Raw genomic sequence first — 57,671 nt, forward strand, 5'->3', positions numbered from 1 at the left:
GGGACGGAATGGGAGCAACTATTCCGCTGCGCTTTTGGCCAATTTTTTGGATGCACAGGTTCTGGTGAACTACACCCATGTGGATGGAATTTTTACCGCCAACCCGGATTTGGTATCAGAAGCCAAGTTGATTGACTCCATTTCTTATGCAGAAGCCAACGAGTTGGCCAATTTTGGTGCCAATATCTTGCATGCAAAGACCATAATTCCGCTGATAGAAAAAAACATTCCACTTCGGATAAAAAACACTTTCAATGCCGAAAGCAATGGAACCTTGATTGGTCCAAAAACGGATAATGGCGGAATTAAATCCCTGTCCGTTTTAGAAGATGTGGCCTTGGTAAACCTAACAGGTCGAGGATTGCTGGGAAAAGTGGGTATAGATGCGCGGATTTTTAAGACCCTGGGACAAAACAATATTAATGTTGGGATTATTTCACAAGGTTCTTCCGAAAGGGGGATAGGGCTGGTCGTTGATGCCAAAAAGGCCCAAAAGGCCAAAAAAGTGCTAGATCAGGAGTTTGAAACCGAATATTCCGCCCAAGATGTGAACCAGATTACTGTGGTGCACGATGTTTCTGTAATCTCCATTGTTGGAATGGACCTAAGTACTTTCCACAAACCTTTTAATGCTTTGGTTAAGAATCAGGTGGTGCCCTTGCTTTTTAACAATACGGTCACAGGTAAGAATGTGAGCTTGGTGTTGAACAAGTCCGATTTGCACAAGGCCATCAATGTAGTTCATGGTCAGATATTTGGTATAGCCAAAAAGGTGAATCTGGCCATTTTTGGGCACGGTAATGTGGGGGCAACATTAATTGACCAGATTTTGGATTCCCAAAAAAGTATAGAAAACCGAAAAGGATTGGATTTACGAATTTTTTCAGTCTCCAATTCTAGAAAAGCCTTGTTGAACAGCAAAGGCGTTTCAACAAAATGGAGGGATCGGTTGGACGCCAAAGGTGAGCCCTATACGGTTCAAGATATTATAGCGTATGCCAAGGAACATCATTTGGAAAACTTGATAGCTGTGGACAATACGGCCAGCGAGACTTTTGTTTCCCATTATGATGCCTTGATTGAAGGTGGTTTTGATTTGGTGTCTTCCAATAAAATTGCCAATACGCTAGGTTTTGATTACTATAAATCCGTAAGAAGGAACTTGGAAAAGAATCAAAAGCAATATCTGTATGAGACTAATGTTGGTGCTGGACTCCCTTTGATAGATACCATTAAATTGCTCCATCTTTCCGGTGAGAACATTACCAGGATCAAGGGTGTTTTTTCAGGCTCGTTGAGTTATATCTTCAATACGTTTTCCGAAAAGAAAGCTCCATTTTCATCCATAGTGAAAGAGGCCATGGCACAAGGATTTACAGAACCAGACCCCAGGGAGGACTTGTCAGGGAATGATGTGGGAAGAAAATTGTTGATACTTGCCAGGGAATTGGATCTTCAAAATGAATTTTCGGATATCTCTGTTGAAAATCTTATTCCAGAGGAATTACGATCATTGGATTTTGACAGCTTCATTTCCCAAATTGAAAAGATGGATGGCATCTATGAATCCATTAAAGGAGAACAAGAAGATGGGCATGTACTTCGATATATTGGGGATTTGCATGGTGACCTGCAAAAGGACAAGGGAATTTTGGACGTAAAACTGGTTTCTGTTCCCAAGGAAAGTGCATTGGGACAGGTAAGTGGTTCAGATTCGATTATAGAGATTTATACGGAGTCTTATGGTGAGAATCCTTTGGTGATTCAGGGTGCTGGGGCCGGTTCGGCGGTTACGGCCAGAGGCGTATTTGGCGACATACTTAGAATAGCAGAAAAAATATAGCTTCGGCTATGCTCAGCTACCTTTAAAATTTGATTTTGATGGCTGAGCGAAGTCGAAGCCACAATGGAAAGAGATTATGAAGGGGTATGTTTATATTTTGGAATGTGCAGATGGAAGCTATTATACCGGCAGTACTATAGATTTGGATAAAAGGCTTAATGAACATAAAGAGGGAAGAGGAGCGAATCATACCAAAAAAAGATTACCAGTACAATTAGTATACGTTGAAGAATATTTGAGAATTGATACTGCATTTAGACGTGAAAAACAAATTCAAGGTTGGTCCAGGATTAAAAAAGAAGCCCTGATTAACGGAGCATTTGAAGTCCTTTCCAATTTAGCTGAATGCAAGAATGAAACACATTATAGATATTTTAAAGAGAAGGAATAGTGAGCCTTCAATTACGCTTAGTCACTGAATAGAAGAATATGAGAAAGGAATCAGATAATAATGCCCGTAAATTTGAAACGGAAGCGGTTAGAACGCAAACAGAGCGATCACAATTTTTGGAGCATTCCACACCAATGTACCTCACATCGAGCTTTGTGTTTGAGGATGCTGAGGACATGAGGGCTTCTTTTGCGGAAGAAAAGGACAGGAATATCTATTCTCGGTATTCCAATCCCACCTCCACGGAGTTCATCGATAAGGTTTGTAAAATGGAAGGGGCGGAAGCTGGTTTTGCATTTGCATCAGGGATGGCCGCGGTGTATTCCACCTTTGTGGCTTTGCTTGAATGCGGAGACCATATTGTATCCTGCAAGAGCGTTTTTGGATCCACACATACCTTGTTTACCCAGTTTTTTCCAAAGTGGGACATATCCACCAGTTATTTTGACGTGAATGATCCGGATGCTGTGGAGGGTCTCATTACCTCCAAGACCAAGATTATCTATGCGGAAACACCCACCAATCCTGGAGTTGACGTTTTGGATTTGGAAGCCCTTGGAAACATAGCCAAAAAGCATGGGTTAATCTTTATTATTGATAATTGCTTTGCCTCGCCTTACTTGCAACAACCCATACAGTTTGGAGCAGATTTGATCATTCATTCCGGAACCAAGTTAATGGATGGTCAAGGTAGGGTACTGGCAGGTATTACCGTTGGGAGTCATGAGCTGATGGATAAAATTTACCGTTTTGCCCGAATTACGGGGCCTGCCCTGTCCCCCTTCAACGCATGGGTGCTGTCCAAAAGCCTGGAAACCTTGGCACTTCGGGTCGACCGACATTGTTCCAACGCTTTGGCGTTGGCCACTTTTTTGGAAGATCATCCCAAAGTGGAATGGATAAAGTATCCCTTTCTGAAGTCCCACCCCAAGTACGAAATTGCCAAAAAACAAATGAAAGCAGGGGGCTGCGTTGTGGCTTTTGAGGTAAAAGGAGGTTTGGAAGCGGGCAGAAAATTCTTTGATTCGATAAAAATGCTATCGCTATCTGCCAATCTTGGGGATTCCAGAAGTATAGTTACCCATCCCGCATCCACCACGCATAGTAAACTGACCACGGAGGAGCGAAGGGCTGTTGGAATTTCCGATGGAATGGTTCGTGTTTCGGTGGGATTGGAGCATATTGATGATATTATTCAGGACATAGAACAGGCGCTTGGCTAGGAGCTGCATAGTTCCCCTAAATTAGTGGGCGGGGAAAATCTTTTTTGGCTATATTCGTGAGATGCTCTCCAAGAAGACAAAATACGGCTTAAAAGCACTTACTTATTTAGCTTCCATAGATAGAAAGGAACCCATGCTAATAGCTGAAATTGCCAAGCACGAGAACATTTCCCAAAAGTTTCTGGAAAGTATACTTCTTACGCTTCGCCGCAATGGATTTTTGGGCTCCAAAAAAGGAAAGGGAGGGGGGTATTATCTCATTAGGGAACCCCATGAAATTTTAATGACCTCAGTTATTCGGGTATTGGAAGGTCCTATTGCCATGGTTCCTTGTGTGAGTCTCAATTTCTATGAAAAGTGCGATGATTGCCCTGATGAGAATAAATGTTCTGTCCACAAGTTAATGCTTCAAGTAAGGGATAGTGCATTGGAAGTGTACCGAAATACTACCTTGGCCGATTTAATTTCTTAAGGTCGAAAGATAAGCCGCTTGCATGGGATGCAGGTGGGAATTCCTTAAAATCCAGCTTCAGTTTTGTTAAAATCTATAAAAACTATGGGGTAATGGCAATTTTGTGTTGGAATTAACGATTATAATTATAAAATAATACTACTTTTGATTAACCTATTAAATCTATAGGAAATTAGAAGCACAAATGTTAGCAGATCAGTTAGTACTAAACAAAGAAGGTCAAAAAGCTTCCTTCGCTAAAGATAAAAATTCTGAAAGCCCTAAGCGCAGCATCGTTAAATCCATTAGTTGGAGGATTGTTGGAACTCTTGATACCATTGTCATTTCTTGGATTATCACAGGTACATTGACCCTTGCTTTTTCAATTGGTTTGGTAGAGTTGGTTACTAAAATGGTGTTGTACTTTTTTCATGAGAGAATTTGGAACACGATTTCCTGGGGCAAATAAAATATTTGGTTATGGCATTTACAGCAGAAGACATTGAAAGTTTGAACAGACAGTTTAGGGGAATACCTCCTCAGGAAATAATTTCTTGGGCCATCAATAATGGAAAAAATCCGGTAATTACTACCAATTTTAGGCCTTATGAGGTAGCCATTTTGCATGCGGTTTCCGATGTGGATACCGATATACCTGTTATTTGGTGTGATACCGGCTATAATACGCCCCAGACCTACAAACATGCCGAAGAACTGATTTCACGTTTAGGTTTGAACATTAAGCATTATGTGCCACTGCAAACCTCGGCCCATAGGGATGCCGTTATGGGAATCCCACAGATTGATGATCCCATGCATGCAATTTTCACTGAACAAGTAAAACTCGAACCATTTAGAAGGGCCATGAAAGAGCATAAACCGGACATTTGGTTTACTAACCTGAGAAAGGGGCAAACTGCCCATAGGGATTCGTTGGACGTGTTAAGTCTAAGTAGTGACGGTGTGCTAAAGGTAAGCCCGTTCTACTATTGGAGCGATACCCAGTTGGATTTCTATTTGGCAGAATACAAACTTCCCAACGAGCATAAGTACTTTGACCCGACCAAGGTTTTGGAAAACCGCGAATGCGGATTGCATACCTAGTCTCTGTTCAACAAGCGTTGCATGCACAAGTAAAAGCAGTGTGTTAAGGACAGCGCTTTGTAAGTCAACTGAAAATACAACCTTCGCCTATTTACTTACTTATGGCCAAAAAATATGCTGTTTGTATAAGGAGTGGGTGGGAAATCCTCAAAATTTAGCATCAATTTTATTAAAATCTATAAAAACGATAGGGTAAATCTAAATTTATAAAGTTTTTAACCATTTGTTACGTCTGAAGGGCTATCTTTGATATTCCTATTAAATCCATAGGGTAATATGAAATTAAATATCGATACCGAATATTACAACAAACAGTTCAGGGGCATTCCGCCTGAAGAAATCATTGAATGGGCTATGCGCTTGTCCAATAAGCGTATTGTAACCACAAGTTTTGGTAAGTACTCTGCAGTTTTGTTGAGCACTTTTCAACGAATCGACCCGAAAATCGATGTGGTCTGGTGTGATACTGGATACAATCTACCCGAAACGTATGAGCATGCAAGTTTGTTGACTGAGCGATTTAAACTCAATTTGAATACGTATGTGCCAAGGGAAACTCGTGCATTTATCGAACATCGTTTGGGTTTTCCCACTGCGGACCAGCCTGAACATTTAGAGTTTTCGGAAATTGTAAAACTCGAACCTTTTCGAAGAGCGTTGGAAGAACACCAACCAGACATTTGGTTCACCAATATTCGGATTCGTCAGACCGCACTCAGAAGTGAGAAAGATATTTTGAGCTATTCAAAAGATGGTGTTTTAAAAGTGAGTCCTTTTTACTATTGGACAGATGATGACCTGGATTCCTATTTGGAAGCCTACGATTTACCAAAAAACAGCACCTATTTTGACCCTGTAAAAGCCTTGGAGACAAGGGAGTGCGGAATTCATTTACAATAATTCGATTATGCAAAGCTTTAGAACAGAGATAGAAAATCCAATAGTAGAAAAGGACATCATTGAACTGGAACGCAAGATCCGACAGTTCAAGGGCGGCGAGGTGGACGAGGAAAAGTTCAGAAGCCTACGTCTGGCTCGTGGAGTCTATGGCCAGCGTCAGCAAGGTGTTCAAATGGTGAGGATAAAATTACCTTATGGCAAGGTGTCCTCCAAACAACTACTTCGTATTTGTGATGTTTCTGATGAATATTCCAGAGGGAGATTGCACATTACTACTAGGCAGGATATCCAAATCCACTACGTGGACTTGGAACGAACCCCGGAACTGTGGGCAGAATTGGAGCGGGATGACGTTACCCTTCGTGAGGCTTGTGGCAATACGGTTCGGAACGTGACCGCCAGTGAAACCGCTGGTATAGATGTCGATGAACCCTTTGATGTTTCTCCGTATGCCCATGCGGTATTTCAATATTTTTTGAGAAACCCCATTGGTCAGGAAATGGGACGAAAGTTCAAGGTTTCCTTCTCAGCCAGTGACGCAGATACCGGGTTATCGTACATGCACGACCTTGGCTTTATTGCCAAAGTCAAAAATGGGGAAAGAGGATTCAAAGTGATGTTGGCAGGAGGTTTGGGCTCGCAACCGCGTCATGCAGATGAATTGTACAGCTTTTTACCTACGGATAAAATCATTCCACTGATGGAAGGGGTTATCCGCATCTTTGACCGCCATGGGGAAAGAAAGAGTAGGGCCAAAGCCCGATTGAAATTCTTGCTCAAAGACATTGGACTTGATGGATTTAAGACGCTTTTGGAAGAGGAGCAATTGGCCATTCCACATAAAACCTATCCTATTGACTTTGAAAGTTATCCAAGACCTTTAGTGGCCAATGTGGAAGCACCCCAGGTACAAGTTGAGGATGAGGAAGCTTTCAATACTTGGAAGTCCACCAACTTAGTTCCCCAAAAGCAAAAGGGCTATGTGGCAATCGGAATCAAAGTACTATTGGGAGATTTCTATACGGATAAGGCCAGAAAACTGGCCCGATTGGTTCAGGATTATGCAGCAGGGGAAATTCGTCTTTCACTACGACAAAATATATTGATTCCCTATGTGAAGGAAGCCTTGATACCATTCTTTTACACCGAATTGCAAAAATTGGGATTTGTAGAAGCAGGGTATAACAAAGCTTTGGATATTACAGCTTGCCCGGGTACGGATACGTGCAACTTGGGAATTGCTAGTAGCACGGGTATTGCAGAAGAGTTGGAACGCGTCATAAAAACAGAATATCCACAATATATCAGCAATCCTGATGTGGTCATTAAAATTAGTGGTTGTATGAATGCCTGTGGCCAGCACAATATGGCCCATATTGGTTTTCAGGGAATGTCCATTCGCACCAAGGATAAATTGGTGGCCCCGGCACTTCAAGTGCTATTGGGAGGTGGGAATTTCGGAAATGGAAAAGCCAGATTTGCCGACAAGGTGATTAAGATTCCAAGCAAAAGGGGACCGCAAGCATTAAGGTTGATTTTGGACGATTTCAACAGCAACGGAAATGGTACTTCATTTGCCGACTACTATGGTGAGAAAGGGGAGCATTACTTCTATGATTTCCTAAAACCTTTGGCCGATATTGATAACCTTGCCCCAGACGATTTCATTGATTGGGGAACCGAAGAAAAATATAAAAAGGAGATAGGTATTGGAGAATGTGCTGGGGTCATTGTAGATCTTGTTGCCACCCTATTCTTTGAAAGTCAAGAAAAAATAGACAGTGCCCAAGAAGCCCTAAATGAGGAAAAATGGGCCGCAAGTATCTATTATTCCTATCAATCCATAGTAAACTCGGCCAAGGCCTTGTTGACTTCGGAAAAGGTAAAGGTGAACACCCATGCGGGGATTATCAAGGATTTTGATAAACTCTATGTGGAAACCGATAAAATTGGCTTTACAGGAAGTTTTGCGGATTTGGCGCTTCAGTTGAACAAGAACAAGCCAAGTCAGGCATTTGCGGAGAGTTATCTGATTGATGCGAAATCAGTTTTGGAAAAGTTGGAAGCCTATAGAAAATTGGAATTGGCCCATGTATAACGGAAAATTGACAGTAGTTGGAGCAGGTCCCGGTGATGTGGATTTGATAACCCTTAAGGGGATAAAGGCCTTGCGCGATGCGGATGTAGTTCTTTATGACGCCTTGGTGGATACCCAGCTCTTGGAATATGCACCGGATGCGGAGAAAATCTTCGTGGGAAAGCGAAAAGGATGTTATACCTATCAACAGGACCAAATCAATGAACTGATTGTTCAGAGGGCACAGACCAAGGGTCATGTGGTTCGTCTTAAAGGCGGGGATCCCTTCGTTTTTGGCCGTGGAGCCGAGGAAATGGAATACGCTTCGCAATTTGGTGTTGAGGTAGCCGTTGTGCCAGGGATTTCATCTGCAGTTTCCGTTCCGGCTTCACAAAATATTCCGGTTACCAAAAGAGGAGCAACAGAGAGTTTCTGGGTGATTACGGGAACTACCAAAGAGCACAAACTTTCAAAGGATGTGGAATTGGCGGCCAAATCAAACGCAACGGTCCTGATTTTGATGGGGATGTCCAAGTTGGGTGAGATTATGGAGCTGTTCAAAAATGAAGGAAAAGAAAACACACCGGTGGCCATTATTCAAAATGGCACCATGGAAAACGAAAAAATAGGAATTGGTACTGTTGCTTCCATTGAGTACAAGGCAAAGGAGCAGCAGTTATCCAATCCTGCCATCATAATTATTGGCGAGGTGGTGAACCATCGACAACGATTGTTGGAAATCCAAAAAGAAAACAGAAACAAAGAATTGGAGTTATTAGAAAAAGGAATAAGATGATAAAGACAGATATACTTATAATTGGCGCTGGGCCAACAGGTTTATTTACCGTGTTTGAAGCTGGACTTTTAAAATTGAAGACGCATTTGATTGACGCACTTCCGCAACCAGGTGGCCAATGTTCGGAGATTTATCCCAAAAAACCAATTTATGATATCCCTGCTTATCCGGAGATTTTGGCAGGAGATTTAGTGGACAGGCTAATGGAGCAGATAAAACCTTTTGAGCCTGGGTTCACTTTGGGAGAACGCGCCGAGACCTTGGAGAAACAAGAGGATGGTTCCTTCATTGTTACCACCAACAAAGGAACCCAACACCATGCCCCTGTAGTAGTTATCGCTGGAGGATTAGGCTCATTTGAGCCCAGAAAACCCTTGATTTCCAATATTGCAAACTACGAGGACAAAGGAGTGGTCTATATGATCAAGGACCCTGAAGTATATCGGGATAAAAAAGTAGTGATCGCTGGAGGGGGCGATTCCGCCTTGGATTGGGCCATTTATTTGGCAGATGTAGCTTCCGAAGTGGCCTTGGTACACCGAAGAAATGAGTTTAGAGGCGCTTTGGATTCTGTTGAAAAAGCTTCGGAATTGGCCAAATTGGGGAAAATCCAGTTATACACAGAGGCTGAAGTGAAGGAAATCCATGGAGAAAATGAACTAAAAGCGGTTGTCATCAAACATAATGATGAAGCCAAGGGCCAAACCTATGTGGAAACAGACTACTTTATTCCACTGTTTGGTTTGTCACCAAAATTGGGACCTATAGGAAACTGGGGCTTGGAAATTCAGAAGAACGCCATCAAGGTGAACAATGCCAAGGATTACCAGACCAATATTCCAGGTGTATTTGCCATTGGCGATGTAAACACCTATGAGGGCAAATTAAAATTGATTTTATCCGGATTCCATGAGGCTGCTGTAATGTGTCAGTATGCTTATCAAATTATCAATCCAGATAAACGATTTGTAATGAAATATACCACGGTTGGCGGAGTGCAAGGATTTGACGGCTCCAAAAAAGAAGCCAAAAAAGAGGTGGTTCAAAGTATAGTCTAGAGCTTTTTTAGATTATTTTGAGTTAGTCAACGCCCTCTTATGCAACGCTTAGGAGGGTATTGACCAACAAAATGTAGATTTCTGTTGTTTTTGAGGACAAAACGTGGTTATTTTGTCCTCAGTTCATTAAAAAATTGAATTGGTTATCAAGAAAGGTGGAGGGAATAGACCCATTGAAGCCTTAGCAACCCTTAGGAATTCCATTTCTTGGATCTAAGAAGGTGCTACATTCTACCCACAACGGTCAAATTTGATTGTTTTGGGATGGATAACGAAAAGAATACTTCTTTCTCAACGTCGTTTCCGCAACTTTCTTGATACATCTAAATCCCTTTACGGGACTATATTGTTATGGAAACCATTGAAGATATTTTACAAAAACGCATTCTGGTATTGGACGGTGCCATGGGTACCATGCTGCAGCGCTATAAATTTACCGAAGAAGATTTCCGCGGGGAGCGGTTCAAGGATTGGGAACATCCCTTAGTAGGGAATAACGATCTGTTGTCACTTACACAACCCGAGGCCATTGCCGAGGTTCATGCCAAGTACTTTGAGGCAGGCGCGGATATCGTGGAAACCAACACCTTTTCAGGAACTACCATTGGAATGGCAGATTACCACATGGAAGAACTGGTGTACGAACTTAACTATGAGTCGGCCAGGATTGCCAAAAAGGTGGCAGATGAGTTTACGGCCAAAGAACCGCACAAACCTAGGTTTGTAGCAGGAAGTATAGGGCCTACCAACAAAACAGCCAGCATGTCGCCGGATGTAAATGACCCTGGTTTTAGGGCCATTTCTTTTGATGAGCTGCGAATAGCCTATAAGCAACAAGTGGAAGCCTTATTGGAGGGAGGAGCGGATATTTTGTTGGTGGAGACCATTTTTGATACCCTGAATGCCAAAGCGGCCTTGTTTGCAATTGAAGAGGTGAAGGAAGAGCGGAACATACACGTTCCCATCATGGTAAGTGGTACCATTACCGATGCCTCCGGTAGAACCTTATCCGGCCAGACCGCGGAGGCGTTTTTGATATCAATTTCCCATTTGCCCATTTTATCGGTTGGATTCAACTGTGCTTTAGGGGCAAATCAATTGGTGCCCCATTTAGAGGTGGTTTCTGCCAAATCGGAATTTGCAATTTCTGCACATCCCAATGCTGGATTGCCCAATGCCTTTGGGGAGTATGATGAGACCCCAGAGCAAATGGCCGTGCAAATCAAAGAATATTTGGAAAAGAGCCTGGTAAATATTGTGGGAGGATGTTGTGGGACCACTCCTGAGCATATTAAGGAAATTGCAGATTTGGTTAAGGAATATGAACCTCGTAAGTTAACGGTTCATAGTTATTAGTTAAAGATTTATATGGAGCAGACGAATAACCATCAACCATTAACTATTAACCACAAACGCCCTTTGCGTTTATCTGGCCTTGAGCCTTTGGTGATTACCCCAGAAAGCAATTTCGTAAATGTAGGGGAGCGAACCAATGTGGCTGGATCCAAGAAGTTTCTACGCCTAATCAAGGAGCGGAAATTTGAGGAAGCTCTTGATGTGGCGCGTCATCAAGTGGAGGGCGGGGCCCAAATCATAGACATTAACATGGATGATGGCCTTATTGATGGAAAAGAGGCCATGGTCAACTTTTTGAACCTTATCGGTTCGGAACCGGATATAGCCCGTGTTCCTATCATGATTGATAGTTCCAAATGGGAAATTATTGAGGCAGGATTGCAGGTAGTCCAGGGGAAATGCGTGGTAAATTCCATTAGTTTAAAGGAGGGTGAGGCCGCGTTCATAAAACAGGCCACTTTGGTCAAAAGATATGGTGCAGCCGTAATTGTCATGGCTTTTGATGAGGTAGGGCAGGCAGATACTTATGAGCGCAGGATAGAAATTGCCAAACGTTCTTATGATGTTTTAGTGAATCGGGTGAACTTCCCTCCAGAAGACATCATTTTCGATCTAAACATTTTTCCGGTGGCTACGGGAATGGAGGAACATCGCAAGAATGCCATCGATTTTATTGAGGGAACCCGATGGGTGCGTGAAAATTTGCCCCATTGCAGTGTTAGTGGAGGTGTGAGCAATGTTTCTTTTTCATTTCGAGGAAACAACCCGGTAAGGGAGGCCATGCATTCCGTGTTTTTGTACTACGCCATTGAGGCTGGGATGAACATGGGAATTGTAAATCCAGCGTTGCTGGAGGTCTATGATGACATTCCCAAGGATCTTTTGGAACATGTGGAGGATGTGATTCTGGACAGACGGGATGATGCTACGGAACGGCTATTGGAATTTGCCGAAACTGTCGTGGGCAAAGCCAAGGAAAATAAGGTGGATTTATCTTGGCGGGAGGAACCTTTGCAGAATCGGATTACAAGGGCTTTGGTAAAGGGTATTGATCAATTCATTGTAGAAGATATTGAAGAGGCTCGTCAGCAAGCCTCCAGACCTTTGGAGGTGATTGAGGGGAATTTAATGACCGGGATGAATGTGGTTGGCGACCTTTTTGGAAGTGGAAAGATGTTTTTGCCACAAGTGGTAAAATCGGCCAGGGTGATGAAAAAGGCCGTTGCATATCTCACCCCATTTATAGAGGAGTCCAAAGATGCCAATGCCTCAGCTGCTGGCAAAATATTGATGGCCACCGTAAAGGGAGATGTCCATGATATAGGTAAGAACATTGTAAGCGTGGTATTGGCCTGCAACAACTATGAAATTGTTGACCTTGGGGTGATGGTACCGCCAGAGGTGATTATCCAGAAAGCCAGGGAAGCACAGGTGGATGTTATTGGGTTGAGCGGCCTGATTACTCCTTCCTTGGATGAGATGGTCTTTTTGGCGAAGGAAATGGAAAGGCAACAGTTTACAGTACCCTTGCTTATAGGTGGAGCAACGACCAGTAAAGCCCATACGGCTGTAAAAATTGACCCAATGTATAGTCAATCTGTAGTGCATGTAAATGATGCTTCCAGAGCAGTGACCGTGGTGGGTGACCTCTTGCAAAAAGATACTTCGGATGGGTATAAGAAATCCATCAAGCTGGATTATGAGAGCTTTAGGGATCGATTTTTAAGCAGGACCAAAAAGAAGGAGTATTTGTCACTGGAGGAAGCACGTCAAAATAAATTTCAGATTGAATGGAAGGCTTCTGATATTACAAAACCCAAAGCATTGGGAATTCAGGTTTGGGAGGATTTTGATTTGAAAAAACTGAAAGATTTCATTGACTGGAGCCCCTTCTTTCGGAGTTGGGATTTGCATGGGAAGTATCCCAACATTCTCCAGGACGAAGTGGTAGGTGAACAAGCCCAAGAACTCTTTCAGGATGCCCAAAAGATGTTGGATCAGATTTTGGATAAAAAGCTGTTGAAGGCAAAAGCAATTTTTGGATTGTTTCCAGCCAATCAAGTCAATGATGATGACATTCTCATTTCAACTCAATTTGATGGCACTGTCAGTTCGAGCGCCGTGTCTGCCGACAGGCAGGCAGTCGAGAACCAGGACTCCAAGAAATTCACCTTCCGAACCTTACGACAACAGTTAAAGAAGCGGGTAGGTGTTCCCAATATTGCTTTGGCAGATTTCATCGCTCCGAAGACAACAGGAATCCAGGATTATATGGGCTGTTTTTGTGTGACCACAGGATTCGGTACCCAAGAATTGGCGCAGGAATATGAAAAAAACCTGGACGATTATGGCTCCATTATGGTTAAAGCACTGGCAGATCGTTTGGCAGAAGCTTTAGCGGAATACTTGCATAAGGAGGTGCGGACCAAACATTGGGGTTATGCAACATCGGAGACCCTGTCCAATGATGAACTGATAGCAGAAAAGTACCAAGGGATACGTCCCGCTCCAGGCTATCCGGCTTGTCCAGACCATCTGGAAAAGTTGACCATCTGGGAATTGCTCAAAGTGGAAGAACAAATCGGCGTTCAACTAACCGACAGCTTGGCCATGTGGCCGGCAGCCAGCGTGAGCGGCTATTATTTTGGACATCCTGAAGCCAAGTACTTTGGATTGGGAAAAATTAAACCGGATCAAGTAGCTGATTTTGCGGAACGAAAAGGAATGCCAATTGAGGAAGCTGAAAAATGGCTGGCCCCAAACATGGTGGAGCATTGATTTTAATTCATAACCAAGAACCAAGAACTACAAAACCTACACCAACATAAATTGAATGAAAGTAACAGACCACATAAAACAAGCTAAAGGAGAAACCCTTTTTAGTTTCGAAATTATTCCCCCGGTAAAGGGTAGGAGCATTCAGGAGTTGTACGACAACATTGATCCTTTAATGGAATTTAAACCACCCTTCATTGATGTGACCACGTCTAGGGAGGAGTTTGTCTATATTGACCGGGATGGACTTTTGGACAAAAAACTAACCCGTATGCGCCCTGGAACTTTGGGAATCTGTGCCTCGATCAAGCACAAGTATGATGTGGATACCGTTCCACATGTGCTATGCGGCGGGTTTACCAGGGAGGAGACTGAATATTTGTTGGTGGACTGTCACTATTTGGGTATTGACAACGTCATGGCGCTTAGGGGCGATGCCATGAAAGAGGAAAAGTATTTTGCGCCAACCTCTGGCGGGCACAAGTATGCTTCTGACCTTGTAGGCCAAATCCGAGAATTGAACAAGGGCAACTATCTACATGAGGTGATAGAAACCGATAATTGCGCCGATTTCTGTATTGGCGTAGCGGGATATCCAGAGAAACATATGGAGGCACCTTCCCTGAAATCGGATCTAAAAAGACTGAAACAAAAAGTGGAATTGGGAGCTGATTATGTGGTGACACAGATGTTTTTTGATAACCAGAAATTCTTTGAATTTGTTGAGGAAGCCCGAAATATTGGCATTGATGTGCCCATAATCCCCGGGATTAAGCCCATTGCCGTGAAAAGACATTTGCAACTATTGCCCCAGGTGTTTCGGGTAGATATTCCAGAAGACCTAATAGAAGCTGTGGAATCTTGCAAGAATAACAAAGAAGTACGTCAAGTAGGCGTGGAATGGTGCATTCAACAATCCAAGGAGCTGAAGGATGCAGGCGTACCTGTACTTCACTATTATTCAATGGGAAAATCAGATAATATCAAGGCAATAGCCAAGGCCGTTTTCTAAAGTTTGTCAGTTTAGCAACAAGGAGGCAAGGTGGGTTTACAAACCTTCGGGTTCAACCAATTATGTCTATTTTTGCCCCTCATGAAGCACCTACTTCTTTTATGTGTTCTATTGGGACTATCTGTGACCCGCGGATTTAGCCAGGAGGACCAGCCGCCAAAAAAGTACGTCATAGATGCGAATTATTTCTATGGCTCCATCCTTTTACACAACCCGGATATTTCCCATTTGATCACTGAACATCCAAACGGATTTATTCTAGGAATTAACAGAAAACGCTATGGGCAGGAAGCTTGGGAAGGCCTGTATGGGTATCCAGATACTGGAATTACATTTATCTATCAGAACATGAATAATCCCACCTTGGGAGAGCATTTTGGTCTGTATGCCCATTATAATTTCTATTTTCTAAAACGGAAGCTACAATTAAGAGTGGGGCAGGGAGTCGCCTACAATACCAATCCATACGATAAGCACAACAATTTTAGGAACAATGCCTACGGCACACATTTGTTGAGTTCCACCATGGCCATGGTCAATTATCAAAAGGATAATCTATGGCATAATTTGGGTGTCAAGGCTGGAATTTCCCTGATTCATTATTCCAATGCCAATTTTAAAGCTCCAAATACATCAACCAATACCTTTGCGCTAAATCTGGGATTGACATACGATTTAAGTGGTGGATTGACCTATGAGTACATTCCAACGGAAAAAGTAGAGAAGAAGAACTACCCAATCCGATATAATTTAGCGTTACGAGGCGGGGTGAATGAGAGTGATGTGATCAATTCTGGTCGGTACGGTTTCTGGATATTCTCCGCCTATGCCGACAAGCGTTTGGGACGAAAAAGTGCCCTTCAGTTTGGGGTGGATGCTTTTTTTTCCAATTTTCTAAAGGAACTGATTCGGCTTCAGGCCACTTCCTTTCCTGAGTTGGATGTGTCACCGGATACCGATTTTAAAAGGGTTGGGATTTTTGCAGGTCACGAACTTTTCATCCATAAAATGAGTATAGAAACCCAATTGGGGTATTATGTGTACTATCCATTCGATTTTGAAGGCCGTATGTATAACAGAATTGGATTGAAGCGCTATTTTGGGGATAAGCTCTTCGGAGCCATCACCTTAAAATCGCATGGAGCTAAAGCAGAAACCGTTGAATTTGGAATTGGGGTCAGATTATAGATATGTGATGAAAGCATTGAAAAAACCAAAAAACAGGGCGAATGTCACCCAGAGCGCCGTGTCCGCCGTCAGGCAGGCAGTCGTAAGGTCTTTTTATTTGTTTTTGGCTTTTCTTTTTGCTGCGTGCAACGGCGAAAACGTTCCTGATTGCTTTCAAAATGCTGGGGATTTGACCCGAAGGACTGTCGAGCTGTCCAACTTTACAAAAATCACTGTTTTTGAGAATATCAACCTGGTATTGTCCGAGGGTGACACCCAAAAGGTGGAAATAGCAACTGGGGAATTTCTTCAAAATGAGGTATCAGCAAAAGTGTCAGGGAACAGGCTCATCCTCGAGAATGCAAATGGATGTAATTTTATTCGGGATTATGGCCTAACCACCATTCACGTGACCTCGCCAAACATTGAAGAAATTAGGAGCAGTACGGGACTTTTAATTTCCAGTGATGGCGTACTTTCATACCCCAACCTTAGTTTAATATCCGAAAGTTTCATCAATCCAGAAACGGAAACCACCGATGGGTCTTTCGATTTAAACCTGAACTCTACTTCGGTTAGTGTTGTGGTCAACGGAATCGCTTACTTTAAGTTACGTGGAACAACTACCAATCTCAATGTGAACATAGCCGCTGGGGACTCCCGGGTTGAAGCAGAAAATTTGGTCGCTGAAAATGTGAGTGTCAGCCATAGGGGTACCAACGATATTTTGGTAAACCCCCAGCAACGGATTTCAGGTTCAATCCGAAGTACTGGGGATGTTGTCAGCATCAATCGCCCTCCAGAAGTTGATGTGGAAGAAATCTTTAATGGGCGATTGATATTTAGGGATTAGCTATTTGATTGGGATGTAAATCTCGGTTTTAAGCTTACTTTCCTCAGTTTTTTCAGCATTGTTCAAGTACTTCTCACGAACCGGTTCGTCGCGGAGTTCATGCTCACTTTGCAATAGCCACGTATTAAAAATATAGTTATAGACCTGCTCTAATTTGGTATAACTACCTTGATAGTGGAACACGGCAAACTTCCCGCCTGGTATGGTTTTAACCCCCACTTTACCATTGGGTTTGGCTTCCTTATGGATGATTAAGCAAGCATCGTAGCGAATGTTGTTTTCTTCGGTAACCTTGGGGTCGTCAAATGGGAGACCAATATGTTCAATACCGGCGGTGAACAGTTTTTGGCTTTTGACCTCTGCCCAGAGGGCGGCCCAGGTTGCAGGGTAATCCAATTTTTGATAAGCCCCCTTGAGGGTAATGTAGATACAGTTTTTATCCTCAACGGTCAGGATTTTGGGTTTTTTAATGTTTAGGGATGTTGTTTCCATCTTATTTACGCTATTTAAGTTCAATGTTTTGTTTTTTCTGTAAGCGGAGGGCGTTACCCCAAAATGATGCTTAAAGGCCTTGGTTAGGGAAGAAGGGGTTTCATATCCAATATTATACCCGATCTCTTCCATGGACAATGTGGTATATCGAATCATTTTGGCCGCCGCTTCCAAACGTACCCTGTTGATGTAGGCTCCGATAGGTTCACCCAGCATGGCCCGTGTTATCCGATGAAAATGAAAAGGGGAAAAATGCGACAGTTCTGCCAAAGCCTTTACATCAATTTTTTCGTCCAAATGGTTATGGATGTATTCCAAAACACGATTCAATTTTTGATGATAAAGTTGTCTATTGTCCGTGGATTGCATTTTCCTGTTTTGTTTAGCACAAATGTATATGGAATTTGATCGGGCAACTTTTCCGTTCTTGCTCATTTGGGATAAAACCCGTTTTTTGTTCTTTGGAATTCTCACTATGTTAGGAGACTCAAGCATATAAGGTGAAGGTATTTTTCTCAAACATTAAAAATTGGTTTTCCAACACAGGGGCAAGGTCAATTGAGGATTTGCAGGGTCTTAAAATGGTAGATGCCATGTTCACTGATTTGGCGACCGAATCTCGAATTCCTGCAATGGCTGTGAGTGTGATAAAACAAGGTCGACCATTGCTGCAAAAAGGCTATGGCCATGCCAATTTGGAAGAAAAAACCGCGGTTGACCCTCAGAAGACTTTGTTTAGAATTGCCAGTGTGTCCAAATGTATAACGGGTCTTGCTTTGGCGAGGATGGTAGAGGAGGGGCTCTTAAACCTTGACGATTCCTTTTATAAACATGTACCCTATTTTCCCAAAAAAGAGTTTGATTTTAGCTTGAGGCAATTGGCAGGCCATACCGCTGGAATCAGATCATATCGCGGAAAGGAATATGCGTTGAACTTGGCTTATTCCATTAAGGACAGCATTGAGGTATTTAAGGATGCCCCCTTGCAGTTTCAGCCGGGAAAGGGTTATTTGTACAATAGCTTTGATTTTGTTCTACTTTCCCTGGCCATGCAAGAGGCTAGTGGAGTTTCTTTTGAGGAATATGTCCAGGACGAAGTATTGGAGCCACTGGGCATGCATCATACCCTTTCACCCAATCAGGTTGGGCAAAACCCAAGCATTTTGACGACCAAAGGGTTGCAAAAAGCTGGGTTTTATACCAAAACCAGGGTAGGTTTTAAGCAGGCAATTTCGGTCAACAACCAATACAAGTTGGCGGGTGGTGGCTACTTATCCACAGCTTCTGATATAGGCAAGTTGGGCGTGGCCATTTTAGAGGGCAAATTGGTACAACCTGACACAATGCAGGAAATCCTCAGTTCGCAAAAGGTGGATGGAGATACTACTTACTATGGATTGGGGTTTCAGGTGAGCCAAGATGAACAAGGCAAATCCTTTGTAGGGCATGTGGGCAATAGCGTAGGCGCATATTCTAATTTTTTTATCTATCCCAAAGAAGAGATGGTGATTACTATCCTGATCAACAGCACAGACCCCAAAGTGCAGGAGGAACTAAACGGAATAGTAAAATATTTACTGGAAAATCACTAATAATTAGGAATCCTTACTATATTTGTGTCGCAATAATGCGATAACTTAAATTTTAAGACAAATGAGTAGATCAGTTTTTTATCATGCTGGATGTCCGGTATGTGTAAGTGCCGAACAGGATTTGGTTAACTTAATTGGAGTTGAAAAGGTATCCATCGTGCATTTAGGCGAGGACCAAACAAGAATTCCAGAGGCGGAACAACATGGAGTAAAGTCGGTTCCTGCATTGGTTACACCTAATGGAAATGTGCTTCACATCAATTTTGGAGCATCTATTGAAGACGTGAAAGGTTAATTTTGAATTACATAGTTAGGAATCCTAAATAAATAAAATGAAAACAAAAACTTTATACCTGTTGGGACTGCTCTTAATGGGAAATATGTTAACCTCGTGTGGCCAGCAAAGTCCTTACAACAATGAGGATTTTAAGATACAAGACGTTCAGGTAACCCATCAGGAGGAGTTGGGGGTCACCGTTTGGGAAATTAAGGTAGAGGGAAGTGCTGGAAACACGGTACCACAAAAATTGGGTCAGCTGGATGGTGCCCCTGTGCTGGGATACGTATTTCCTACCACTCTTAAACCGGAGTTTGTTGGATTTGGCAAGACCGAGGGAATCTTGGCCTTGGCACTTACTTCCCACCCAGATTTTGATGATACGCCCTTATGGGATGAAAATGGCGATGCCAATTTGAACAACGATGGGGTAATATGGCACCCGCATTGGGTAGTGCTTGTAGAAGACAAGAGAGTGCATGGCGGACTGTCGGTCAAACAGTTTAAAAAGGCGGATGAGACTATTGTGTTGCCACCAACAAATCCAGGGATGCCCATGTATATGGACTCTCCTGGATATCCTGTAGTAACAGCGAGTCATCTTATCAAGGTGGTCGTTCCTGACTATCGGATTCAGCACCAAACGGAATTCAATTACGATGGAGTGTCCGCATTCATGAAGGTAAACACCAGCAACGAAGAACTACCTATGTTGGGCGTTTATGAGGTTTACAGTATTCGCAGTGGAGACCTGTCCTTACCTTATACCGTAAAGTAGATGCTATGAAAATCGCAGTGTGGGATACCTATGTAGAAAGGGAAGATGGCATAACAATGCATTTCGATATTTTGGTTCCCAAGGAATTAACTGATGAGGGCCGGATTTTTTCATACGGGCAGCAGTATTTGGAAACCAAAACATTTAATACAGGTGCGCTTACCTCCAACGAATGCAGATTTTGCCATATCCAATCGGTACAAACTGAAGTGGAAGACGAGATTAGAACCAAAGGGTACTTCATTGTCGAAATGGAAAATTGTTCCTAATTTAATTAGGATAGCTAACTTTGCCTGTCGGAACACCCGACAGGCACTTTTTTATGGAAAACAAAAGCACATTTGACCCTACTCGGCAGCAAGAAGACCTTTCCAGTAAGATTGTTATTGGACTGGAGCGCATTTCCCAGGCCTTTAAGGTATTGCTTTGGAACAAGGCTAAGGAATTGGGATTAAGTCCGATACAAATTCAAATCTTGCTTTTTGTGGCCTATCACAAAAGTGAACGCAATAACGTTAGCGCCCTTGCCCAGGAATTCAATGTGACCAAACCCACGATCAGTGACGCCATTCGGGTTTTGGACAAAAAATCTTTGATTATCAAGGATTACTCCTCAGAGGATAACCGTAGCTATACCATTTTACTGTCGAGTTTGGGAAGTGAAATAGTAAAAAGCACCCAACATTTTGCAGGAGGCCTAACTGACTTTTTTGACGATGTTATGCCCGAAGAGAAAGAAGGCTTTTTTAAAGTCTTGACCCAACTGATCAGCAAGTTGAACAGGGAGGGTATATTAACGGTGCAGCGTACTTGTTTTGCCTGTAAATTTTATGAAAAAACAAGAGCCAACCATTATTGTCATTTGTTGGAAAAGCAGTTGAAGCACGAAGACATTCGCTTGGATTGTATTGAATTTGAGGAAAAGCTATGATTCCAGACGAGCTATTAGATCAATATGGAGCACAAAAAATAGCTTTAAAGAAGAAGGAGGTTCTTTTTCATATAGATACCCAACCCCGGTATTATTTTCAAGTTTTGTCCGGTAAGATCAAAATGAACAATTACAGCGAGGATGGTAAAGAATACATTCAAGGTATTTTTTCACCAGGTTCCAGTTTTGGTGAACCTCCCTTGTTTCAGGATTTGGACTATCCGGCACAAGCGGAGGCCGTTGAGGATGCAGAGGTCTGGAAATTGGAGAAGTCCAAATTCTTACAATTGCTTAAAGAACATCCCGAAGTACACCTTGAGTTGACTAAGGTTTTGGCCAGTAGGTTGCACTATAAAGCAACTATGGTTGCCGAAATTTCCACAGAAAATCCCGAGCACCGCTTACTGAAACTCATCGATTATTTCAAAACCCATATTCATCATATTCCTGAAACCGACCCGTATTTGGTGGAATTGTCCAGACAACAAATGGCCGACTTGACTGGGTTAAGGGTTGAAACCGTAATTAGAGCGGTAAAATCCCTGGAAAAAAGGGGACTTTTACAATTACAATCCCATAAAATCCTGCGGTAACTTCCCAGATAGACTTGGATATGATTTCGGTCATAAAAAAGCCCGACCCATCGGAAATAAATTTGTTCCATACAATGACAAATGACAGGATTATGGAACTATATCTTAAAAGTTTAAAAGCATTTGAAAAGGACGCAAGGGGCTATTCCACAATTTTTATCATTGCCCAAAGCTGTTTGGGTTCTGTGGCGGCCATGTACATCTTGATCAATGGGGTGCAAGCATGGCAGATGGTCCAACTTTTTTTGGTCACTATAGCTTGTATGGGATTCAACGCCGCAGTTTTGTCGCAACAAAAGCCCAAAATCCTAATAAACTTGTTTATCCTTAGTTTAGTGGTGAGTACCGTGGCATTAATTTTAAATTTGTTGTGAGATGTCCAAAAAGGAAATTGAATCCCGGGAAGATGTGACCCTATTGGTCACCCGTTTTTATGAGAAAGTAAGGGCGGACAAGGAAATAGGTCATTTTTTTAATGAAACCATCAAGGATTGGCCGGAACATATAGAAAAACTGGTCAATTTTTGGGAGACCAATTTGTTCTTTGTCCAAAAATATAAAGGTAACCCGTTAATGGTGCATGCAGAAGTAGATGAAAATATGGGCAATACCATTACCAATTATCACTTTGGGATATGGCTACGACATTGGATTGAGACCATCGATACCTATTTTGTGGGGGCCAATGCCGAAAAGGCCAAACAGCGCGCTAGAAATATTAGCGTTCGTATGTTCATCACCATTTTTGAACAACAAAAGCGCAAAACAGAATCGTATCGCTAGTGCTTTGTTTGAATTTTTTGCGTGTATTCCTTGGCATAATGTTCACAAAGCTCCAAAGTTTCCATCACGTCGGATAAGCTTGTTCTAGGATTGATCAAGCACATGCGTAGTACCACTTGTCCGTGCAGCAAAGTGGTGACCAACAAGGCTTTTCGTGAAGAGACCACCTGTTCTGAAATGTACTGGTTGATTTGATCCAGTTGTTTTTGCGAGTACTTTTTTCCAATAGGATGATACCTAAAATTAATGACCGCCAAAGTCGCTGGAAAAATAACCTCCCAATGCTGACTGCTCCGCAGATGGTTCTCAACTTCCTCTGCAAGTTCAATGTTATAGGTAATGGCCTTTCTAAATTCCCTTAGCCCAAATGTTTTAATGGACATATAGAATTTAAGTGCCCTAAACCTGCGGGTCAGCTGGATTCCATGATCATAAAAGTTGATTTCAGAGGTATTGCCTTCAATGTCCCTGAGATATTCTGGCTTTTCCGTGAAGGTTTGGCTGAGGTGTTTATGATTGCGTACCAAGAGACAGCCCATTTCATAAGGTTGGAAAAACCATTTGTGCGGATCTACGGTCAATGAATCCGCTTTCTCAATTCCTTTCAATAGCGACTTTCCTTTTTTGGATAAAATGGCCGCGGCTCCGTAGGCACCATCAATATGGAACCAAATATTTTCCTTTTTGCAGATTTTGGACAGTTCCACCAAAGGATCCACTGTCCCGGTGTTGGTCGTACCAGAGGTGGCTATCAAACAAAAGGGCTGCAATCCTTCCAATCGGTCTTTGGCAATGCAGTTTTTGAGTTTGTTTACGGCAAACTTAAACTCAATATCAGTTGGGATAATCCGAATCTGTTCTTTTTTAAATCCGAGAACACGGATGGCTTTAATATTGGAAGAATGGGCTTGGTCGGACAAGTAAATTACGGCTTTGGAGAAATCTTGACCACATTTTACTTTTCTGGCCGTGGTAAGCGCCGTTAAATTGGCCATAGAACCCCCACTGGTGAATATTCCACCACCTTTTTTAGCTGGAAATCCAAAGATTTTGAGCAGCCATTGGATGGTAATGATCTCCAATTCGGCTGCTGCTGGCGAAGCTGCCCACCCACCCGAAAAAATATTGTATCCTGTGGCGAGCGCATCGGCCATAACGCTAACATAGTTGCTCGGGCCGGGGACAAAGGAATAGGATTTGGGGTGGGACATATTGGTGCTATTGGTCATGACCTCTTCCAAGACAAATTGAAGCACCTGTTCTGGATTTGTTCCCTTTTCCGGGGCTTCTTCCAAAAAAAGGGAGTCCATTTCCTCCCTAGATCCCAGGGCAACGGGTTGCTGGTCACCTTGGGCGCTATGGTGGTTTACAATGGCATCAACAACCTGATACCCATAATCTTGCATGGCTTCTTTGGATAATTCGAGTTGTGCTGTGTTCTTTTTCATGAAATCGGATTATACTGAAGCGCAAAAATACCTATTTGGACATTGTGATAACATGATTTTTGATCTAAATTGTTGTCCATGCATCAAAAAAGATGAAACTGGGAATAATATTGCTTCTGCAATACAAATACAGTAAATTTAAGCGATGAAGAGCCTTGTTCTGCTTCTTGTTTTCGTTTTATCCGGTTTGCAACTCAGTGCACAGCAGGCGGTCTCGGGTTTTGTGAACTTTGATAGTTCTGCTAACTGGAAACCACAGATATATTTGAGTCACTTATCCGTTTCAAATACAGCAAACCAAAGTGAGGTAAAGCCAATTGCTATAGCGGATGTTCAAAAAAACGGCTTCTTTAAGTTTGATAAAAAGCACTTTTCGGATAGCAACAAGATTTATCGTCTCCATGTGGAACGGATCAGAAAAATTGTAAACGATACGGTGACCAAGGAGGTTCGTTTTATGTTCTCTGAGAAGGATAAAATCGAATTTAAAAAAGGCTCTCAGGTTTTTGGAACGTATACCAATACCAATCAAGGGGATAGGGAATGGCAAAAATTGAAAACCTTTGAATCAAAGTTGGTAAAGCAATATCTGGCTCAAGAAAACAAAATTGACCCAAGAAAGGGTTTTGTGAAGGATTCATTACAGATTTTGATGGTGAAGCTGATTGGAATAAAACAATTGGCGGATAAAAAATTATTGGACAAGGACATTTCTGAAAACCCAACCTATTATCTTGAATTGTTGTCCGAATTAAAAGAAAGTCCCATTGAAGCCTCTGAATACTGGTTTTTGGAGAAAAGATTGGCCTATTTGACCCAACTGGCAATGGAGCAGGACCTAAAAACCAGTAGATGGCTTAATATGATCCTACTTGTATTTGTCGCTGGTTTGGGCATTCTCAGTTTTAAACTGGGCAGACGTACCCTGCCCAATGCCCACTTGAGCAGACAGGAAAAAAACGTCAAGGCTTTGATTTTGGAGGGTAAAACCAATAAGGAAATTGCCAATGAGCTTTTTATAAGCCTGAGTACCGTAAAAACACATATTACGAGCATTTACAGCAAGCTCAATGTAAAGGGTAGGCAAGAGTTACTGCAAAAAAATACGGGTGCTAGTACCTAATTCAGACCGCTAAAATGCTTCAATAAGCGTGTTTCCAATCTTAATTTGTCTTTAAATACGACAGTTTTGAGACGAATAATCGCCTTACTTTTTTTTGTTGCTTACCATTCCAATGCACAAAATACCCATCAAATCACAGGACAGGTCTTCGATCAAGACGATACCGTAGTGACGGTAGGGGACGCACTTTTGTTTATAGAAGGGAGCGAAACATTAGTAAAGTACGCCACAATATTGGAAGGTCATTTTACCTTGGAAGATGTCCCAATCGGGGATTACCAATTACAGGTATCTGCTCTGGGGTTTGAAACCTATAAGGAGACTTTTTCCCTGACCGGTGATCATCAGTTCTTTATAAACCTGAAAGAAGCAACGACCCAGCTAAGTGAAGTTGAGGTGGTGGCAGCTAAGAATCCGATTGAATACAAATCGGGTAATTTAAAGGTGGATGTCCAGAACCCCTATTTCTCATCCATACCCAATCCCATTGATTTGTTATCCAGACTTCCCAATGTACAAGTGGCACCAGATAGGGAATCCATTTCCATTTTGGGCAAGGGCAATCCCTTGATCTATCTTGGCAATCAACGCATTTCAATGGAAGAGTTTGTTGGGCTACCGATTGACGGGATTGCTACGATTGAATTGATCAATAATCCATCTGCAAAATATGAAGCTGAAGGTCGGGCAGTCTTATTAATTAGCTTAAAAAAGAACACCCAACTAGGTTTTCGTGGAAGCGTATCCGAGACGGTATCTTCAAAACAGAATTTTAACAACTATCTGGATTTTAACTCGAGTTATGCCAGTAATGATTGGACATTTCGGGGCAATTTGGCTTACAACCAGTTGCTACAGTGGGAAAGCAATAGTTTTCTGTTCGAAATACCGGCAAGGGACGTGGCCGTGGATTACACTGTTTTGGTACCAAGAAACGATAGATTGCAACTCAACGCTGGATTTGGGACTTACTTTCAATGGAACGAAACCGATTATGTGTCGTTAAATACCACTTTGCGGTTGCAGACTGATGATGCCCCCATAGTCACGGATACTTTTTTAAGGGATGGGGCGGAGCAATTTATCAAGACTGATACGGGGAATGACCAAACAAAGAACTACTATAGTGCCTCGTTCAACTTCAACAAAAAGTTAAGCGATTCGTGGAACCTTTTTACGGGGGTGCAAAGTACAGGCTTTAGTCAAACCTTGTCCACTGAGATTGCAAACAATATTGACAATTCAGAGTTTGTAATGGATCAAAAACGGGAACAGGAGTATGATATTCATTCCTTGGCTTTGAGACTGGATCTTGAAAAAGCCTTATCCCAAGATTATAAATGGGAATCGGGGATAAATCTGAGTCAGGCTAAGGCTGATGCGTTTACCGAAATCCAAGATTTGGCAAATGCCGAAGAAACCATAATAGATTTTTCATACGAAGAGAAATTGTATGCCGCATACAGTTCCGTCTCTGGTAAGCTCAGCAAGAAAATCGATTTTGAACTGGGTATGCGCATAGAATATAATAAGGTTGATGGTTCTACGGTACATGACGGTTCGCCCATAGTTTCCAGAGGGCAGACCAATCTGTTTCCAAAGGCCAATGTGTCCGTAGCTTTGGATTCCAGCCAAACCCTGAACCTAAATTATGGGAGAAGCATCCGGCGACCTGATTTTTCAAGGGCCAGCTCCATTACGGTTTTTATCAATCCTTTTTTGGAAGGCGCGGGTAACGTGAACCTAATTCCCACCCGTACCAATGAAGTTTCGCTTAACTACCAAAAAAAGAACAAGACTTTATTTATGACCTATTACCAAAGTGCCGACCCCATGAATTTCACCATTTCTTATGACGAAACCAATGATAGGGCGATTCTTTCTCAAGTAAATCTGGACAAGGAAATTGGGGTTTATGCGGGGGTAACCCTGCCTTTTTCCAAGGGGATATGGACTTCAAACAACACCATTTCCTTGAATTATAACAAGCTAAAGGATGATGACGCTGGTTTTTCCACCGTCAAACCCTTTGTTTATACCTATACCAATCACCAGCTGAAGATTGCAAAGGATACCACTTTGGTTTTGGGAGCTTGGGGTATGGGCAGACGGCAAGAGGGTATTTTTAAAAGAAATGGCCTCGCGGTTTTTGAAGCATCCATATCCAAAACCCTTTTTTCCAATTGGGATTGTACCCTACGATTCAATGATATTACCCGAGCCATGAACTTTGAGGAGCGCTATGCCATAAACAGGGTTATTGCGGATGGGGTGTATTATGCTGATGGGAGGGAAGTGGCACTATCATTAAAATATCGATTTGGGAATAAGAAAAGTACGGATTTTAAGAATCGGGATGTGGACTCCAATTTGGAGCGGATAAATTGAGAAAACCCGTCGGTTCGAGTTTTTTCCGAAGGAAATAGTACCTGCCTGCCGGCAGGCGGTCGAGAACAAGGGTTTTAGCTTAAAATTCCAATTCTCGATACAATTTTTCAGGGTAGAACCCTAAAAAACCACTCGAATTGACGAATTAATATCCAAAAGCATCATTGGCTGAATAAATCCAATCCGAATTAAGAAGTCAATTCTGCGAACAAGCTCTCCAGGTTTTTGTTCTTTCTGCTCAGCTGCAAGGTTTTGAGCTCGTTGTCATGCGCAAAATCAAACACAGCAGGACGCATATCTATATCCGTGGAAAAAGTAAGCTCGTAAACAAAACCCCCCGTGTTTTTTACTTTGGAGACATTAGGCAATTGGTTGAGCAAGACCTCTTCCACCCGATAATCAAACTCAACTTCTATAATCTGCTCATTGACCTCCCTAAGCTCTTCCATTTTTTTGTCGGCCACTAGCTTTCCTTTATGGATAAGAATAACACGATCGCAGACCGCTTCCACTTCCTTCATGATGTGGGTAGAGAGTAAAATGGTCTTTTCCTTCCCAATCTCCCGAATCAATTTTCGGATTTCCACCAATTGGTTGGGATCAAGGCCCGTTGTAGGTTCATCCAAAATCAAGACCTCCGGATTGTGAAGTAAGGCGGCCGCCAGTCCAACACGTTGTCGATAGCCCTTAGAAAGCTGACCTATTTTTTTATGGGATTCCGGGGTCAGGCCTGTTTGTTCTATGACTTCATCAACACGGTTTTTGGAGACTTTGTAGACATCTGCGTTGAACGCCAAGTATTCCTTTACATACATATCCAAATAAAGCGGGTTGTGCTCCGGTAGGTATCCTATACTCTTTTTAACCTCACTTGCTGCATGCTGGACATCAAACCCGTTGACCTCGGCATTACCATTATCCGCTTTATAATAGGTGGTCAAAATGCGCATCATGGTGGATTTGCCAGCCCCATTGGGCCCTAGGAAACCCACTATCTCTCCTTTGGCAATGGAAAAGGATATGTCTTGCAGGGCTTTTTGCTTTCCAAAGTCTTTGGAAACGTTGTTTACAATGATGGACATGAGTGCGAGTTTAAATCAAAAATACAGCTTTAGTTAGATTCCCATAAACCTTGGTGAACCAAATCCCAATTTTGAATATTCCCAAAGAAAGGGGGATTTGAGCGAGCAAAATTCAAAAAAAGAAGGAGTTCAACAAAAAATCAAAAAAAATTTATGATCTGCTATCGATTTTAATATGAATACCTATCTTAGCCCAAGATTTGTGAAAAAATGACAAAGACGTATTTCTGGAACGGTTTTTATTTCTACTTCTTTTTTAAGAGAAGTATGGGACTGTTCTAGGTGTACGAAAAGTATATAAAATAGATAAAGTCCCGTTTTACCGGGACTTTTTTTTTACCATGAATTTAAAAGTAGCTATTCAGGGAATTAAGGGATCTAACCATCACCAAGTGGCCAAGGAGTATTTCGGAGAGCAAATTGAGCTGGTGGAATGTCTTTCATTTGATGCGATGATTGACCACCTATGCCAAGGCACCGCAGACAAAGGGATTATGGCCATAGAAAATTCCATCGCGGGATCCATTATACCCAACTACAATTTGGTGTACCACAATAACATCCACATTATAGGGGAGCATTATTTAAGCATTCACCACAATCTAATGGCGCTTAAGGGCACGGCCATTGAGGATGTGGAGGAAGTCAGGTCGCATCCCATGGCTTTACTGCAGTGTAAGACCTTTTTAAAACAGTACCCACATATCAAATTGGTGGAGGATGTGGACACGGCTGAAACCGCAAAACGTATCAAGGATAATCAATTGACCAAGGTAGCGGCCATTGCTCCCAAGGTTGCTGCGGATTTGTATGATTTGGATATCATCGCTCCAGAAATCCAGACCATTAAAAACAATGCTACTAGGTTTATCATCCTCAAGAAAAAGAATAAAGTATTGCCCAAAGACGAAATCAACAAAGCCTCTTTGAGATTTATCACCGATCATAAGCGCGGAAGTTTGGCTACGGTGTTGAACGTAATGAGTGATTGCAACCTTAACCTGACCAAGATACAATCCTTGCCCGTGATAGAAACACCTTGGAAATATGCCTTTTTTGTGGATGTTACTTTTGAGGCTTATGACCATTTTGCCAAGGCCAAATCCTTGTTGGAGATCATGTCCGAAGATTTCAGGTTGTTGGGAGAATATAAAAATGCATTATTGCCATGATTACAGCAGATAGGTTGCAAACAGTCCAAGAATACTACTTTTCTAGAAAGCTTAGGGAAGTAAGGGGGATGATCAAGGAAGGGAAACCCATTATAAATATGGGCATAGGAAGTCCTGATTTGGCTCCGTCCCCAGAGGTTTTGGAAACCCTTAAGGATGCCATCACGGATACTGGGGCACATCAGTATCAGAGCTATCAAGGGTTGCCCGAACTTCGGATGGCGATTGCTGATTTCTATCAAGAAAAGTTTGGGGTACAAGTAGATGAGGCAACTGAAATTCTTCCTTTGATGGGATCCAAGGAAGGCATTATGCACATTGGTCTTGCCTTTTTAAATGAAGGGGATGAAGTCTTATTGCCCAACCCTGGCTATCCTACCTATACCTCAGTTACCAAACTGATTGGTGCAGTACCCAAATCGTATGACCTAAAGGAAGAAAATGGATGGTTTCCAGATTTGGAGGCGCTGTCCCAAAGGGATTTGTCCAAAGTGAAATTGATGTGGGTAAGCTATCCGCATATGCCCACAGGGGCAACAGCCAGTCCTGAGAAACTTTTAGCCTTGGTGAATTTTGCGCAGGAGCATGAAATACTACTGGTGAATGACAATCCATACAGTTTTGTATTGTCCAAGAACCCAACCAGTATTTTGTCCATTCCGGGGGCCAAAGATTGTGCTTTGGAACTGAACAGTTTAAGCAAAACCTTCAATATGGCCGGTTGGCGTGTGGGAATGGTATTGGGAAAGCAAGAACATATCAATGCGGTGCTAAAAGTGAAGAGCAACATGGATTCAGGGATGTTCTACGGCATCCAAAAGGGGGCCATTGCAGCTTTACAAAGTGGGCAAGAATGGTTCAAAGCTTTGGATGAGGTGTATACAAAAAGAAGGGAACTGATGTTCCAATTGGTGGAAAAATTGGGATGTTCCTATGATAGAAACGCGGTAGGAATGTTTGTTTGGGCCAAATTACCGGAGGGTTCGGTTCCTTCGGAAGAATTTATAGACCAAGTGTTGAATGACAAGTACATCTTTATTGCGCCTGGAACTATTTTTGGGGGCAATGGGGAAGGGTACATTCGTTTTTCCCTTTGTGTGAAAGAAGAAAAAATTAAAGAAGCTATCAATAGATTTTAAACAGAAGATGAAGTCAAAAAACTCACATCTCGGCTTTCAAATCCCAAATTCAGTGGTATGCAACTAGTTGTCATTGGAATAGGGTTGATTGGGGGCTCTTTTGCCAAGGATGTCAAAAAATTGCATCCAGATACCCATATTGTAGGAATTGATAAGAACGAATCCCATTTGGATGAGGCCCTGGAACTGGGAATCATAGATCAAAAAGGAGGGTACGATACTTTGGCCTCAGCCGATGTGGTCTATGTAAGTATCCCGGTAAACGCATTAACGGAAGAACTGCCAAAGATCTTGGATGCCGTGGATGACGATGCCGTGGTCATGGATGCTGGATCAACCAAAGGACTGATCTGCGAAGCGGTCAAAAATCACCCTAAAAGAAGAAATTTCTTGGCTTGTCACCCAATTGCAGGTACTGAGTTTTCAGGGCCTTCAGCTGCAATAAACGGTTTGTACGAAGGAAAGACAAACATTATTTGCGAAGTGGAAAAAACCGCTTTTAAGCTTCAAGAACGGGCATTGGAACTTTTCCAGGAGCTGAAAATGCGTATCCGGTACATGAATCCGCAAGCGCATGATAAACACATAGCTTACGTCTCTCATTTATCACATATAAGCTCGTTTATGTTGGGAAAAACGGTTATTGAGAAAGAAAAAAATGAGCGTGATATTTTTGACCTCGCTGGTAGTGGATTTGAGAGTACCGTGCGCTTGGCCAAGAGTTCACCAGACATGTGGACCCCCATCTTTGAACAGAATAAAGAGAATGTGGTGGAATCGTTGGAAGAGTATATCCAAAATTTGGAAACTTTTAAGCAGTTGCTCTTGGACAATGAGTTTGAGGATGTCCATCAAGAAATGAACAATACCAATAGAATAAAACAAATATTAAAAGGAATACCCCTCACAAAAAGTTAGAACTGATTATGGAAAACAATAAAGAAATGAGAAAATGGCTGGATGACCTGGATTTACCACATCCATTGGTAATTGCCGGACCCTGCAGTGCCGAAACGGAAGAGCAGGTGTTAAAAATTGCCCACGATTTGAAGGATACAGATGTCAACTACTACAGGGCAGGTATCTGGAAGCCAAGGACGCGCCCGGGAAATTTTGAAGGGGTGGGGGCCATAGGCCTAAAGTGGCTTCAGAAAGTCAAGGAAGAAACAGGTTTGAAAACAGCCACTGAAGTGGCCAATAGGGCTCATGTAGACCTTGCATTGGAACACGATGTGGATTTGCTTTGGATTGGAGCCCGATCAACCGTAAGCCCGTTCATCGTGCAGGAAATTGCAGACGCATTGGAAGGAACGGACAAGGTTGTACTGATCAAAAATCCAGTTAACCCTGATTTATCCTTGTGGTTGGGTGCTGTGGAAAGATTGTATTCTGCGGATATCAAGAAATTGGGAGTGATCCACAGAGGGTTCTCGACCTATGAAAAAACGAAGTACAGAAATATCCCGGAATGGCAAATGGCCATTGAGCTGCAGTCCAAGTTTCCGGATTTGCCCATCATCAATGACCCAAGCCATATCACTGGGAAACGCGATATGATTTTTGACGTGTCGCAAACCGCCCTTGATCTTAATTTTGATGGTTTGATGATCGAGACACATCATGATCCCGATAATGCATGGAGTGATGCCGCACAACAGGTAACACCCGCTGCTTTGGTACAGATCATGAAAGACCTTCGTATCAGAAAAGAAACTGACCAAGAAGCTGAATACAATAGCAAATTGAGCAATTTAAGGGCCCAAATCGATGTGATAGACAATCAATTGATTGATATCCTTGGAAAGCGCATGAAAGTTTCCGACGGAATCGGAGAGCTTAAAAAGCAAAGGAATGTGGCTGTTCTGCAGTCGAATAGATGGAACGCCATTTTGGGTAAAATGATTTTGGAAGGTGAGTCACAAGGACTTAGCGAGGAATTTGTTTTGAGAATGTTCAAGGCCATCCACCAAGAATCCATCAACCACCAAGAGAAGATCATCAACGCATAGCGTTTAAGAGCATCAGGATAAAGTGCCATTTGAACCAGGGATACCAGCTTGGGCAAATGGCATTTTTTTATGCGTTAACTGTAACGATCTCCAAAATGGATTATCTTTTAGAAAGTTAACACCAATAGTCATGAAAAAACTGCTACTACTCAGCCTTATCCTTTCATCTTCAGTTCTTTTTGCACAGCGTACCATTGATACCGAAGTTGGGGAGTTTAATGAAATCAAGGTTTTTGACCTTATCGAAGTCAATTTGATCCAATCCGATGAACATAGAATTGTGATCAAAGGGAGAAATGTGGACGACATCAAATGGATGAACAAGAATGGCGTTCTAAAACTCAGAATGCAGTTGGATATGAAATTCACGGGCGAGGATACCTTCATTGAGGTGTACTATACCGATTTGGATGTGATTGATGGGAATGAAGGAGCCCAAATCACATGCAACGAACTTGTTACAAAGAACAATCTGGAATTGAGGGCACAAGAAGGGGCACGGATCCGCATTGGAGTGGATGTGGAAAATGTGGATATAAGAGCAGTTACAGGAGGCATTGTTGAAGCTACAGGATTGGCCAGTAATCAGTCCATTGTATTGAATACCGGAGGCATTTTTGATGGAAGGGATTTACGCACTTCCAATACAGACATCAAGATTTCTGCTGGAGGCGAAGCCGATGTTTTTGCTTCGGAAGTAGTGGATATCAATGTACGGGCCGGAGGAGATGTAAATGTCTACGGAAAACCCAAAAGGGTATATAAAAATACCTTTGCCGGTGGAAGAATTCATGTTGTGGATTAGCAAAATCAGTATAAAAGAAAAGCCCAGTGGGAATACACTGGGCTTTTTTTTGGATTGAGCTTTCTATTTTTTGAAGATGTAACGGGTAATAAAAATACCTTGTTGGTCATCTTCCCCTGCATTGCTCTCCACGGCACTGCTTACAAAGGCCAATTCCCAACCGTTGGCCACCATATCGTTCATCATGGAGGTTAACATGGCGTCATTGGCAGCAATGTTCTGAAAGCGGATGCCACCGAGGTTAAAGAAGTTAAGGAGTTTGGTTTCCTCAAAATTTTTCACACGAATGTTTCCTCGTTTGGATTTGTTACGGGTGTTGTCCTCGGAGGTTTGTACGCTGGTATATTCCTTGTAATCCTTGTCTTCCAATGCGTTGATGATCCTCGAACGACCTAGTCCACTGGGGATTATGGATTCCACACTGGTAATTACCTTGTATTCCTGGGCGGCAAGGCCAAAATTTACTCCTAAGGCCATCCCGATAATGATAAATACTTTTTTCATAATGTCTTAATTTATTCTGCTCTAAAGACAAGATGAAATAACCAAGGGTTGCATGCATAAAAAAAGCCCTTGGATTTCCAAGGGCTTTCCAATACACCATAGGTGTTTTATTTTCTAAAAATATATCGAGTAATAAAAATACCCTGTCCATCTCCTTTACCACCTTCACTTTCCACTGCACTGTTCACAAAGGCCAGTTCCCATCCATCTGCGATCATACTATTGATCATGGAGGTAATTAGAGCATCGTTGGCTGCAATGTTCTGAAAACGGATACCGCCCAAGTTGTAGAAGTTCAACAATTTGGTTTCCTCAAAGTTCTTTACACGGATTTCCCCACGCTTGGATTTGTTTCTGGTATTATCCTCTTCGGTCTGTACACTGGTGTACTCCCTGTAATCCTTGTCTTCAAGGGCATTTACAATTCGTGAACGCCCAAGACCATTGGGCACAATGGATTCCACACTGGTCACTACCTTGTACTGTTGTGCGTTCATTTCAAAAGTAGCGACTAGTGCTACGAAAGCGATAAATAAGATTTTTTTCATAATGAGATTGATTATAGTTAACTAACTGTACACAAAGATATACGCCTCAATGGGAGGATTATTGTTTCTTTGTAATGAAAATATAAACAAATAGGTGCAAGGAACTGTTTATAAATCCACTGGGAGCTGGTACACCGTGAAATCAGAAGAAGCTGATTTTTACGAGTGTAGGATAAAAGGCAAGTTCCGAATCAAAGGGATTAAGAGCACAAACCCGGTTGCCGTAGGCGATGAAGTTGTCTTTGATTTGCAAAAAATTGGGGATGAGACCGTTGCGGTGATTTCCGAAATTAGGGAACGAAAGAATTACATCATTCGTAAATCGGTAAACCTCTCCAAACAAACACATATTATTGCCACAAATCTGGATCAAGTTTTTTTGTTGATTACCCTCAACAATCCGCCAACATTTACAAGTTTTATAGACCGATTCCTGGTCACTGCGGAAGCTTATGATATTCCCGTGGTGTTGCTTTTCAATAAAATGGACGGCTACGATGAGGATGAGATGGTGGAAGTGAATTATTTGGTGCAGCTCTATGGAAGTATTGGGTACCCGTGTCTGGAAATTGCAGCCAAAGAAGGCACCAATGTTGAGCAAGTGAGAGAATTGATGTTGGATAAGACCAGTATGTTTGCGGGTCATTCCGGGGTGGGAAAATCAACCTTGGTCAATGCGCTGGAACCGGGATTGAAGCTAAAAACGGCAGAGATTTCGGAGCAGCATCTGCAAGGACAGCACACAACCACCTTTGCAGAGATGTACGATTTGTCCTTTGGGGCAAGAATTATTGATACCCCTGGAATAAAAGGGTTTGGTATTGTGGATATGGAGGAGGATGAGATTGGAGATTATTTTCCTGAGTTTTTCAAACTAAAATCTGAATGCAAGTTCAATAATTGCCTCCATCTGGATGAACCCAAATGTGCCATAAAAAATGCCCTGGATAACAATGAACTGGCCTGGAGCAGGTATAGAAGTTATGTGCAAATGATTACAGGCGAGGAAGAGAATTACAGAACAGACATCTATAAAGAGCGATAATTGAGAGCAGTAATCCAAAGGGTCTCCAAGGCCAGTGTAACGGTTGAAGGTAAGGTGGTATCCAAAATTGATCACGGGCTTTTAGTGCTACTTGGAATTGAGGATGCGGATGACGACTCGGATATACAATGGTTGGCCAAAAAGATTGCCAATCTCCGAATTTTTAACGATGTCGACGGGGTTATGAACCGTTCCGTACTCGACGAAAAAGGAGAGGCTATTGTAGTGAGTCAGTTTACACTGCATGCCATGACCAAAAAAGGGAACAGACCCTCCTACATCAAAGCCTCCAAACCTGATATCGCCGTTCCTCTGTACGAAAAATTTGTGCAACGTATGGAATTGGAACTGGGCAAGAAAGTGGGGACTGGTGTATTTGGAGCTGATATGAAAGTGGACTTGTGCAATGATGGCCCGGTTACCATCATAATCGATACAAAGAACAAAGAATAGTGTGCTTTTATCGATCAGTGTTTTTCGGTTTGTAGGAAAATTGGCATCTTAGCAGCGACTAAATCAACCTACCGTCTTTTGATGCGAATTCTTACTTTTCTGCTTGCCTTTCTAAGTTTTTCTATTTCATTTTCCCAAAATTATACCCATAACAGTATACCGGACGAACTGCTTATCAATGCTGATGCCGTTGTTCGTTTAGATAAAATGGACGTGGTGGTGGAAGCTCGTGATCTGATGACCGTAACTGCAAAACGGGTGGTAACCGTACTGAATGAAAATGGGAACAGATTCGTGCATGCCTCCGCCTATTATGATGACGGTCATAAAATAGGCTCCTTGGAAGCAAAAATCTATGATAGAAATGGGGAGGAAGTCAAGAAATACAAGAAAAAAGATTTTTTTGACCAAAGTGCAGTAGATGGGGGAACCCTCTATTCAGATTCCCGTATCATGTACATGCGATATACACCTACGGATTATCCCTATACCGTCGAGTATACGCATTCCTATAACACTTCCAATACAGCTTTTGCCCCTACATGGTATTTTTTGGATGGATATCGGGTCTCCACAGAGCAGAGTGAGTTTAATTTTACGGTCACCTGTGGGATTCCGTTCAGATATAAAAAATCGAATCTGGGTTCTTACGCTATAGATGTAGAGCTTACCGATACCCAGTTGAAATCAAAAGGGACCCATCTTAAAGCATTGAAAAGAGAACCGTTGGCCCCTGCTATGCAAGATTTGTTGCCCCATGTCAAGTTGGCTCTAGAAGAGTTCCATCTTGAAGGGGTAGATGGAACCGCAAAGAGCTGGCAAGACCTTGGAAAGTGGATGTACGATAAGCTTTTGGTGGGGCAGGGATCCCTGGATGCCCAAACAGTCCAAAAAGTTCAGAGTCTGGTAAAGGATTTGGATAATCCCAGGGATAAGGTGTCCAAAATCTATCAATACGTGCAAGACAATACCAGATACATTAGCGTACAACTGGGTATTGGAGGCTGGATGCCCATTAGCGCCACAGAAGTGGACAGGGTTAAATATGGTGACTGTAAAGGATTGACCAATTATACCATGGCCTTATTGAAAGCCGTTGGTGTGGAATCCTATTATACGGTTGTTCATGCAGGTGCCAGAAAGCGCGACCTTGATGCCGAATTCCCTTCCATGCAAGGCAATCATGTTATTCTAAATATTCCCATGGATGAAGATGATATTTGGCTGGAATGTACCAGTCAGGTGACCCCCGTAGATCATTTGGGCACTTTTACCGATAACAGAAATGTGTTGCGGGTTACACCCAAAGGGGGCGAGTTGATACGATCCAAACAATATTTGGACGAGGACAACCATCAAGGTACCAAAGGGGAGTATGTTGTACATGAAAATGGAGGAGTCACTGGTCAAGTTACCATTGCTTCCACTGGAATCCAGTATTACCAAAAATTCAGGAATGGTTTAAAATCAGAAGTGGAAAAGGAAGAGTATTACAAGGATTATTGGAACTATGTGAACAACCTTTCCCTAGGAAAAATCGAATTCAACAACGACAAGCAGAATATTGTTTTTACGGAAGAAATAGAGATAGAAGCGGACAACTATCTTTCCAATATGGATGGAAAGCTGTTTTTGGCCCCTAACCTCTTCAATAGAAATTTGATTGTTCCAGAACGTAGTAGAAGCAGAAAGACCGATTTGGTTATTTCCCGTGGGTATCTGGATGAGGATGAGTTCACCATCCATTTACCAGAAGGGTATCAACTAGAGAATCCAATGGAGCCTCTTAAACTGGAGACCACGTACGGCAGCTACGAAATTTCTCTGGAGCAACAGGGGCCGGGAATATTGGTTTATAAAAGAAAACTACTGGTAAAGTCGGGCCAATACACCAAAGAAGATTACAAACCCTACCGGGATTTCAGAAAGCAAGTAGCCCGGTTTGACAATTCAAGAATCATTTTAACCAAGATATAATTATGAAAGTAAGATTGCTGATCCTGCTGTTGGTGGGAACCCACCTAACCCAAGCCAATGAAGTGAAATTTGGAAAGGTTTCCAAAGAAGAAGTCGCCGAAACCCAACATCATTTGGAGGCTGATGCAGACGCTGCCATCTTGTACAAAAAAGAAAGGGTCTTCTATAACTACAATGCCGAACAAGGCTGGTCTTTGACCAAGGAGGCACATTACAGGATCAAGATTTACAACAAAGAGGGATTTAGCTGGGCAACACTTCAAATTCCGTTGTATGTTTCCCAAGGGGATGAGGAGAAAATCTCTAACGTAAAGGGAATCACTTTCAATATGATCGATGGTAAGATTGTGGAAGAAAAGCTAAAAAAGGACGGAGTGTTTGTGGAAGAGGTAAACAAATACAGAAATAAAGCTTCCATCACCATGCCCGAAGTCAAGGAGGGTAGTGTTTTGGATATCGAATTTAAGGTGAACTCTCCGCTTTATTGGTATATGGACGATTTTCGGTTTCAATACAGCATTCCAGTTAACAGGGCGGACCTTAGACTGGATATACCGCAGTACTTTGTTTTCAAGCGGCACTCCAAAGGTTATTACCCTATTCAATTCCAGCAATCCCGTGAAAGTAGGTCGATCAATATATCCTATAGAACCGAGGACGTGGCAGGCAAATTGGGAAAAACTTCCAGGCAATCCCATAACCTGAGTTTCTATGAAAATGTGTACGAGGTTCAGGCTTCTGATCTACCTTCAATGGTTGAGGAAGAATATACCAGCAACATTGACAATTATAGGAGTGCCATCAAATTTGAACTGGCCTCGACGCAATTTCCGAACAGGCCCTATAAAAATTACAGCCAAACCTGGGAGGGTGTTGCCAAGACCATATATGAATATGACAGTTTTGGAACGGAATTGCGAAGGGAGAATTATTATAAGGATGAGGTGGATCGGATAATAGCCGGAGTAACTGATGATAAGGAAAAGGCCAAACTGATTTTTGAGTTTGTGCAATCCAAGATGAACTGGAACGATTACTATGGGGTAACCTGTAGTAGGGATGGTATAAAAAAGGCTTTTAAGGAAGGAGCCGGCAATACGGCAGAGATCAACCTCATGCTTACTTCAATGTTTCGTTATGCGGGATTAAATGCCAACCCGATTTTGGTTAGTACTCGATCTAATGGGATACCACTTTTTCCAACTACGGATGGATTCAACTATGTAATAGCAGGTATTGAAGTGCTTGATGATGTTATTTTATTCGATGCGACCGAGAAGAATACCATTCCAGGTGTTTTGCCCAACAGGGCGCTTAATTGGATGGGAAGATTGGTAAGGAAAGATGGATCTTCCTCCCAAGTACAGCTCACACCTAAGAAACTGTCCAAAGAAATACACTATATAACCGCAAATATTCATGCGGATGGCTCAGTTGACGGAAAAACAAGAACCCAATACACCAACCAACTGGCTTTGGAACTAAGGGACAAACTTGAGAAAACGGACGAGGAAACCTATTTGGAGAACATGGAAAACCAGCATGGGGAAATGGAGATTGATGGCTATGAATTGAAAAATAAGAAGCAACTGGAAAAACCCATGATCGAAAGCTGTGACTTTGTCAAAGAGAATCAGTGCGAGATTATTGGTCAAAAAATCTATTTTAAGCCTATGTTGTTCTTGGCCGAGTCCAGCAACCCTTTTATAATGGAAAAGAGGGAATATCCAGTGGATTTCAGCTTTCCCAGACAAAAGAAATACATGATTAGTCTGACGATTCCAGAGGGATATAAAGTGGAGTCATTACCTGAGAGTACCTTGGTTCAGTTACCGGAGAATTCGGGAAAGTTTTCATTCAAGGTACTTTCACAGGGCAATCAGATACGAGTAAATGCTACCACGGAGTTGAATTCAGCCTTTTTTCCAGTGGAATATTACGATGCACTTAAAGAATACTACAAAAATTTGATTCTAAAACAGTCAGAAAAAGTAGTTTTGTCCAAAGTGTAGACCATGAATATTCAAAATGCCCAACAAGCGGTTGATGAATGGATCCAAAATCACGGGGTTCGCTATTTCAACGAGCTTACCAATATGGCCCAACTCTCCGAAGAAGTTGGGGAGGTGGCCCGTATCATCGCACGGCGCTATGGCGAACAAAGCGAAAAGGAGTCGGATAAGGATAAGGATTTAGGTGAGGAACTGGCAGATGTCTTGTTTGTGGTGCTCTGTTTGGCCAATCAAACTGGGGTGGACTTGCAGGAGGCCTTCGACAAAAAGTTGGACTTAAAGGCCAAGCGCGACCATGATCGTCATCAGAATAACAAAAAGCTCAAATAAAGTTAGCCCTGTACAGGGACTTTAGGGGTGTTTTTTCTAGTTTTGATCTTTCAACCAAACAGCTAGGCTTTGAAACTTAAACTGTCCTTTTCCCAAAGTAAAAAAATAGATAAATCCATTGCGGTTACAGGTTCCAAGAGTGAAACCAACAGGTCATTGCTCTTGCAGGCTTTGTTTCCCAATGTGACCATAAAAAATTTGTCCAACTCTGATGACGGCCGGGTTATGCAAAAGGGTTTGGCCACTTCTCACGGAGTAGTCGATATTCATCATGCCGGTACGGCCATGCGGTTTTTAACCGCCTATTTCGCTTCCCAAGAAGGAAAGGAGGTAGTGCTAACGGGTTCCCAGCGTATGCAGGAACGACCCATTAAGGTTTTGGTGGATGCATTACGGGACCTGGGGGCCGAAATAACCTATGAAAAAAATGAGGGATACCCACCCATTAAAATAACGGGAAAGACGTTGACCAAAAGTCGGGTGTCCTTACCTGCCAATATTAGTAGCCAGTATATTTCTGCCCTCCTTTTGATAGCCCCTAGTTTGGCAAACGGTTTGGAATTGGAGCTCGTTGGGAAAATCACTTCGGTGCCTTACATAAAAATGACATTGGGATTGTTGGAGCAAATAGGGGTGGAGACCAAGTTTGAAGGCAACCATATCCAAATTTCACCAAAGAAAAAGGTTGAAGACACTATTTTGGTCGTGGAATCGGATTGGAGTTCTGCTAGTTATTTCTATAGCATTGCGGCATTGTGCGATGTGGGAACCCAAATCCAACTTTCTGCGTATAAGGAAAACTCCTTGCAAGGAGACAGCGTACTTGCCCAGATTTATCAGGATTTTGGCGTGAAAACAAGCTACTCCGACACCCAAATAACCCTGGAGAAAGTTCAGGAATGTAATTTGGAAACGGTTAACTACGATTTAGCCAATGCCCCGGACATTGCGCAGACCATTTCAGTGACCTGTTTTGGATTGGGTATGGGATGCCATTTGACCGGCTTGCACACCTTGCCCATTAAAGAAACAGATAGGTTGGGAGCCATGAAAGCGGAATTGGAAAAAGTAGGGGCAAAAGTGGCCATAGATCATGAAAGTTTAACTTTGGAACCTTCCCAAAACATCATTTCCGATGTTGCTATAGACACTTACCACGACCACAGAATGGCGATGGCCTTTGGTCCTTTGGGCATGAAAACCACATTGATGGTCAATGAAGCGGAGGTGGTATCCAAGTCCTATCCAGATTATTGGAAGGATCTCGCAACCCTTGGTTTTAGCGTGGACACGCTATAATTAACATTTAATCACCAAATTACTTGACATCCCCTATGTCGAGATTGTATATTTGCGCTCTTTAAAAATTTCCAAAAAAAGTCTACATGAAATTATCAAACTTCAACTTTGAATTACCTAAGGAACTATTGGCCGAATACCCTGCTGAAAATCGGGATGAGTCCAAACTCATGGTGATTCATAGGGAAACCGGTAAAATTGAGCACAAAATGTTCAAGGACCTGATCGATTATTTTGACGAGGGAGATGTAATGGTTTTGAACAACACCAAGGTTTTTCCGGCAAGACTTTATGGAAACAAAGAAAAGACCGGTGCAAGGATAGAAGTGTTTTTGTTACGGGAATTAAATCAAGAGCAAAGGCTTTGGGATGTTTTGGTTGATCCAGCCCGAAAAATCAGAATTGGAAACAAATTATATTTTGGGGATGATGAAAGCTTGGTGGCCGAAGTTATAGACAATACTACCTCAAGGGGAAGAACATTGCGTTTCCTTTATGATGGATCGTATACTGACTTTAGAAGGAAACTTCGCGAGTTGGGAGAAACTCCGCTTCCCAAGTACATAAAGAGAGATGTGGAGCCGGAAGATGAAGAACGCTACCAAACCATTTATGCCAAATACGAAGGTGCTGTGGCTGCTCCTACCGCAGGTTTACACTTCTCCAAACATTTGTTGAAAAGATTGGAGATCAAGGGCATTGACTTTGCCGAGGTAACCCTACACGTTGGATTGGGAACTTTCAATCCCGTTGAAGTAGAAGATTTGTCCAAGCACAAAATGGACAGTGAGGAATTGGTCATTGACGAAAAGGCAACGGAAGTGGTTAACAACGCCAAGGCAAATAAAAGAAAGGTATGTGCTGTTGGAACTACGGTGATGCGTGGTTTGGAAAGTGCGGTTTCATCGGAACATTCATTGAACACCTTTGAAGGGTGGACAAACAAGTTTATTTTCCCACCTTATGATTTTAGCATTGCTAACTGCATGATTACCAACTTCCATTTGCCAAAATCCACTCTTTTGATGATGGTTTCGGCATTTATTGGTCACGATTTGATGAAAAAAGCGTACAAACAGGCCATCTTGGAGCAGTACAGATTCTACTCCTATGGGGACGCTATGTTGGTCATCTAAAATAAAATAGTTCCTTATCCAAAGGAACCTTAAGTAATTGATCCCGAGTAGTAGATTGCTTCTCGGGATTTTTCTTGACTATCTTTAAACGGTGGAAACCAAAAAAAAGGACATACGGGCATTGACCAAGGAACAACTCCGGGATTTCTTCGTTTCCCAAGGGGATAAGGCTTTCCGTGGGAATCAGGTGTACGAATGGCTTTGGCAAAAATCTGCGCATTCTTTTGATGCAATGACCAACATTTCTAAGGAAACACGCCAAATGTTGGAGGATCATTTTGTAATCAATCACATAAGGGTGGATCAGATGCAGCGTAGTTCGGATGGGACCATAAAAAATGCAGTCCGACTACACGATGGATTGGTGGTGGAGTCCGTGTTGATACCTACTGAGACTAGGACAACAGCTTGTGTTTCCAGCCAGGTAGGTTGTAGCTTGGATTGTAGATTTTGTGCAACCGCCCGTCTTAAAAGAATGCGGAACCTAAATCCTGACGAAATCTACGATCAAGTAGTGGCCATAGACAATGAAAGTCGATTGTATTTTGATCGTCCGCTAAGCAATATTGTTTTTATGGGGATGGGGGAACCCTTGATGAATTATAACAATGTGCTCAAGGCCATTGAAAAAATAACTTCCCCGGAAGGACTGGGCATGTCGCCAAAAAGAATTGTGGTTTCAACTTCAGGTGTGCCCAAAATGATTAAAAAAATGGCGGATGAAGAGGTAAAATTCAGCTTGGCGGTATCCTTGCATTCTGCCATAGATGAAGTGAGAACATCCATTATGCCCTTTAATGCCACTTTTCCTTTAAAAGATCTTAGGGAGGCCTTGGAATATTGGTATCAAAAAACCAAAAACCGGATTACGTACGAGTATGTGGTCTGGAAGGGAATCAACGACACGCAAGAGGCTGTGGATGCCTTGGTCAAATTTTGCCGATTTGCGCCCTCCAAAGTGAACCTTATCGAGTATAATCCCATTGATGATGGGGAGTTCCAGCAAGCATCGGAAGCCGCTGTGGAAATGTACAAAAAGACATTGGAGCGAAATGGGATTACGGTGACTGTTCGTCGCTCTAGGGGCAAGGACATTGATGCTGCATGTGGACAGTTGGCCAATAAGCAGTAAGTAGTTAATAGTTAGCAGTTAACAGCAAACAGTTAATTTTAACCAAGCACCAAGCACCAAGCACCAAGCACCAAGCACCAAACACCAAACATTTAGTTTTAACCCATCACCCATCACCCATCACCCATCACCCATCACCAAACATCCATCATCCAACACCGAACGCCAAGCACCAAACACCAAACACCAAACATCCAACACCTTTAAATAGTAGTTTGTTGATAATTGTCAACGGTATTTTGTCGACGCTTTAAACCACCCATCTTAAAACTTAGGGCATCCAGTGCTGAACTCTTTCATTTTCCCTACTTTTAGCGTCCAAAACCAAATTTACTAACGTCTAAGTTTTGAAGGTAGTTTCACAAATTAGGGAACCTATTGAACGGGAGATGCAACTATTTGAGGAGAAGTTTCTCAAATCCATGTCCTCTAAGGTGGCATTGTTCAACAGAATTACCTTTTACATTGTGAACCGAAAAGGGAAGCAGATGCGACCCATGTTCGTTTTCTTGACCGCCAAGTTGATCAATGGGGGAAATGTCAACGAAAGAACCTATACCGGTGCCTCCATCATTGAATTGATTCATACCGCTAGTTTGGTTCATGATGATGTGGTGGATGACAGCCATAAGCGAAGAGGTTTCTTCTCTATAAATGCCCTGTGGAAAAACAAAATTGCCGTATTGGTTGGGGATTTTTTATTTTCCAAAGGAGTTTTGATGGCCCTCGAGAACAAGAATTATGACCTTTTGCATATCATCTCCAACGCAGTAAGGGACATGAGCGAAGGTGAGCTCCTTCAGATTGAAAAAGCACGACTTTTGGATATCACCGAAGAGGTCTATTATGATATCATCAGACAAAAAACAGCGACTTTGATTGCTGCCTGCTGTAGTATGGGGGCATGCTCGGTTAAACCGGATTCAGAGGAAGTGGAAACTTTTAGACGGTTTGGGGAACTGTGCGGAATGGCCTTTCAGATAAAGGATGACCTGTTCGATTATGGCGAGGAGAAAATCGGAAAGCCAACCGGAATCGATATCAAGGAACAAAAAATGACCCTTCCGCTCATTTATGCCTTAAATCAAAGTGATAAAGACAAGAAGCGCTGGCTCATAAATTCCATCAAAAAACACAACAAAAACAAGAACAGGGTAAAAGAAGTCATAGCCTATGTAAAGGAAATGGGCGGATTGGATTACGCCGTTACCAAAATGCTGGCTTTTAAGGATGAGGCGCTGGCCTTGCTTGACAACTACCCAGATTCCGAATACAAGAGTGCGCTTACTTTGATGGTCAACTACGTTGTGGATCGTAAAAAATAGATTTTGCTAGATGCTAGATGCTAGATGCTAGAAGGTTTAAAGCGCTCATTCTGCAACTATATACCATTAAAATTTCCAAAGAGGCAACCATTTTGAAAAATGCCTCGTCTATCTTTATAACAAACTAAACGAGAACCACTGTTGAAAATCGTGTCATTATATACGAACGAGAAGCAACTGATCAAAAAGGCCATTTCTGGCGATTCCAATTGTCAGAAGTTGCTTTATGAAAAATTTGCCCCCAAAATGTTGGGCGTATGTCGCCAATACATAAAGGATGTGCAGTTTGCGGAGGATGTTATGGTCAGTGCGTTTGTGAAAGTTTTTCGCAATCTGGCTTCCTTTGAACACAGGGGCAGTTTTGAGGGATGGATTCGGAAAATAATGGTGAGGGAGAGTATTTCCTTTTTACGGAAAAAACAATTCGTGGTTTATGATGATGAAGCCTATCAGCAGGCAGAAAAATCGGAAGAACAGTCCTCAATTTTGGACGTGGAATATGTGCAGCAGCTGATAGATAATTTACCAGAGGGGTATAAAATGGTGTTTTTGTTGTATGCCATTGAAGGCTACAAGCACCACGAAATAGCGGAAATGTTGCAAATATCCGAGGGTACTTCAAAATCACAATTGTTCAAGGCTCGGAAAATGCTGCAGGAGAATTTAAAACTACAAGGAATGACTAGTCGAGCACTGTCTAGACAAAAATAGAAGGAGTTATGGAGAAACTGGAAAAACATATCAAGGACAAACTGGGAAATCGGGAAATCAAGCCATCTCCAGGAGCTTGGGACAAAATTTCAAACCAGTTGGATACCCCTGGTGCTACAAAGCCCAAGAGAAAATACGTATATGCCATTGCTGCTGGGTTTGTGGGTTTGCTTTTGGCATCCGTTTTCTTTTTTGCATCTGGTGAAAAAAGTGAGCCTGCGCAGGTGGTTGATGAAAACTTGCATGTGCGCCCCGTAATCCCAGCCTTGGAAGGGCAAACAGAAATTGTGGATAAGAACGGAGCGGAATCTGTGCTGGCGGTTACTGAAAATGATACCGAAAACTTGCAAGAACAAGGAGAGAAAAATCAACCTTTGAGATCCATGCCCTTAGATGAAGCGGAAGTAGCTTCCAAACAATCCATTCAAAGTGATCTAATACAAGAAACCGACCCCCTAATCGCCCAAAAAGTAAATGAAGTAATGGCCCAGGTTCAGCTCTTGGAATCAGTTAACGCGCAAGTGACCGACGCTGAAGTGGACTCGTTGCTACGTGCTGCCCAGAAAGAAATTCTAACGGAAAAATTGTTTGACGAAAGTGGCTCGGTAGATGCCATGGCCCTCCTAACCGAAGTTGAAGACGAACTGGATGCCTCTTTTAGAGATCAGATATTTGATGCGCTCAAGGATGGGTATTTCAAATTACGAACCGCTGTAGCAGACAGAAACAACTAGAACTTATTCATCAATCAAAAATACCTTTTTGGTTTCCCTCTCCTGGAATAGTCCGGGAGGGGAGATTGGGAGGGGTAAATCAAAACAATCATGAGAACAATTACCTTTTACTTGGCAGCACTTGTTTTGCTGTTGCTATCACAAAACCTGATGGCACAAGAACCTTATCAACGGAAAATTGAAGATTTAAGGGAAAAGAAGGAAAAAATAACCCAACAGGAAAAAGATGCGCTAAAAGAGGAGGTCGAAAACATCAATAGGCGATTGGAGCGAGGAGATTTAAGTGGGGAAGAAGCCAAAGTTTTAAAGGCAGAAGCCGCAAAAAAGAGAGCGCTGAACATAGAAAACAGGGTAGCCATTATTGACCACCAAATTTCACTTTTGGAGCGAAATCAAGGGGAAACCTTGACCATTGCAGATGAACGGGACCGATGGGACGACGAAGACGGTTTTTCAATTCGTATTGATGGGGAACCCATTTTCTTTACCAATTCCAGAAGATGGAAAGATGATATTAAATATGATCGAAGAACCTATTCTGACCCAGTATTTGCCATTGGACTCAACAATGCCTTGATTGACGGGCAATCCTTGGATGATTCCCCATATAAGGTAGGTGGCAGTCGCTTTTTTGAAATGGGATGGCAATGGCGAACCCGTGTTTTTAAGCATACCAATTGGTTGCGCTTCAATTATGGTTTTTCATTTCAGTTTAATGGTTTAAAACCGGATGACAACCAAATTTTTGTCAAAAATGGAGATCAAACGGTTTTAGAGGAATTTGAGTTTGAATTGGACAAATCCAAGCTTCGGATGGATAACCTGGTCTTTCCCGTACATTTTGAATTTGGTCCTTCCCGTTTTCGAGAAACCGAAAAAAGCATCCGTTACTCCATTCAAAACCAATTCCGGATGGGCGTTGGAGGCTATGGGGGATTTAACTTGGGAACACGGCAGAAGCTTAAATATTCACGCGATGGAGAAAATGTAAAGGACAAATTTAAGCGGGATTACAATACCAGCGATTTAATATATGGGATTAGCGGGTATGTTGGCTTCGACGAGATTCTTCTATATGTAAAATATGACTTGAATCCCATTTTTAAGGATGCGGATGTGGAACAACATAATATTTCCCTGGGCCTAAGGTTCGATTTATAACCAACTATCAATTCGAGCGCACATCCAGAATTTCCATATTCGGATTGCGCTCTTTTTTCATGGGTTAATGGCCCTTTCCATTTCTGCGGAAAACTCTTCTTTATAAAACCCTCTTTTGCAATGGGAACATTCGGCAAAGCTGTTAGTGCCTATTTTAAATAAAGGAATCCAGAACAAATGAAAGTAGTTGGTTTGGGAAACGGAGGTCAGGGTTCCGTATTGATCGCAATGCGGACAGCTTACCCCAGTTAGGTTTTTACTTTCTTTTTTGCCCGGTCTAGTTCCGAAGAAGAGGATCATCCTGTTTTTTGGGAAAATTACAACTTTCCCAAATTACCGGTTCGATAGAAAGTATTTTGATTATTTAATCATCTTTTTTTGGGCATGGACCATATTGGTTTTCTTCCATAATACCATTTTTTACGAGCTGAATAAAAACCCAAAGCACCCCAACAATGGGAATAAACAGAATTAGAAGTGTCCAACCACTTTTGCCAACATCATGTAATCGTCTGACCGTGGCCGAGAGTGCAGGGAGAAAAACCGTTAGTACGTACAATATGTAGAGTGGCCCAAAACCAATATTTGCTATGGCGATTTCAAAAACATTGTCCAAGGCAATGGCAAATAAGCTAAAGAACAAACAAAATAAAGTAAACATCCAATATTCAGCCCTACGGGCCCTGCCTTTAAAATTTGCGTAGTTTTTTATGACTTGTAAATACCATTCCATTTTTAATTGTTTTAGGGTTATGTTGCAAAAGGGAGTGGAGGTTGAATTGTGCGGTAATTACACTGGTATCAGTTTGGGATTTGCCCCATAGGCATTTTCATTAGGGTCGCTGTCCTTGACCAATAAGAAAAGCAGCCAAAGCGATCCGATAACGGGAATCAATACCACAAGGAGCATTATCCCTTTCTTTCCAACGTCATGTAATCTCCTTACAGCTACGGCCAGCTCAGGAATTAACAGGGCAAGGGCGTAGAGTCCATAGATAGGGCCAACACCCATTTGCGCCAGCCCTGTTGCATTGTCCAGGGAAATGGCTATTCCACTAAAAATGATATTGAACAAGGTGAACATCCAATACTCTTTTCTTCTTGCTCGTCCCTTAAAATCTGCATACTGTTTTAAAACTTTTAAATACCAATTCATCTTTATGTTTTTGGTTGGTTGTCCTACTCGTATGGCTTTTCGGTTCCGCCCCGTTTTTTGGTTTCTGGACTCCAAATTTCATGGAAAAAGTAGGTAAACCCGGTCAAATTCAAGGGGTTGGTTTGATGGATGCCCCTTTTCAATTGATGGATGATGCTTTTCAGCTAAAATTTTGTTTTTTCGCTACCTTTAAAGGCTATTTAAATTCAAGCTTTGATTTCCAAGACCACCATAGATCAAGTTTATGAGACCGCCCGACTGGAAGAGGTCATTGGGGATTTTGTCCAATTGAAAAAATCCGGCTCCAATTTTAAGGGCTTAAGCCCATTTACGGATGAACGGACTCCTAGTTTTATGGTGTCTCCCGTAAAGCAGATTTGGAAGGATTTTAGTAGTGGTAAAGGAGGGAATGTGGTGGCTTTTTTAATGGAACATGAGCACTTTAGCTACCCAGAAGCCATTAAATACTTGGCCAAGAAGTACAATATTGAGGTAGAGGAGACCGAGCAGACCAACGAGCAAAAAGAACAGGCCAACGAACGGGAGAGTATGTACCTGGTTTCGGAGTACGCCCAAACCTATTTTTCTGAATCCTTGTGGGAAACCGAATCGGGCAAGGCCATTGGACTTACGTATTTTAAGGAAAGAGGGTTCACAGATGAAACCATTAAAAAATTTGGTCTCGGATATTGCTTGGACAGCTGGGATGCCTTTACCAAAGCAGCCTTGGACAAGGCATACCAACTGGAGTTTTTGGAAAAAACAGGCCTCACCATAGTAAAGGAGCAGGCTGGGGGCGAATCCAGAAAATTTGACCGCTTTAAGGGCAGGGTCATGTTTCCCATCCATTCCATGAGTGGTCGTGTGTTGGGTTTTGGTGGGCGAATTCTGACCAACGACAAGAAGGCTGCCAAATATCTGAACTCTCCAGAAAGCGAAATTTACCATAAAAGCAAGGTGCTTTATGGGATTTATTTTGCCAAACAATCCATAGCCAAAGAAGATAATTGTTATTTAGTTGAGGGGTATACCGACGTGATACAACTCTACCAAAGCGGAGTAAAGAATGTGGTTTCATCCAGTGGTACCGCCCTGACCCCTGAGCAAATTAGACTCATCAATAGGCTTACCAAGAACATCACCGTACTTTTTGATGGAGATGCTGCCGGTTTACGGGCTTCCCTGCGTGGAATAGACCTTATTTTGGAACAGGGAATGAATGTCAAGGTCTGTACTTTCCCCGAAGGGGAAGACCCGGATAGTTTCGCCAAAAACAATTCCTATGAGGATTTGGTGCTGTACTTGGAGGAAAATGCCAAGGATTTTATCCAATTCAAAACTTCGCTTTTGGCGGAAGAAGCGGCCAACGATCCCATAAAAAGGGCGGATACGGTAAGGGATATTGTAAATAGCATCAGCAAAATTCCCGACCGAATCAAAAAAGAGATCTACATTCAGGAATGCGCAAAAATAATGCACATTTCAGAAGAGGTGCTGTACAATACCTTGGCCCAGATTGATAAAAAAGGGGTTGTGGATGCTACCAAAAAGCTTAAACAGGAGCAAAAAGCCTTTGAAGTGGTAAAATCCCAACAGACCGTTGAGAAGGTGGATGTGCAGTACGAACTGGAAAAGCAAATTATTGAATTGTTGTTGTTGTACGGAAGCGAGAAACAGGAATTTGAGGATTTGGTATTGAAAGAAAATGAAGAGGGGGACTTGGTTTTGGAACCGGAAATTGTGGAGGCCAAAGTCTATGAAAAAGTGTATCTGGACCTTCAGGAAGACGAAATTGAACTGACCAATGATCAATTTAGAAGTATTTACTACAAGCTAATCGAGGATTTGAATGAGCGCGAGGAGTTTACGGTAAATGCTTTTTTGTCCAATTTGGATCAAGAAATGGTCAATGAAGTGTCTTCCATTTTGATGGAGGAGGAGCGCTATACCTTACATGATTGGGAGCGCAAGGATATTTATCCCAAAGCCAAAAAAATGGGGGTGGCCCAGTTGGTGGCCGAAACCATTCTTACCCTGCGCTGCAACCTTATAAAAAACCGGATAAAAAAACTTCAAAAGGACACTGAAGGTAGTAATGGTGACAATTCTGAAGTGTTGGAGGAAATTGTGAACTACCTCCAGTTAAACAAGCTTCTCAACGCCAAATTGAATCGAGTGCTTTCATAAAAAAATCCCGAACAATCGTCCGGGATTTCAAATTTTATGCTTGGGGTACTAGTACAATTCCAAGGCCTTTGCCTGTTGCAAAAGGTCTACCAAGTTGTCCACGTTCAATTTTTTCATCAAACGTGCTTTGTACGTACTTACCGTTTTTTCGTTGAGGTTTAAGCCTTCGGCTACCTCTTTGTTTCGCTTTCCGCTGGCCAAGAGTTTCAAGACCTCCACTTCTCTTGAAGAGAGTTTTCTAAAGAACCTTCTTGGTTTTTGGGTGCCTTCGTCAAAAGCAAGTCGTTGGGCCAGTTCATTGGTGATGAACATGTTTCCTTCACTTACTTTTCTAACGGCGGTCATGATGTAATCCAAGTCGGCACTTTTGGATAAATATCCAAAGGCTCCGGCCCGAATGGTGCTCAGGGCGTAAACATCTTCTGATTGTCCACTATACATTAAGGTTTTTACTGCGGGGAAATCTTGTTTTAACTTCCTTAGGGTGGCAATCCCGTTGATTTCGGGAATGTCCATTTCCAACATGACTACATCAGGGGAAACTTCTTCCAATGTTCCGAATAGTTCCGAGGTTGTGGAAACATCAGCAATGACCTCAATATCTGAACTATGTTCCAGGACCTGCTTAAGGCCCAAGCGAACAATGGGATGGTTGTCAGCTATTAATACTTTAATCATTTGGTTTGAGTTTTACGTTGTTTAGTACTTAATTCCTTACGTGGCGTAGCAGGCAAGTTAACAAATTGAGAACGTAAAACTGTAATTTTTTTCTTAAAACCTTAGAATTTCTGGGGTTTTTTTCGTCTTAAGCTGGGTTTTTTCGGTCAAAAGGTCACTTTAGGCTTGCAGGAATTTCACAAATTGGTATCGGAATCATCTTATGCTTGTTAGAAGTATTAAACTTTTTAAAAATAGCGAATACTTCCCGTTGTCTGTCAGAAAAATCGTCAACTGTCTTTCCTTCATCGTCCATTTGCATGGCCCACTCCAACTCTGGATAGCTGGCACCAATCTGATCTTCATCCGTTCTACTATCTCCCCAAAGCCCGTCTGTAGGGGCTGCGTCCATAATATCTTGGTTAACCCCAAGAACACTTCCAAGGGCATACACTTCGGTTTTGAGTAGATCGGCAATAGGACTAAGATCTACACCTCCATCCCCATATTTGGTATAGAAACCAATGCCAAAATCCTCTACTTTGTTCCCAGTTCCGGCCACCAAATAGCCTTTTAAGGCCGCAAAGTAATACAGGGTGGTCATGCGCAGTCGGGCTCGCGTATTTGCCAAGGACATAAATCGCTCTTCTTCGTTTGCAACTTCTGGAAGCGCGGCAACCAAGCCGTCGAACACTGGAGTCAAATTTACCGGTTGCCGTTCAACGTTGGGATAGTTTGAAATTAACCAATTAATATGCCTATCTGCCCGGGTAACCTGATTTTTACCTTGATGTATGGGCATCTCCACACATAAGAGGTCCAATCCCGTTTTAGCACATAAAGTAGATGTAACGGCTGAGTCTATCCCGCCGGAAACTCCAATGACAAATCCTTTGCAATTGGCCTTGATGGCGTAGTCCTTTAGCCAGTCAACAATATGTTCGATTACCTTTTCAGTTTGCATATCTTATTTTTTAGATTCAATAATTTACCTTTGTGCCCTGTAAATTTAAACGCTGTAGTGGTAAAAATAAAGAGCTTGCTTGATTACTTTGGATGGCCAGTTTTGGGGCTTTTGTTTCTTCCGTTGGTTGTTGGCTGCAAAAATGAGGATAAAACCGCGGAGGAGATAGCCAAAATACCCATTGAGCTCTCCATCTCCCGTTTTGATCGGGAGTTCGCCAATGCCAATCCACAAGATTTACCGGAGCTAAAATCCAAATACCCTTATCTCTTCCCTGCCCAGTTTCCAGATAGTATTTGGGAAGCCAAACTTACGGATACCATCCAAAAGGAATTATCACAAGAAGTACACAAAGCTTTTGGGGATTTTAAAACGGAGGCGGAAGATTTGGAATCCCTTTTTAGGCATATGAAATATTATTTTCCAGAGATGAAGCCACCAGCGGTGGTGACCGTTACTTCGGATGTAAGATATGACCAGCGTGTGATTCTAACCGATACGCTTTTGTTATTGGGGCTGGATGATTATCTAGGGCCAAATCATCACTTCTATAGAGGCATTCAAAAATACCTGGCCGCTGACCTGGACAAGAGGTATCTAACTTCTGATGTGGCCAGTGCAATAGCAAAGAAGGTGGTGAATTATCCAAAAAACCGTTCTTTTTTATCCCGAATGATATATTACGGAAAAGAGTTATACATAAAGGACAGGTTGTTGCCCAATGCCTCAGATGGGCAAAAAATGGGTTATTCCGAAGAAGATATTACATGGGCCCAAAACAACGAGGAGCAAATATGGCGATACTTTGTGGAGCGGGAACTGCTATATAGCACAGATGCCAAACTGGATAGGCGTTTTTTAGACCCTGCCCCGTTCTCCAAGTTTCAATTGGAGTTGGACAGTGAGTCGCCGGGGAAGTTGGGAAGATATATGGGTTGGCAAATAGTAAGGGCCTTTATGGACAACAATGAGGTAAACTTACAGCAAATGTTGGCCTTATCTGCGGATGAAATTTTTAAGAAATCAAATTACAAACCAAGAAAATAGATGGCAATAGCACATACTTCAGAAATAAAATTAACGGTTGGCTTGGATGAAAATAGGGTTCCAGAGGAATTGCATTGGTCGGCCGAGGACGGTGGTGTAAAGCACGAAGAAGCAAAGGCCATGATGCTTTCCGTTTGGGATAGTAAAAATCAAGAATCCCTAAAGATAGATCTTTGGACCAAAGACATGCCCGTGGATGAAATGAAGGTTTTCTTTCATCAGACTTTGGTAACCATGTCGGATACTTTTATGAAGGCTACGCAAGATGAAAAGATGACGGCAACCATGAAGGATTTTTGCGATTATTTTGCCGAAAAGCTTGAGTTGAAGAAATAACCGTTCCGGCTACGGAATGGGTTGATTGGATTTGTTGAATTGGGTTTTTTCTTCCCCCTTGAGCTGCAAGCCAAGTTCAATCTTCTCTTTGGTGGGTCTTAGCAAATACAGGAAGAGGATCAGTACCCCTGCAATATATAAATAGGTAAGGTTGCCCGTGTTCAAAAAGGCTACGGCCCCTAGTAATGCTGGACCTTCAATCAATGCATATTTAATTAGGGAAGCAGTTTGGAAACGGGCTAGTTTTGTTCGTAATCCATCTGTTTTCGTTGCAGATGCCATCAACTTTTTAAAGAGTAAGTTCCCCATGAAAATTCCGCTTATGGCAAAGACGGGAACCACGTAAATAAAGACATCTTCGGTATTCGTATAATCCAAAAAGGGGTGCTCTGTTTGTAAATAGGCAATGACTCCCAGAATAAAAGGCCCTGCCAATAACCCCAAATGAATGATGGACAAGGTTTTCACATAAGAATTTGGCGTAAGTGGTGCGGTGGATTGGTCCATAATAATTAAAGGAAGCTGTCTATATTGATATACGTAAGGTACAAACAAAGGCCATGCACCATTTGGTCAAATCCTAGAACGGGATAAAATATCCTGGGGTTATCTTGATATTTAGAAGCCAGTTTGCTGGTGAAAAAATCGGTCACAAAATGGAGCAGTGCGTTTAATGCCACATAAATCAAGGCCGATTCCAATGGGAAAAGAAAGATGGCAAAAACCCCAAGAACCAAGGAATAGGTTAATACATGTGCGGTTAACCATTTAAGGCTGGAACTTTTTTTTACCGCCATATTGCTAGTCTGAAACAAATAGTCCCCCACCCAATGAGCTACCAAGATCAGTGCAAAAGTCATGGGGTTAAGATAACAAACAACATCGGTATTAGCTGTCCAAACATATAATTAATTGAAATTGGCGCCAACTGATATGACTATGCTGGCATTGCGACGAATACTTTTAATTTTAGCTATCCATGAAAAAGAAAAGTGCCCAACTCGTATTTGTATACAACGCCAACTCAGGTACCCGAAATTCCATTTTGGATAGTATGCACAAAGTACTTAGTCCTTCAACCTATCAATGCAGCTTGTGCGTTATCACCTTTGGCATAGTCTCTGAAAACAGGGAATGGAAGAAATTTCGGGAGGAAAGCAATCTACAAATGGATTTTTTGCACAAGGATGAATTTGCCCAGCAAATAGGCAATCAAGTAGCTGAAAAATATTCCCTGCCCATAGTTTTGGTCGAGGAAAATGAAGGATTACGGGTTTTGGTTGAAACAGAGGAGCTCAATCAGCTGGAGTCGGCAAAAAATCTCATTGACCTCATTCAAAAACGTACCTAGCATTTGGCAAAACCCCTTATTGATTGGAAAAGAACTCATTGTTGATGCTATCAATGTAGCCCAATAGCTCTTCCTTGCCCAAGTGTTTGGACGAGGAAGTGATAAAGTAGGGAGGAGTTTCTTCCCAAACCCCCTCCAAAAGTTTTTTTAGGTAATCGGAAACATAGTTTTCGACGGCCCCGGGTTTTAACTTGTCTGCTTTGGTAAAAACAATGGCAAAAGGGATGGCATTGGTACCCAGCCATTCCATAAATTCCATATCCACCGGTTGGGGTTCGTGTCTAATATCTACCAAGACAAAACCACATACCAATTGCTTTCTTTTTTGAAAGTACTCCCGAATGTACCTTTGAAACACTTTTTTGTCCTTTTTGGATACCCGGGCATATCCGTAGCCAGGCAAATCCACCAAAAACCAGTTCTTATTGATCTTAAAATGATTGATGAGTTGGGTCTTACCTGGTCTTCCAGAGGTTTTGGCCAAATTTTTCTGATCCATAAGCATATTGATCAATGAGGACTTTCCCACATTGGAGCGACCAATAAAAGCATATTCCGGCAGGGGCTCATTGGGGCATTTGGCCACGTTGGAATTACTCATTACAAATTCGGCGGAAGTGATTTTCATTACAGGAATTAAGAATCAGTGGCAAAGATACGAGACTAGTCGGAATGGAAAATGGGAAACTGGATTCTAGTCAGCTAATATCTCCAACAGTCCAACAATGCAACAATCGGATAATCGAGTTTGAACTTGAACTTGTTCTATTCTCTATAATTAAAAGATAAGGGGGTATTTGGGCTAAGAACATCTGACATCCAGCAACAATCACCTCATTAAAACTCCCGTTTTTCCAACCAAGCTTCCAAGACTTTGTTAAACTCGTCAGGATGTTCCATCATGGGGGCATGACCGCATTTTTCAATCCAGAACAAATCGGAATCAGGAAGCAGCTCGTGGAATTCCTCGGCAACGTTGGGTGGGGTTACGGAATCATTTTCTCCCCAAATGATACAGGTAGGGGTGTTCATGTGTGGCAAATCCTTGGACATATTATGACGGATGGCACTTTTGGCTATGGCCAAAGTTTTGACCAACTTCATACGGTCGTTTACGGTGGCAAACACTTCGTCCACAATTTCTTTCGTGGCTACTTCAGGGTCGTAGAACACGTCCTGCGCCTTCTTTTTGATGAACTCGTAATCGCCACGTTTGGGATATCCGTCTCCCATAGCACTTTCGTACAGCCCTGAACTTCCTGTTATTACCAGGGCCTTGACCATTTCCGGGAACATTTTGGTGTGCAAAAGACCAATATGTCCACCAAGCGAGTTGCCCAGAAGAATCACATCTTTTAATCCCTTAAATTCTATGAACTCTTCCAAGAATTTGGCAAAATTCTTTACCGTGGTCTTAAGCATGGGCATGTCATAGATGGGAAGTTCGGGGATGAGTACCTGATACCCCTTGGAGGGAAAGTACTCGGATACACCCTGGAAGTTGCTCAATCCCCCCATCAAGCCATGTAGGATGATCATTGGGGTTCCTTCACCTATTTCAATATACCTGAATTTACCTTCCTTAATGATTTGGTCTTCCATCTACGATCAGTTGGTCCTTGGTAGGCAAATATAGACAATTCAGACTACACAAAACTTGACTTTGAACGCGTCTTCAAAATGGGGAATTTATAGATGGGTTTTGACCGCTGGATAGACCAAATGAATTCTTGGGATCATTTCATACCCCTAATTCCGCTTTTCATCTAAAAAGTGGAGAATTTATTAACAAAAGTGTTTTTAAGTGGAGAAATGTGGAAATAAAATCTATATATTTGAGTTATAGTTTATAACTAATTGATTTCGAGTGACCCATATCATAGGACAACATGATTGTAAAGCTGACACCAAAGGTAGGGTGATTTTGCCCATATCCCTTAAGAATCAGTTGTTGCCTGTTTTGAACGATGGGTTTGTGATAAAACGGT

General features: G+C 42.2%; 62 protein-coding genes and 1 riboswitch (2 of these 63 running past the window's edge). Of the genes, 48 read left to right on the plus strand and 14 right to left on the minus strand.

The features are described from left to right. From thrA to ACO6S0_RS01815, 15 genes are all read left to right on the plus strand, one after another. Positions 1-1,843, plus strand: the 3' portion of a protein-coding gene (gene thrA / locus ACO6S0_RS01745) for a bifunctional aspartate kinase/homoserine dehydrogenase I (protein ID WP_422350326.1). The gene continues 1,544 nt to the left of window position 1, outside the view; the window shows 1,843 of its 3,387 coding nt (coding positions 1,545-3,387); its start codon lies beyond the left edge, outside the window; the stop codon is at positions 1,841-1,843. A gap of 76 nt (positions 1,844-1,919) precedes the next feature. Beyond that, on the plus strand, positions 1,920-2,234 hold the full coding sequence (locus ACO6S0_RS01750; RefSeq protein ID WP_422350327.1) for a GIY-YIG nuclease family protein: 315 nt from the start codon (positions 1,920-1,922) through the stop codon (positions 2,232-2,234). A gap of 38 nt (positions 2,235-2,272) precedes the next feature. Next, a complete protein-coding gene (locus ACO6S0_RS01755) occupies positions 2,273-3,457 on the plus strand; it encodes a trans-sulfuration enzyme family protein (protein ID WP_422350328.1) in 1,185 nt (394 codons plus the stop codon). A 61-nt stretch (positions 3,458-3,518) separates the two neighbouring features. Further along, a complete protein-coding gene (locus ACO6S0_RS01760) occupies positions 3,519-3,929 on the plus strand; it encodes an RrF2 family transcriptional regulator (RefSeq protein WP_422350329.1) in 411 nt (136 codons plus the stop codon). Between the two features lie 184 nt (positions 3,930-4,113). Beyond that, complete coding sequence (locus tag ACO6S0_RS01765; RefSeq protein WP_422350330.1) at positions 4,114-4,377, plus strand: DUF2061 domain-containing protein; 264 nt, start codon at positions 4,114-4,116, stop codon at positions 4,375-4,377. Between the two features lie 11 nt (positions 4,378-4,388). Continuing rightward, positions 4,389-5,012 carry a phosphoadenosine phosphosulfate reductase family protein gene (locus tag ACO6S0_RS01770; RefSeq protein WP_422350331.1) on the plus strand — a complete coding sequence of 208 codons (624 nt, stop codon included), beginning with the start codon at positions 4,389-4,391 and terminating at the stop codon, positions 5,010-5,012. A 276-nt stretch (positions 5,013-5,288) separates the two neighbouring features. Further along, the gene (locus ACO6S0_RS01775; protein WP_422350332.1) at positions 5,289-5,912 is read left to right on the plus strand and encodes a phosphoadenosine phosphosulfate reductase family protein; all 624 of its coding nucleotides are present in this window, start codon (positions 5,289-5,291) and stop codon (positions 5,910-5,912) included. A 7-nt stretch (positions 5,913-5,919) separates the two neighbouring features. Then, positions 5,920-8,010: a HEPN domain-containing protein gene (locus tag ACO6S0_RS01780; protein ID WP_422350333.1), complete on the plus strand. Its 2,091-nt coding sequence runs from the start codon at positions 5,920-5,922 to the stop codon at positions 8,008-8,010. Next, positions 8,003-8,785 (plus strand): uroporphyrinogen-III C-methyltransferase, encoded by a 783-nt coding sequence (gene cobA, locus ACO6S0_RS01785; protein ID WP_422350334.1) that lies wholly within the window; start codon positions 8,003-8,005, stop codon positions 8,783-8,785. The genes ACO6S0_RS01780 and cobA overlap by 8 nt, the downstream gene beginning before the upstream one ends. Beyond that, positions 8,782-9,843 carry an NAD(P)/FAD-dependent oxidoreductase gene (locus tag ACO6S0_RS01790; protein ID WP_422350335.1) on the plus strand — a complete coding sequence of 354 codons (1,062 nt, stop codon included), beginning with the start codon at positions 8,782-8,784 and terminating at the stop codon, positions 9,841-9,843. Before cobA ends, ACO6S0_RS01790 begins: the two co-directional genes overlap by 4 nt. Before the next feature lie 140 nt (positions 9,844-9,983). Further along, positions 9,984-10,118: riboswitch (SAM riboswitch) on the plus strand. A gap of 76 nt (positions 10,119-10,194) precedes the next feature. After that, a complete protein-coding gene (locus ACO6S0_RS01795) occupies positions 10,195-11,199 on the plus strand; it encodes a homocysteine S-methyltransferase family protein (protein ID WP_422350336.1) in 1,005 nt (334 codons plus the stop codon). Between the two features lie 12 nt (positions 11,200-11,211). Then, complete coding sequence (metH, locus tag ACO6S0_RS01800; protein WP_422350337.1) at positions 11,212-13,977, plus strand: methionine synthase; 2,766 nt, start codon at positions 11,212-11,214, stop codon at positions 13,975-13,977. 55 nt (positions 13,978-14,032) lie between these two features. Next, entirely contained in the window at positions 14,033-14,986 is a 954-nt protein-coding gene (metF, locus tag ACO6S0_RS01805) for a methylenetetrahydrofolate reductase [NAD(P)H] (RefSeq protein WP_422350338.1), read from the plus strand. Between the two features lie 81 nt (positions 14,987-15,067). Continuing rightward, a complete protein-coding gene (locus tag ACO6S0_RS01810; RefSeq protein WP_422350339.1) occupies positions 15,068-16,174 on the plus strand; it encodes an acyloxyacyl hydrolase in 1,107 nt (368 codons plus the stop codon). Continuing rightward, positions 16,125-17,006, plus strand: a complete 882-nt coding sequence (locus ACO6S0_RS01815) for a head GIN domain-containing protein (RefSeq protein ID WP_422350340.1) — start codon at positions 16,125-16,127, stop codon at positions 17,004-17,006. Before ACO6S0_RS01810 ends, ACO6S0_RS01815 begins: the two co-directional genes overlap by 50 nt. Here ACO6S0_RS01815 and ACO6S0_RS01820 read toward each other — a convergent pair whose 3' ends face one another. After that, positions 17,007-17,867, minus strand: coding sequence for an AraC family transcriptional regulator (locus tag ACO6S0_RS01820; protein WP_422350341.1), 861 nt, complete (start codon positions 17,865-17,867; stop codon positions 17,007-17,009). A gap of 131 nt (positions 17,868-17,998) precedes the next feature. On the opposite strand from ACO6S0_RS01820, the gene ACO6S0_RS01825 reads away from it, so the two are divergent. The 8 genes from ACO6S0_RS01825 to ACO6S0_RS01860 all read left to right on the plus strand — a co-directional run bounded on the left by ACO6S0_RS01825 (position 17,999) and on the right by ACO6S0_RS01860 (position 22,452). Further along, the gene (locus tag ACO6S0_RS01825; protein WP_422350342.1) at positions 17,999-19,090 is read left to right on the plus strand and encodes a serine hydrolase domain-containing protein; all 1,092 of its coding nucleotides are present in this window, start codon (positions 17,999-18,001) and stop codon (positions 19,088-19,090) included. Between the two features lie 61 nt (positions 19,091-19,151). Further along, positions 19,152-19,385 (plus strand): thioredoxin family protein, encoded by a 234-nt coding sequence (locus ACO6S0_RS01830; protein ID WP_422350343.1) that lies wholly within the window; start codon positions 19,152-19,154, stop codon positions 19,383-19,385. Between the two features lie 37 nt (positions 19,386-19,422). After that, positions 19,423-20,145 carry a hypothetical protein gene (locus tag ACO6S0_RS01835; RefSeq protein WP_422350344.1) on the plus strand — a complete coding sequence of 241 codons (723 nt, stop codon included), beginning with the start codon at positions 19,423-19,425 and terminating at the stop codon, positions 20,143-20,145. A 5-nt stretch (positions 20,146-20,150) separates the two neighbouring features. Further along, a complete protein-coding gene (locus tag ACO6S0_RS01840) occupies positions 20,151-20,414 on the plus strand; it encodes a DUF2024 family protein (RefSeq protein WP_422350345.1) in 264 nt (87 codons plus the stop codon). Positions 20,415-20,467: 53 nt separating this feature from the next. Then, complete coding sequence (locus tag ACO6S0_RS01845; RefSeq protein ID WP_422350346.1) at positions 20,468-21,076, plus strand: MarR family winged helix-turn-helix transcriptional regulator; 609 nt, start codon at positions 20,468-20,470, stop codon at positions 21,074-21,076. Then, positions 21,073-21,669 carry a Crp/Fnr family transcriptional regulator gene (locus ACO6S0_RS01850; RefSeq protein WP_422350347.1) on the plus strand — a complete coding sequence of 199 codons (597 nt, stop codon included), beginning with the start codon at positions 21,073-21,075 and terminating at the stop codon, positions 21,667-21,669. The genes ACO6S0_RS01845 and ACO6S0_RS01850 overlap by 4 nt, the downstream gene beginning before the upstream one ends. Before the next feature lie 92 nt (positions 21,670-21,761). After that, the gene (locus tag ACO6S0_RS01855; RefSeq protein WP_422350348.1) at positions 21,762-22,043 is read left to right on the plus strand and encodes a hypothetical protein; all 282 of its coding nucleotides are present in this window, start codon (positions 21,762-21,764) and stop codon (positions 22,041-22,043) included. A 1-nt stretch (position 22,044) separates the two neighbouring features. Then, complete coding sequence (locus tag ACO6S0_RS01860) at positions 22,045-22,452, plus strand: group III truncated hemoglobin (RefSeq protein ID WP_422350349.1); 408 nt, start codon at positions 22,045-22,047, stop codon at positions 22,450-22,452. On the opposite strand, the gene ACO6S0_RS01865 is transcribed toward ACO6S0_RS01860, so the two are convergent. Next, positions 22,449-23,900 (minus strand): pyridoxal phosphate-dependent decarboxylase family protein, encoded by a 1,452-nt coding sequence (locus ACO6S0_RS01865; protein ID WP_422350350.1) that lies wholly within the window; start codon positions 23,898-23,900, stop codon positions 22,449-22,451. The genes ACO6S0_RS01860 and ACO6S0_RS01865 overlap by 4 nt on opposite strands. A 145-nt stretch (positions 23,901-24,045) precedes the next feature. Here ACO6S0_RS01865 and ACO6S0_RS01870 point away from each other — a divergent pair, with 145 nt between their 5' ends. Continuing rightward, entirely contained in the window at positions 24,046-25,023 is a 978-nt protein-coding gene (locus ACO6S0_RS01870; RefSeq protein WP_422350351.1) for a helix-turn-helix domain-containing protein, read from the plus strand. Positions 25,024-25,089: 66 nt separating this feature from the next. Beyond that, positions 25,090-27,411: a TonB-dependent receptor domain-containing protein gene (locus ACO6S0_RS01875; RefSeq protein WP_422350352.1), complete on the plus strand. Its 2,322-nt coding sequence runs from the start codon at positions 25,090-25,092 to the stop codon at positions 27,409-27,411. Between the two features lie 188 nt (positions 27,412-27,599). Here ACO6S0_RS01875 and gldA read toward each other — a convergent pair whose 3' ends face one another. Next, complete coding sequence (gene gldA, locus ACO6S0_RS01880) at positions 27,600-28,493, minus strand: gliding motility-associated ABC transporter ATP-binding subunit GldA (RefSeq protein WP_422350353.1); 894 nt, start codon at positions 28,491-28,493, stop codon at positions 27,600-27,602. Between the two features lie 341 nt (positions 28,494-28,834). Here gldA and ACO6S0_RS01885 point away from each other — a divergent pair, with 341 nt between their 5' ends. The 5 genes from ACO6S0_RS01885 (at position 28,835) to ACO6S0_RS01905 (ending at position 33,618) form a co-directional block, all read left to right on the plus strand. Then, a complete protein-coding gene (locus ACO6S0_RS01885) occupies positions 28,835-29,665 on the plus strand; it encodes a prephenate dehydratase (protein ID WP_422350354.1) in 831 nt (276 codons plus the stop codon). Further along, positions 29,662-30,804 (plus strand): pyridoxal phosphate-dependent aminotransferase, encoded by a 1,143-nt coding sequence (locus ACO6S0_RS01890; protein ID WP_422350355.1) that lies wholly within the window; start codon positions 29,662-29,664, stop codon positions 30,802-30,804. The genes ACO6S0_RS01885 and ACO6S0_RS01890 overlap by 4 nt, the downstream gene beginning before the upstream one ends. Before the next feature lie 57 nt (positions 30,805-30,861). After that, positions 30,862-31,722: a prephenate dehydrogenase gene (locus tag ACO6S0_RS01895; protein WP_422350356.1), complete on the plus strand. Its 861-nt coding sequence runs from the start codon at positions 30,862-30,864 to the stop codon at positions 31,720-31,722. A gap of 8 nt (positions 31,723-31,730) precedes the next feature. Beyond that, positions 31,731-32,813, plus strand: coding sequence for a chorismate mutase (locus tag ACO6S0_RS01900; RefSeq protein ID WP_422350357.1), 1,083 nt, complete (start codon positions 31,731-31,733; stop codon positions 32,811-32,813). Between the two features lie 130 nt (positions 32,814-32,943). Continuing rightward, complete coding sequence (locus ACO6S0_RS01905) at positions 32,944-33,618, plus strand: head GIN domain-containing protein (RefSeq protein WP_422350358.1); 675 nt, start codon at positions 32,944-32,946, stop codon at positions 33,616-33,618. A gap of 63 nt (positions 33,619-33,681) precedes the next feature. Here the strand turns inward: ACO6S0_RS01905 and ACO6S0_RS01910 are convergent, their stop codons facing one another. Then, positions 33,682-34,122, minus strand: a complete 441-nt coding sequence (locus ACO6S0_RS01910) for a hypothetical protein (RefSeq protein ID WP_422350359.1) — start codon at positions 34,120-34,122, stop codon at positions 33,682-33,684. Between the two features lie 107 nt (positions 34,123-34,229). Next, positions 34,230-34,670 (minus strand): hypothetical protein, encoded by a 441-nt coding sequence (locus ACO6S0_RS01915; protein ID WP_422350360.1) that lies wholly within the window; start codon positions 34,668-34,670, stop codon positions 34,230-34,232. 94 nt (positions 34,671-34,764) lie between these two features. Here ACO6S0_RS01915 and rsgA point away from each other — a divergent pair, with 94 nt between their 5' ends. From rsgA to ACO6S0_RS01975, 12 genes are all read left to right on the plus strand, one after another. Continuing rightward, positions 34,765-35,715: a ribosome small subunit-dependent GTPase A gene (rsgA, locus tag ACO6S0_RS01920; protein WP_422350361.1), complete on the plus strand. Its 951-nt coding sequence runs from the start codon at positions 34,765-34,767 to the stop codon at positions 35,713-35,715. Then, on the plus strand, positions 35,716-36,168 hold the full coding sequence (gene dtd / locus ACO6S0_RS01925) for a D-aminoacyl-tRNA deacylase (RefSeq protein WP_422350362.1): 453 nt from the start codon (positions 35,716-35,718) through the stop codon (positions 36,166-36,168). It abuts the gene before it with no gap. Positions 36,169-36,249: 81 nt separating this feature from the next. Beyond that, entirely contained in the window at positions 36,250-38,145 is a 1,896-nt protein-coding gene (locus ACO6S0_RS01930; RefSeq protein WP_422350363.1) for a DUF3857 domain-containing protein, read from the plus strand. A 2-nt stretch (positions 38,146-38,147) separates the two neighbouring features. Further along, a complete protein-coding gene (locus ACO6S0_RS01935) occupies positions 38,148-40,157 on the plus strand; it encodes a transglutaminase domain-containing protein (RefSeq protein ID WP_422350364.1) in 2,010 nt (669 codons plus the stop codon). Between the two features lie 3 nt (positions 40,158-40,160). Beyond that, the gene (locus ACO6S0_RS01940; RefSeq protein WP_422350365.1) at positions 40,161-40,487 is read left to right on the plus strand and encodes a nucleotide pyrophosphohydrolase; all 327 of its coding nucleotides are present in this window, start codon (positions 40,161-40,163) and stop codon (positions 40,485-40,487) included. Positions 40,488-40,556: 69 nt separating this feature from the next. Beyond that, positions 40,557-41,786: a 3-phosphoshikimate 1-carboxyvinyltransferase gene (locus tag ACO6S0_RS01945; protein ID WP_422350366.1), complete on the plus strand. Its 1,230-nt coding sequence runs from the start codon at positions 40,557-40,559 to the stop codon at positions 41,784-41,786. Positions 41,787-41,872: 86 nt separating this feature from the next. Further along, a complete protein-coding gene (gene queA, locus ACO6S0_RS01950; protein ID WP_422350367.1) occupies positions 41,873-42,922 on the plus strand; it encodes a tRNA preQ1(34) S-adenosylmethionine ribosyltransferase-isomerase QueA in 1,050 nt (349 codons plus the stop codon). Positions 42,923-43,013: 91 nt separating this feature from the next. Next, a complete protein-coding gene (gene rlmN / locus ACO6S0_RS01955; RefSeq protein ID WP_420398799.1) occupies positions 43,014-44,054 on the plus strand; it encodes a 23S rRNA (adenine(2503)-C(2))-methyltransferase RlmN in 1,041 nt (346 codons plus the stop codon). A 347-nt stretch (positions 44,055-44,401) separates the two neighbouring features. Beyond that, entirely contained in the window at positions 44,402-45,379 is a 978-nt protein-coding gene (locus ACO6S0_RS01960; protein ID WP_422350368.1) for a polyprenyl synthetase family protein, read from the plus strand. A 141-nt stretch (positions 45,380-45,520) separates the two neighbouring features. Continuing rightward, complete coding sequence (locus tag ACO6S0_RS01965) at positions 45,521-46,090, plus strand: RNA polymerase sigma factor (protein WP_422350369.1); 570 nt, start codon at positions 45,521-45,523, stop codon at positions 46,088-46,090. A gap of 8 nt (positions 46,091-46,098) precedes the next feature. Further along, on the plus strand, positions 46,099-46,824 hold the full coding sequence (locus tag ACO6S0_RS01970; RefSeq protein WP_422350370.1) for a hypothetical protein: 726 nt from the start codon (positions 46,099-46,101) through the stop codon (positions 46,822-46,824). Between the two features lie 90 nt (positions 46,825-46,914). After that, a complete protein-coding gene (locus tag ACO6S0_RS01975) occupies positions 46,915-47,985 on the plus strand; it encodes a hypothetical protein (RefSeq protein ID WP_422350371.1) in 1,071 nt (356 codons plus the stop codon). Between the two features lie 57 nt (positions 47,986-48,042). Here ACO6S0_RS01975 and ACO6S0_RS01980 read toward each other — a convergent pair whose 3' ends face one another. The 3 genes from ACO6S0_RS01980 to ACO6S0_RS01990 all read right to left on the minus strand — a co-directional run bounded on the left by ACO6S0_RS01980 (position 48,043) and on the right by ACO6S0_RS01990 (position 49,141). Continuing rightward, positions 48,043-48,285 (minus strand): zinc-ribbon domain-containing protein, encoded by a 243-nt coding sequence (locus ACO6S0_RS01980; RefSeq protein WP_422350372.1) that lies wholly within the window; start codon positions 48,283-48,285, stop codon positions 48,043-48,045. 64 nt (positions 48,286-48,349) lie between these two features. Next, on the minus strand, positions 48,350-48,718 hold the full coding sequence (locus tag ACO6S0_RS01985; RefSeq protein ID WP_422350373.1) for a DUF805 domain-containing protein: 369 nt from the start codon (positions 48,716-48,718) through the stop codon (positions 48,350-48,352). Positions 48,719-48,775: 57 nt separating this feature from the next. Continuing rightward, positions 48,776-49,141, minus strand: coding sequence for a DUF805 domain-containing protein (locus tag ACO6S0_RS01990; protein ID WP_422350374.1), 366 nt, complete (start codon positions 49,139-49,141; stop codon positions 48,776-48,778). Between the two features lie 80 nt (positions 49,142-49,221). Here ACO6S0_RS01990 and ACO6S0_RS01995 point away from each other — a divergent pair, with 80 nt between their 5' ends. Next, positions 49,222-49,389, plus strand: coding sequence for a hypothetical protein (locus tag ACO6S0_RS01995; RefSeq protein ID WP_422350375.1), 168 nt, complete (start codon positions 49,222-49,224; stop codon positions 49,387-49,389). Beyond that, positions 49,355-51,328: a DNA primase gene (gene dnaG, locus ACO6S0_RS02000; protein WP_422350376.1), complete on the plus strand. Its 1,974-nt coding sequence runs from the start codon at positions 49,355-49,357 to the stop codon at positions 51,326-51,328. Before ACO6S0_RS01995 ends, dnaG begins: the two co-directional genes overlap by 35 nt. A 48-nt stretch (positions 51,329-51,376) precedes the next feature. Here dnaG and ACO6S0_RS02005 read toward each other — a convergent pair whose 3' ends face one another. Together ACO6S0_RS02005 and nadE are read right to left on the minus strand one after the other, a co-directional pair. Then, a complete protein-coding gene (locus tag ACO6S0_RS02005) occupies positions 51,377-52,006 on the minus strand; it encodes a response regulator (protein ID WP_420398810.1) in 630 nt (209 codons plus the stop codon). Positions 52,007-52,160: 154 nt separating this feature from the next. After that, entirely contained in the window at positions 52,161-52,949 is a 789-nt protein-coding gene (nadE, locus tag ACO6S0_RS02010) for an NAD(+) synthase (RefSeq protein ID WP_422350377.1), read from the minus strand. A gap of 75 nt (positions 52,950-53,024) precedes the next feature. Here nadE and gldB point away from each other — a divergent pair, with 75 nt between their 5' ends. Together gldB and gldC are read left to right on the plus strand one after the other, a co-directional pair. Beyond that, positions 53,025-53,996: a gliding motility lipoprotein GldB gene (gene gldB, locus ACO6S0_RS02015; protein ID WP_422350378.1), complete on the plus strand. Its 972-nt coding sequence runs from the start codon at positions 53,025-53,027 to the stop codon at positions 53,994-53,996. Then, positions 53,997-54,332, plus strand: a complete 336-nt coding sequence (gene gldC / locus ACO6S0_RS02020) for a gliding motility protein GldC (protein WP_420398813.1) — start codon at positions 53,997-53,999, stop codon at positions 54,330-54,332. A gap of 9 nt (positions 54,333-54,341) precedes the next feature. On the opposite strand, the gene ACO6S0_RS02025 is transcribed toward gldC, so the two are convergent. Together ACO6S0_RS02025 and ACO6S0_RS02030 are read right to left on the minus strand one after the other, a co-directional pair. Further along, complete coding sequence (locus ACO6S0_RS02025) at positions 54,342-54,839, minus strand: hypothetical protein (protein ID WP_422350379.1); 498 nt, start codon at positions 54,837-54,839, stop codon at positions 54,342-54,344. Between the two features lie 5 nt (positions 54,840-54,844). Beyond that, positions 54,845-55,192, minus strand: a complete 348-nt coding sequence (locus ACO6S0_RS02030; protein ID WP_422350380.1) for a DUF3307 domain-containing protein — start codon at positions 55,190-55,192, stop codon at positions 54,845-54,847. Between the two features lie 119 nt (positions 55,193-55,311). Here ACO6S0_RS02030 and ACO6S0_RS02035 point away from each other — a divergent pair, with 119 nt between their 5' ends. Continuing rightward, complete coding sequence (locus ACO6S0_RS02035) at positions 55,312-55,683, plus strand: GTPase (RefSeq protein ID WP_422350381.1); 372 nt, start codon at positions 55,312-55,314, stop codon at positions 55,681-55,683. Between the two features lie 16 nt (positions 55,684-55,699). On the opposite strand, the gene yihA is transcribed toward ACO6S0_RS02035, so the two are convergent. Beyond that, entirely contained in the window at positions 55,700-56,311 is a 612-nt protein-coding gene (gene yihA / locus ACO6S0_RS02040) for a ribosome biogenesis GTP-binding protein YihA/YsxC (protein WP_422350382.1), read from the minus strand. A 209-nt stretch (positions 56,312-56,520) separates the two neighbouring features. Further along, on the minus strand, positions 56,521-57,285 hold the full coding sequence (locus ACO6S0_RS02045; protein WP_138838542.1) for an alpha/beta fold hydrolase: 765 nt from the start codon (positions 57,283-57,285) through the stop codon (positions 56,521-56,523). Positions 57,286-57,550: 265 nt separating this feature from the next. On the opposite strand from ACO6S0_RS02045, the gene mraZ reads away from it, so the two are divergent. Beyond that, positions 57,551-57,671, plus strand: partial view of a division/cell wall cluster transcriptional repressor MraZ gene (mraZ, locus tag ACO6S0_RS02050; RefSeq protein ID WP_422350383.1) — the 5' portion only. Its footprint extends 335 nt past the window's final position; the window shows 121 of its 456 coding nt (coding positions 1-121); its start codon is at positions 57,551-57,553; its stop codon lies beyond the right edge, outside the window.

This window comes from Flagellimonas sp., assembly GCF_965233845.1.
GTDB lineage: Bacteria > Bacteroidota > Bacteroidia > Flavobacteriales > Flavobacteriaceae > Flagellimonas.

Bases quoted from the DNA above. Each gene is read 5' to 3' on its own strand.
- ACO6S0_RS01750 (WP_422350327.1), top strand. From the start codon at position 1,920: ATGAAGGGGTATGTTTATATTTTGGAATGTGCAGATGGAAGCTATTAT.
- ACO6S0_RS01755 (WP_422350328.1), top strand. From the start codon at position 2,273: ATGAGAAAGGAATCAGATAATAATGCCCGTAAATTTGAAACGGAAGCG.
- ACO6S0_RS01760 (WP_422350329.1), top strand. From the start codon at position 3,519: ATGCTCTCCAAGAAGACAAAATACGGCTTAAAAGCACTTACTTATTTA.
- ACO6S0_RS01765 (WP_422350330.1), top strand. From the start codon at position 4,114: ATGTTAGCAGATCAGTTAGTACTAAACAAAGAAGGTCAAAAAGCTTCC.
- ACO6S0_RS01770 (WP_422350331.1), top strand. From the start codon at position 4,389: ATGGCATTTACAGCAGAAGACATTGAAAGTTTGAACAGACAGTTTAGG.
- ACO6S0_RS01775 (WP_422350332.1), top strand. From the start codon at position 5,289: ATGAAATTAAATATCGATACCGAATATTACAACAAACAGTTCAGGGGC.
- ACO6S0_RS01780 (WP_422350333.1), top strand. From the start codon at position 5,920: ATGCAAAGCTTTAGAACAGAGATAGAAAATCCAATAGTAGAAAAGGAC.
- cobA (WP_422350334.1), top strand. From the start codon at position 8,003: ATGTATAACGGAAAATTGACAGTAGTTGGAGCAGGTCCCGGTGATGTG.
- ACO6S0_RS01790 (WP_422350335.1), top strand. From the start codon at position 8,782: ATGATAAAGACAGATATACTTATAATTGGCGCTGGGCCAACAGGTTTA.
- ACO6S0_RS01795 (WP_422350336.1), top strand. From the start codon at position 10,195: ATGGAAACCATTGAAGATATTTTACAAAAACGCATTCTGGTATTGGAC.
- metH (WP_422350337.1), top strand. From the start codon at position 11,212: ATGGAGCAGACGAATAACCATCAACCATTAACTATTAACCACAAACGC.
- metF (WP_422350338.1), top strand. From the start codon at position 14,033: ATGAAAGTAACAGACCACATAAAACAAGCTAAAGGAGAAACCCTTTTT.
- ACO6S0_RS01810 (WP_422350339.1), top strand. From the start codon at position 15,068: ATGAAGCACCTACTTCTTTTATGTGTTCTATTGGGACTATCTGTGACC.
- ACO6S0_RS01815 (WP_422350340.1), top strand. From the start codon at position 16,125: ATGGAGCTAAAGCAGAAACCGTTGAATTTGGAATTGGGGTCAGATTAT.
- ACO6S0_RS01820 (WP_422350341.1), bottom strand. From the start codon at position 17,867: ATGCAATCCACGGACAATAGACAACTTTATCATCAAAAATTGAATCGT.
- ACO6S0_RS01830 (WP_422350343.1), top strand. From the start codon at position 19,152: ATGAGTAGATCAGTTTTTTATCATGCTGGATGTCCGGTATGTGTAAGT.
- ACO6S0_RS01835 (WP_422350344.1), top strand. From the start codon at position 19,423: ATGAAAACAAAAACTTTATACCTGTTGGGACTGCTCTTAATGGGAAAT.
- ACO6S0_RS01840 (WP_422350345.1), top strand. From the start codon at position 20,151: ATGAAAATCGCAGTGTGGGATACCTATGTAGAAAGGGAAGATGGCATA.
- ACO6S0_RS01845 (WP_422350346.1), top strand. From the start codon at position 20,468: ATGGAAAACAAAAGCACATTTGACCCTACTCGGCAGCAAGAAGACCTT.
- ACO6S0_RS01850 (WP_422350347.1), top strand. From the start codon at position 21,073: ATGATTCCAGACGAGCTATTAGATCAATATGGAGCACAAAAAATAGCT.
- ACO6S0_RS01855 (WP_422350348.1), top strand. From the start codon at position 21,762: ATGGAACTATATCTTAAAAGTTTAAAAGCATTTGAAAAGGACGCAAGG.
- ACO6S0_RS01860 (WP_422350349.1), top strand. From the start codon at position 22,045: ATGTCCAAAAAGGAAATTGAATCCCGGGAAGATGTGACCCTATTGGTC.
- ACO6S0_RS01865 (WP_422350350.1), bottom strand. From the start codon at position 23,900: ATGAAAAAGAACACAGCACAACTCGAATTATCCAAAGAAGCCATGCAA.
- ACO6S0_RS01870 (WP_422350351.1), top strand. From the start codon at position 24,046: ATGAAGAGCCTTGTTCTGCTTCTTGTTTTCGTTTTATCCGGTTTGCAA.
- gldA (WP_422350353.1), bottom strand. From the start codon at position 28,493: ATGTCCATCATTGTAAACAACGTTTCCAAAGACTTTGGAAAGCAAAAA.
- ACO6S0_RS01885 (WP_422350354.1), top strand. From the start codon at position 28,835: ATGAATTTAAAAGTAGCTATTCAGGGAATTAAGGGATCTAACCATCAC.
- ACO6S0_RS01890 (WP_422350355.1), top strand. From the start codon at position 29,662: ATGATTACAGCAGATAGGTTGCAAACAGTCCAAGAATACTACTTTTCT.
- ACO6S0_RS01895 (WP_422350356.1), top strand. From the start codon at position 30,862: ATGCAACTAGTTGTCATTGGAATAGGGTTGATTGGGGGCTCTTTTGCC.
- ACO6S0_RS01900 (WP_422350357.1), top strand. From the start codon at position 31,731: ATGGAAAACAATAAAGAAATGAGAAAATGGCTGGATGACCTGGATTTA.
- ACO6S0_RS01905 (WP_422350358.1), top strand. From the start codon at position 32,944: ATGAAAAAACTGCTACTACTCAGCCTTATCCTTTCATCTTCAGTTCTT.
- ACO6S0_RS01910 (WP_422350359.1), bottom strand. From the start codon at position 34,122: ATGAAAAAAGTATTTATCATTATCGGGATGGCCTTAGGAGTAAATTTT.
- ACO6S0_RS01915 (WP_422350360.1), bottom strand. From the start codon at position 34,670: ATGAAAAAAATCTTATTTATCGCTTTCGTAGCACTAGTCGCTACTTTT.
- ACO6S0_RS01930 (WP_422350363.1), top strand. From the start codon at position 36,250: ATGCGAATTCTTACTTTTCTGCTTGCCTTTCTAAGTTTTTCTATTTCA.
- ACO6S0_RS01935 (WP_422350364.1), top strand. From the start codon at position 38,148: ATGAAAGTAAGATTGCTGATCCTGCTGTTGGTGGGAACCCACCTAACC.
- ACO6S0_RS01940 (WP_422350365.1), top strand. From the start codon at position 40,161: ATGAATATTCAAAATGCCCAACAAGCGGTTGATGAATGGATCCAAAAT.
- queA (WP_422350367.1), top strand. From the start codon at position 41,873: ATGAAATTATCAAACTTCAACTTTGAATTACCTAAGGAACTATTGGCC.
- ACO6S0_RS01970 (WP_422350370.1), top strand. From the start codon at position 46,099: ATGGAGAAACTGGAAAAACATATCAAGGACAAACTGGGAAATCGGGAA.
- ACO6S0_RS01975 (WP_422350371.1), top strand. From the start codon at position 46,915: ATGAGAACAATTACCTTTTACTTGGCAGCACTTGTTTTGCTGTTGCTA.
- ACO6S0_RS01980 (WP_422350372.1), bottom strand. From the start codon at position 48,285: ATGATCCTCTTCTTCGGAACTAGACCGGGCAAAAAAGAAAGTAAAAAC.
- ACO6S0_RS01985 (WP_422350373.1), bottom strand. From the start codon at position 48,718: ATGGAATGGTATTTACAAGTCATAAAAAACTACGCAAATTTTAAAGGC.
- ACO6S0_RS01990 (WP_422350374.1), bottom strand. From the start codon at position 49,141: ATGAATTGGTATTTAAAAGTTTTAAAACAGTATGCAGATTTTAAGGGA.
- ACO6S0_RS01995 (WP_422350375.1), top strand. From the start codon at position 49,222: ATGGAAAAAGTAGGTAAACCCGGTCAAATTCAAGGGGTTGGTTTGATG.
- ACO6S0_RS02005 (WP_420398810.1), bottom strand. From the start codon at position 52,006: ATGATTAAAGTATTAATAGCTGACAACCATCCCATTGTTCGCTTGGGC.
- nadE (WP_422350377.1), bottom strand. From the start codon at position 52,949: ATGCAAACTGAAAAGGTAATCGAACATATTGTTGACTGGCTAAAGGAC.
- gldC (WP_420398813.1), top strand. From the start codon at position 53,997: ATGGCAATAGCACATACTTCAGAAATAAAATTAACGGTTGGCTTGGAT.
- ACO6S0_RS02025 (WP_422350379.1), bottom strand. From the start codon at position 54,839: ATGGACCAATCCACCGCACCACTTACGCCAAATTCTTATGTGAAAACC.
- ACO6S0_RS02030 (WP_422350380.1), bottom strand. From the start codon at position 55,192: ATGACTTTTGCACTGATCTTGGTAGCTCATTGGGTGGGGGACTATTTG.
- ACO6S0_RS02035 (WP_422350381.1), top strand. From the start codon at position 55,312: ATGAAAAAGAAAAGTGCCCAACTCGTATTTGTATACAACGCCAACTCA.
- yihA (WP_422350382.1), bottom strand. From the start codon at position 56,311: ATGAAAATCACTTCCGCCGAATTTGTAATGAGTAATTCCAACGTGGCC.
- ACO6S0_RS02045 (WP_138838542.1), bottom strand. From the start codon at position 57,285: ATGGAAGACCAAATCATTAAGGAAGGTAAATTCAGGTATATTGAAATA.